This is a genomic window from Ancylobacter sp. (assembly GCF_965279025.1).
GTDB lineage: Bacteria > Pseudomonadota > Alphaproteobacteria > Rhizobiales > Xanthobacteraceae > Ancylobacter.
In genome coordinates, this window is the sequence record NZ_OZ257132.1 from 1,443,706 (window position 1) to 1,500,858 (window position 57,153).

At 68.4% G+C, this 57,153-nt stretch carries 47 protein-coding genes and 2 tRNA genes (1 of these 49 only partly in view); 36 read left to right on the plus strand and 13 right to left on the minus strand.

Annotated features, from left to right (window positions below):
• Positions 1-1,071, minus strand: partial view of a lipase family protein gene (locus tag ACQY76_RS06695; protein WP_428032110.1) — the 5' portion only. It extends 204 nt beyond the left edge of the window; the window shows 1,071 of its 1,275 coding nt (coding positions 1-1,071); it begins with the start codon at positions 1,069-1,071; its stop codon lies off the left edge, out of view.
• A 350-nt stretch (positions 1,072-1,421) separates the two neighbouring features.
• On the opposite strand from ACQY76_RS06695, the gene ACQY76_RS06700 reads away from it, so the two are divergent.
• Together ACQY76_RS06700 and ACQY76_RS06705 are read left to right on the plus strand one after the other, a co-directional pair.
• Positions 1,422-1,625 (plus strand): hypothetical protein, encoded by a 204-nt coding sequence (locus tag ACQY76_RS06700; RefSeq protein WP_428032111.1) that lies wholly within the window; start codon positions 1,422-1,424, stop codon positions 1,623-1,625.
• 146 nt (positions 1,626-1,771) lie between these two features.
• Positions 1,772-2,680, plus strand: a complete 909-nt coding sequence (locus ACQY76_RS06705; RefSeq protein ID WP_428032112.1) for an alpha/beta hydrolase family protein — start codon at positions 1,772-1,774, stop codon at positions 2,678-2,680.
• A gap of 3 nt (positions 2,681-2,683) precedes the next feature.
• Here ACQY76_RS06705 and ACQY76_RS06710 read toward each other — a convergent pair whose 3' ends face one another.
• On the minus strand, positions 2,684-4,048 hold the full coding sequence (locus ACQY76_RS06710) for a phosphomannomutase (protein ID WP_428032113.1): 1,365 nt from the start codon (positions 4,046-4,048) through the stop codon (positions 2,684-2,686).
• A gap of 144 nt (positions 4,049-4,192) precedes the next feature.
• Between ACQY76_RS06710 and ACQY76_RS06715 the strand changes: the two genes are divergently transcribed.
• Positions 4,193-5,635, plus strand: coding sequence for a mannose-1-phosphate guanylyltransferase/mannose-6-phosphate isomerase (locus tag ACQY76_RS06715; RefSeq protein ID WP_428032114.1), 1,443 nt, complete (start codon positions 4,193-4,195; stop codon positions 5,633-5,635).
• Positions 5,636-5,678: 43 nt separating this feature from the next.
• On the opposite strand, the gene atzF is transcribed toward ACQY76_RS06715, so the two are convergent.
• Positions 5,679-7,436 carry an allophanate hydrolase gene (gene atzF, locus ACQY76_RS06720; protein ID WP_428032115.1) on the minus strand — a complete coding sequence of 586 codons (1,758 nt, stop codon included), beginning with the start codon at positions 7,434-7,436 and terminating at the stop codon, positions 5,679-5,681.
• A gap of 149 nt (positions 7,437-7,585) precedes the next feature.
• Between atzF and ACQY76_RS06725 the strand changes: the two genes are divergently transcribed.
• Positions 7,586-8,494, plus strand: coding sequence for a LysR family transcriptional regulator (locus tag ACQY76_RS06725; protein ID WP_428032116.1), 909 nt, complete (start codon positions 7,586-7,588; stop codon positions 8,492-8,494).
• A gap of 27 nt (positions 8,495-8,521) precedes the next feature.
• Here the strand turns inward: ACQY76_RS06725 and ACQY76_RS06730 are convergent, their stop codons facing one another.
• On the minus strand, positions 8,522-9,022 hold the full coding sequence (locus ACQY76_RS06730; RefSeq protein ID WP_428032117.1) for a flavin reductase family protein: 501 nt from the start codon (positions 9,020-9,022) through the stop codon (positions 8,522-8,524).
• 335 nt (positions 9,023-9,357) lie between these two features.
• Between ACQY76_RS06730 and ACQY76_RS06735 the strand changes: the two genes are divergently transcribed.
• Complete coding sequence (locus tag ACQY76_RS06735; RefSeq protein ID WP_428032118.1) at positions 9,358-10,845, plus strand: aldehyde dehydrogenase family protein; 1,488 nt, start codon at positions 9,358-9,360, stop codon at positions 10,843-10,845.
• Positions 10,846-10,901: 56 nt separating this feature from the next.
• Here the strand turns inward: ACQY76_RS06735 and ACQY76_RS06740 are convergent, their stop codons facing one another.
• On the minus strand, positions 10,902-12,080 hold the full coding sequence (locus tag ACQY76_RS06740) for an MFS transporter (RefSeq protein ID WP_428032119.1): 1,179 nt from the start codon (positions 12,078-12,080) through the stop codon (positions 10,902-10,904).
• A gap of 329 nt (positions 12,081-12,409) precedes the next feature.
• Here ACQY76_RS06740 and ACQY76_RS06745 point away from each other — a divergent pair, with 329 nt between their 5' ends.
• The 10 genes from ACQY76_RS06745 (at position 12,410) to ACQY76_RS06790 (ending at position 24,389) form a co-directional block, all read left to right on the plus strand.
• Positions 12,410-14,059 carry a GMC family oxidoreductase gene (locus ACQY76_RS06745; RefSeq protein WP_428032120.1) on the plus strand — a complete coding sequence of 550 codons (1,650 nt, stop codon included), beginning with the start codon at positions 12,410-12,412 and terminating at the stop codon, positions 14,057-14,059.
• Between the two features lie 156 nt (positions 14,060-14,215).
• The gene (locus ACQY76_RS06750; protein ID WP_428032121.1) at positions 14,216-15,391 is read left to right on the plus strand and encodes an ABC transporter substrate-binding protein; all 1,176 of its coding nucleotides are present in this window, start codon (positions 14,216-14,218) and stop codon (positions 15,389-15,391) included.
• 33 nt (positions 15,392-15,424) lie between these two features.
• Complete coding sequence (locus ACQY76_RS06755; protein WP_428032122.1) at positions 15,425-16,297, plus strand: ABC transporter permease; 873 nt, start codon at positions 15,425-15,427, stop codon at positions 16,295-16,297.
• Positions 16,298-16,329: 32 nt separating this feature from the next.
• Positions 16,330-17,124, plus strand: coding sequence for an ABC transporter permease (locus tag ACQY76_RS06760; protein ID WP_428032123.1), 795 nt, complete (start codon positions 16,330-16,332; stop codon positions 17,122-17,124).
• A 22-nt stretch (positions 17,125-17,146) separates the two neighbouring features.
• Positions 17,147-18,238, plus strand: a complete 1,092-nt coding sequence (locus ACQY76_RS06765; RefSeq protein ID WP_428032124.1) for an ABC transporter ATP-binding protein — start codon at positions 17,147-17,149, stop codon at positions 18,236-18,238.
• Between the two features lie 240 nt (positions 18,239-18,478).
• Positions 18,479-19,585: an LLM class flavin-dependent oxidoreductase gene (locus ACQY76_RS06770; RefSeq protein ID WP_428032125.1), complete on the plus strand. Its 1,107-nt coding sequence runs from the start codon at positions 18,479-18,481 to the stop codon at positions 19,583-19,585.
• A gap of 67 nt (positions 19,586-19,652) precedes the next feature.
• Positions 19,653-20,015, plus strand: a complete 363-nt coding sequence (locus ACQY76_RS06775) for a RidA family protein (RefSeq protein ID WP_428032126.1) — start codon at positions 19,653-19,655, stop codon at positions 20,013-20,015.
• Between the two features lie 45 nt (positions 20,016-20,060).
• Entirely contained in the window at positions 20,061-21,500 is a 1,440-nt protein-coding gene (locus ACQY76_RS06780) for an NAD(P)/FAD-dependent oxidoreductase (RefSeq protein WP_428032127.1), read from the plus strand.
• A gap of 10 nt (positions 21,501-21,510) precedes the next feature.
• Positions 21,511-23,103: a GMC family oxidoreductase gene (locus ACQY76_RS06785; RefSeq protein WP_428032128.1), complete on the plus strand. Its 1,593-nt coding sequence runs from the start codon at positions 21,511-21,513 to the stop codon at positions 23,101-23,103.
• A gap of 11 nt (positions 23,104-23,114) precedes the next feature.
• Positions 23,115-24,389 (plus strand): NAD(P)/FAD-dependent oxidoreductase, encoded by a 1,275-nt coding sequence (locus ACQY76_RS06790; RefSeq protein WP_428032129.1) that lies wholly within the window; start codon positions 23,115-23,117, stop codon positions 24,387-24,389.
• Here ACQY76_RS06790 and ACQY76_RS06795 read toward each other — a convergent pair.
• On the minus strand, positions 24,373-26,331 hold the full coding sequence (locus ACQY76_RS06795) for a sigma-54-dependent Fis family transcriptional regulator (RefSeq protein ID WP_428032130.1): 1,959 nt from the start codon (positions 26,329-26,331) through the stop codon (positions 24,373-24,375). The two genes, ACQY76_RS06790 and ACQY76_RS06795, sit on opposite strands and share 17 nt — an antisense overlap.
• A gap of 419 nt (positions 26,332-26,750) precedes the next feature.
• Between ACQY76_RS06795 and ACQY76_RS06800 the strand changes: the two genes are divergently transcribed.
• The 8 genes from ACQY76_RS06800 to ACQY76_RS06835 all read left to right on the plus strand — a co-directional run bounded on the left by ACQY76_RS06800 (position 26,751) and on the right by ACQY76_RS06835 (position 38,639).
• Entirely contained in the window at positions 26,751-28,334 is a 1,584-nt protein-coding gene (locus ACQY76_RS06800) for a GMC family oxidoreductase (RefSeq protein WP_428032131.1), read from the plus strand.
• Between the two features lie 3 nt (positions 28,335-28,337).
• On the plus strand, positions 28,338-29,612 hold the full coding sequence (locus ACQY76_RS06805) for an NAD(P)/FAD-dependent oxidoreductase (RefSeq protein WP_428032132.1): 1,275 nt from the start codon (positions 28,338-28,340) through the stop codon (positions 29,610-29,612).
• Positions 29,613-29,787: 175 nt separating this feature from the next.
• Positions 29,788-30,912 carry an LLM class flavin-dependent oxidoreductase gene (locus ACQY76_RS06810; RefSeq protein WP_428032133.1) on the plus strand — a complete coding sequence of 375 codons (1,125 nt, stop codon included), beginning with the start codon at positions 29,788-29,790 and terminating at the stop codon, positions 30,910-30,912.
• A gap of 17 nt (positions 30,913-30,929) precedes the next feature.
• Complete coding sequence (locus tag ACQY76_RS06815) at positions 30,930-32,198, plus strand: D-arabinono-1,4-lactone oxidase (protein ID WP_428032134.1); 1,269 nt, start codon at positions 30,930-30,932, stop codon at positions 32,196-32,198.
• 120 nt (positions 32,199-32,318) lie between these two features.
• Positions 32,319-34,343 (plus strand): sigma-54-dependent Fis family transcriptional regulator, encoded by a 2,025-nt coding sequence (locus tag ACQY76_RS06820; protein WP_428032135.1) that lies wholly within the window; start codon positions 32,319-32,321, stop codon positions 34,341-34,343.
• 316 nt (positions 34,344-34,659) lie between these two features.
• A complete protein-coding gene (locus ACQY76_RS06825; protein ID WP_428032136.1) occupies positions 34,660-35,763 on the plus strand; it encodes an extracellular solute-binding protein in 1,104 nt (367 codons plus the stop codon).
• 40 nt (positions 35,764-35,803) lie between these two features.
• Complete coding sequence (locus ACQY76_RS06830; RefSeq protein ID WP_428032137.1) at positions 35,804-36,880, plus strand: ABC transporter ATP-binding protein; 1,077 nt, start codon at positions 35,804-35,806, stop codon at positions 36,878-36,880.
• Positions 36,881-36,914: 34 nt separating this feature from the next.
• Positions 36,915-38,639 (plus strand): ABC transporter permease subunit, encoded by a 1,725-nt coding sequence (locus ACQY76_RS06835; RefSeq protein ID WP_428032138.1) that lies wholly within the window; start codon positions 36,915-36,917, stop codon positions 38,637-38,639.
• Between the two features lie 17 nt (positions 38,640-38,656).
• Here ACQY76_RS06835 and ACQY76_RS06840 read toward each other — a convergent pair whose 3' ends face one another.
• The gene (locus ACQY76_RS06840) at positions 38,657-39,043 is read right to left on the minus strand and encodes a transposase (protein ID WP_428032139.1); all 387 of its coding nucleotides are present in this window, start codon (positions 39,041-39,043) and stop codon (positions 38,657-38,659) included.
• 411 nt (positions 39,044-39,454) lie between these two features.
• Between ACQY76_RS06840 and ACQY76_RS06845 the strand changes: the two genes are divergently transcribed.
• The 8 genes from ACQY76_RS06845 (at position 39,455) to cysN (ending at position 49,236) form a co-directional block, all read left to right on the plus strand.
• Positions 39,455-40,708 (plus strand): transporter substrate-binding protein, encoded by a 1,254-nt coding sequence (locus tag ACQY76_RS06845; RefSeq protein WP_428032140.1) that lies wholly within the window; start codon positions 39,455-39,457, stop codon positions 40,706-40,708.
• Positions 40,709-40,996: 288 nt separating this feature from the next.
• Positions 40,997-42,613 (plus strand): urea ABC transporter permease subunit UrtB, encoded by a 1,617-nt coding sequence (urtB, locus tag ACQY76_RS06850; protein ID WP_428032141.1) that lies wholly within the window; start codon positions 40,997-40,999, stop codon positions 42,611-42,613.
• On the plus strand, positions 42,610-43,716 hold the full coding sequence (gene urtC, locus ACQY76_RS06855; protein ID WP_428032142.1) for an urea ABC transporter permease subunit UrtC: 1,107 nt from the start codon (positions 42,610-42,612) through the stop codon (positions 43,714-43,716). The genes urtB and urtC overlap by 4 nt, the downstream gene beginning before the upstream one ends.
• Complete coding sequence (gene urtD / locus ACQY76_RS06860) at positions 43,713-44,441, plus strand: urea ABC transporter ATP-binding protein UrtD (RefSeq protein WP_428032143.1); 729 nt, start codon at positions 43,713-43,715, stop codon at positions 44,439-44,441. Before urtC ends, urtD begins: the two co-directional genes overlap by 4 nt.
• Before the next feature lie 2 nt (positions 44,442-44,443).
• Positions 44,444-45,136: an urea ABC transporter ATP-binding subunit UrtE gene (urtE, locus tag ACQY76_RS06865; protein ID WP_428032144.1), complete on the plus strand. Its 693-nt coding sequence runs from the start codon at positions 44,444-44,446 to the stop codon at positions 45,134-45,136.
• A 36-nt stretch (positions 45,137-45,172) separates the two neighbouring features.
• Positions 45,173-46,108, plus strand: a complete 936-nt coding sequence (locus ACQY76_RS06870; protein ID WP_428032145.1) for an acetamidase/formamidase family protein — start codon at positions 45,173-45,175, stop codon at positions 46,106-46,108.
• Positions 46,109-46,432: 324 nt separating this feature from the next.
• The gene (gene cysD / locus ACQY76_RS06875) at positions 46,433-47,341 is read left to right on the plus strand and encodes a sulfate adenylyltransferase subunit CysD (RefSeq protein ID WP_428032146.1); all 909 of its coding nucleotides are present in this window, start codon (positions 46,433-46,435) and stop codon (positions 47,339-47,341) included.
• Entirely contained in the window at positions 47,341-49,236 is a 1,896-nt protein-coding gene (cysN, locus tag ACQY76_RS06880; RefSeq protein ID WP_428032147.1) for a sulfate adenylyltransferase subunit CysN, read from the plus strand. Before cysD ends, cysN begins: the two co-directional genes overlap by 1 nt.
• A gap of 135 nt (positions 49,237-49,371) precedes the next feature.
• Here cysN and ACQY76_RS06885 read toward each other — a convergent pair.
• From ACQY76_RS06885 to ACQY76_RS06900, 4 genes are all read right to left on the minus strand, one after another.
• Positions 49,372-49,458, minus strand: a tRNA-Leu gene (locus ACQY76_RS06885).
• A 126-nt stretch (positions 49,459-49,584) separates the two neighbouring features.
• Positions 49,585-50,037, minus strand: coding sequence for a hypothetical protein (locus tag ACQY76_RS06890; protein ID WP_428032148.1), 453 nt, complete (start codon positions 50,035-50,037; stop codon positions 49,585-49,587).
• A gap of 39 nt (positions 50,038-50,076) precedes the next feature.
• Entirely contained in the window at positions 50,077-50,376 is a 300-nt protein-coding gene (locus ACQY76_RS06895) for a hypothetical protein (RefSeq protein WP_428032149.1), read from the minus strand.
• Between the two features lie 593 nt (positions 50,377-50,969).
• Positions 50,970-51,545, minus strand: a complete 576-nt coding sequence (locus ACQY76_RS06900; protein WP_428032150.1) for a L,D-transpeptidase family protein — start codon at positions 51,543-51,545, stop codon at positions 50,970-50,972.
• A 203-nt stretch (positions 51,546-51,748) separates the two neighbouring features.
• On the opposite strand from ACQY76_RS06900, the gene ACQY76_RS06905 reads away from it, so the two are divergent.
• From ACQY76_RS06905 to arfB, 3 genes are read left to right on the plus strand one after another with little or no spacing between them, the layout of a single operon-like run.
• Positions 51,749-52,435: a response regulator transcription factor gene (locus tag ACQY76_RS06905; RefSeq protein ID WP_428032151.1), complete on the plus strand. Its 687-nt coding sequence runs from the start codon at positions 51,749-51,751 to the stop codon at positions 52,433-52,435.
• Between the two features lie 42 nt (positions 52,436-52,477).
• Positions 52,478-52,963: a cyclic nucleotide-binding domain-containing protein gene (locus tag ACQY76_RS06910; RefSeq protein ID WP_428032152.1), complete on the plus strand. Its 486-nt coding sequence runs from the start codon at positions 52,478-52,480 to the stop codon at positions 52,961-52,963.
• On the plus strand, positions 52,960-53,391 hold the full coding sequence (gene arfB / locus ACQY76_RS06915) for an alternative ribosome rescue aminoacyl-tRNA hydrolase ArfB (protein WP_428032153.1): 432 nt from the start codon (positions 52,960-52,962) through the stop codon (positions 53,389-53,391). The genes ACQY76_RS06910 and arfB overlap by 4 nt, the downstream gene beginning before the upstream one ends.
• A 30-nt stretch (positions 53,392-53,421) precedes the next feature.
• On the opposite strand, the gene ACQY76_RS06920 is transcribed toward arfB, so the two are convergent.
• Positions 53,422-53,631, minus strand: a complete 210-nt coding sequence (locus ACQY76_RS06920) for a YegP family protein (RefSeq protein WP_428032154.1) — start codon at positions 53,629-53,631, stop codon at positions 53,422-53,424.
• 356 nt (positions 53,632-53,987) lie between these two features.
• Positions 53,988-54,197: a DUF1674 domain-containing protein gene (locus ACQY76_RS06925; protein WP_428032952.1), complete on the minus strand. Its 210-nt coding sequence runs from the start codon at positions 54,195-54,197 to the stop codon at positions 53,988-53,990.
• A 246-nt stretch (positions 54,198-54,443) separates the two neighbouring features.
• Between ACQY76_RS06925 and htpX the strand changes: the two genes are divergently transcribed.
• Positions 54,444-55,433 (plus strand): zinc metalloprotease HtpX, encoded by a 990-nt coding sequence (gene htpX, locus ACQY76_RS06930; protein WP_428032155.1) that lies wholly within the window; start codon positions 54,444-54,446, stop codon positions 55,431-55,433.
• 112 nt (positions 55,434-55,545) lie between these two features.
• A tRNA-Thr gene (locus tag ACQY76_RS06935) sits at positions 55,546-55,621 on the plus strand.
• The last annotated feature ends 1,532 nt before the right edge of the window (positions 55,622-57,153 follow it).

A 57,153-nucleotide genomic window follows, 5' to 3' on the forward strand; every position in this document is an offset into this window, starting at 1 on the left:
GGTGGCGGGCTCCACCAGCGTGTCGCCGTCGCCCTGGGCGAGGAACACCGGCACGCCGCGCGGCGTCGGCCGCGAATTGCGGGCGATCAGCCGGCCCCAGGGGCCATGGTCGAGCGCCTGGCCGGCCTCGGTGCCGTGGCGCAGCAGCCCGGCCTCGCCATAGGCGAAGGTGGACAGGCCAAGCGTCAGGCGCTGCGGCGTGTCGAGGCTGCACAGAGTGGAGATGTGCTCCAGCGCTGGCACATCCGCCGCGCGAACCACCTGGCCGAGCGGCAGATGATAGGTCTCGCTCCACGACCAGGCAGCGTAGGAGGCGATCACCTCGCCCGCCGGCGTGCCGATGTCGTTGGCCAGCAGCCGGCGCAGTTCGGTGGGGGCGGAAACCGCCGCCGCGCCCTCGAAACGCAGTTCGGGCGCATAGGAGCGGGCCAGGGCGCCGGTGAACAGCGAGGCCTGCCCGCCTTCCGAAAAGCCCCAGCTGGCAAAGCGGTTGCCCGCCTTCAGCCCGGGCAGCGCCCGCGCCGCGCGCACCGCGTCGATCATCGCATGCGCCTCGCTGGCCCCGTCGAGATAGGGATGGACCGTCCCCGCGCCGAGGCCCTGATAATCCGTCGCCACCACGACGACACCGTCGGCGAGCAGGCTGCGCAGCCCGCTGATGCTGCCGAAATCATGCTGCGGAAAGCGCGAGGGCGCGCAGCCCGGCGCGATGCCGGTGGTGCCATGGCCCCAGGTCACCACCGGCGCGCCCCGCGCTTCCGCGGCCGGGGCGGCGACGACGCCGGACACCGCGACGAGTTCCCCGCCGGCACCGCGCGAGCGGTAGAGAATCCGGTAGGCCGCCTGCGCACCGGCCGGCGGGGTCAGCGGCTCGGCTCGGATCAGCGTGCCGGGACGCCCGCGCAGCTGCGCGCCCGACACCGTGTAGAAATCCGTCGCCGCAGCGGCGCGCGCCGGTTGCGGCTGCAGCGCCATCAGCGTCGCGCCGGCGCACAGCACCGCGAGCGCCTTGCGGGAGATAAACGTCGGAACGCCGTGCATGATGAAGCCCTCGCTGCCATCCGGCCCCATGCCGGCGCACCTGCCGCCCGGTCGGCGGCGGCCTTACTAAAGGGCAGCGCCGTGCGGCGCTCTTTCGAATCCGCGCGGGACTGTCCTACCTGCCCGTTGGTCAGCAACCTGCCGCGGACGTTGCGCGGCCGGCTGCCATGTCCGTGCGCAAGCGCCCCCTGGCGGTGGCATCGCGGCATCCACCGCCCCGGCCGGCACCTGCCCCAACGCCATTCATCCCTAGGGATAGGGGGGTGAATCCAAGGCATGAGCCGGCTAAGCACAGGCGTGATATCGGCCGGCCGGGGCCTCCCCTACCTTCTCCCCATGACTTGGCCCACCCCCGGGCCCGGCACATTCGGAGAACTTCCATGAACAAGATCATCGCTCTCGCCCTTCTCTCCACCACCGTTCTGTTCGGCGCCGCCACGGCCGAAGCGGCCACCCGCCACCACGCCACCGCGGCGACCCAGACCGTCGTCGAGGGTCGCAACGCGGCGGAGAGCTTCGCCGCCCGAAACAGCGCCGCCGCGATCCGCGAGCAGGCCGAAGGCAATGCCCGCTCGGCCAACTGAGCCCGGCGCCTTACCTGACGACCCTATGTCGGCCCGGTCATCGACCGGGCCGATGTCGTTTCAGCCGGCTCCCCCTATGCCCTGCCCTTGATATCGCTGGGGCAATCTGGCCTTTAGCGCGCGAGCGCAGGCCGGGGAGCGAGAGGATGAGCGGGAGCGAGCCACGCGCGGTGGCCATCACCTGCCGGGACGGCGTCACGCTGCGTGGCCATGTCTGGGCCGCGCCCTCGCCGACCGTCCATGGCGCGGTCGTCGTCATGCCCGCCACCGGCGTCGCGGCGCGCTATTATCACCGCTATGCCCGCTTCCTCGCCGGCCACGGCTTCACGGTCCTGACCTTCGATTATCGCGGCATCGGCTTGTCGCGGCCGGTGAGCCTGCGCGGCTGCCGCTATCGCTGGCGCGACTGGGGCGAGCGCGATGCCGACGCCGCGCTGCGCTTCATGACGGGCGAAGCGGGAGGGCCGCTCATGGTGGTCGGCCATTCCATCGGCGGGTTTTTGCCCGGCCTCGCCGAGAGCAGCGCCGCCATCACCCGCATGCTGACCATGGGCGCGCAATATGCGTGGTGGCGGGATTACGCCCCCAGCCAGCGCGCCGGCCTGTTCGCGAAATGGCATCTCGCCATGCCGGTGCTCACCGCGCTGTTCGGCTATTTCCCCGGCAAGCGGCTCGGCTGGCTGGAGGACCTGCCCGCCGGCGTCGCCCATGAATGGAGCTTTCGCGGGCCCCGGTTCGAAACCAGCCACCCCCGTGCCGAGCGCGAGGCGGTGCGCACCCGCATGGCCGGGGTGCGCGCCGACATCCTGGCCGTGGCGATGGCGGACGACCCGCTCGGCACCGTGCCGGCGCTTGCCCGCACGCTGGCCTATTACACCGGCGCCCGCCGCACGCTGGTGAAGCTCGCGCCCGCCGATTACGGGCGCGAGGCGATCGGCCATTTCAGCCTGTTCCACGACAGCCACCGGGAAGGCTTCTGGGCCGACACGCTGGTGTGGCTGCGCGACGGGCGTAACCCGTGGCCGGGCCACGTCGTGGACCTCGCCGGAAGGTGAGGCTCAGCCGTCGGCGCGGACCAGCGCGTGGATCTCCTCCACCCGCTGCGCCACCATCGCCGGGTCGCCCTTCGCCTCGACATTCAGCCGCAGCAGCGGCTCGGTATTGGAGCGGCGCAGATTGAGCCGCCAATTGCCGAAATCGAGCGAAAGCCCGTCCGTCTCGTCGCGCACCGGGTCCAGTCCGGCAAACGCCGCCTCCACCCGCGCCACCGCGCCGGCGGGGTCTTCGAGGCGGAAATTGATCTCGCCGGAAGAGGGGAAGGCCGCCATGCGTTCGGAAACCAGCGCGCTGAGCGGCGCCCCGCTCCGCCCCATAAGCTCCGCCACCAGCAGCCACGGGATCATGCCGGAATCGCAGCACATGAAGTCGCGGAAATAGTGGTGCGCCGACATTTCGCCGCCATAGACCGCGCCGGTGTCGCGCAGCGCCTGCTTGAGGAAGGCGTGGCCGGTACGCGCCTGCACCGCCTGCCCGCCCGCCTTGGCGACGCCGTCCTGCGTGTTCCACACCACGCGCGGGTCGTGGATGATGGTCGCGCCCGGCTCCTTGGCGAGGAACACCTGCGCCAGCAGGCCGACGATGTACTCGCCGGGAATGAAACGCCCGGTCTCGTCGAACAGGAAGCAGCGGTCGAAATCGCCGTCCCAGGCGACGCCCATATCCGCCCTGGCGGCGCGTACCGCCTCGGCCGTCACCGGCTGGTTCTCCGGCAGCAGCGGGTTGGGGATGCCATGGGGAAAGCTGCCATCCGGCTCATGGTGCAGCCGCACGAAGGTCAGCGGTGCGCCCCGCTCCTCCAGCGCCTGCGCCAGCGCGTCGAAGGTCGGCCCCGCCGCGCCGTTTCCGGCATTCACCAGCACGGTGAGCGGGCGCAGCGCGCTCACATCGACGAAGGAGAGCACGCGCGCGACATAGGCGGCGCGGGCGCCTGTTGCCGGCACCACCCGCCCGCCCGGCACGTCCGGCAGCGCCGGCCCTTCCGCCAGCGCGCGGATCGCCGCCAGCCCGGTCGCGGTGTCGAGCGGGGCGGAGCCGGCGCGCACCAGCTTCATGCCGTTATAGTCCATCGGGTTGTGCGAGGCCGTCACCTCGATGCCGCCATCGGCCGCGAGGTCGGTCACGGCGGCGTACATTTCCTCGGTGCCGCACAGGCCGAGGTCCAGCACCTCGACGCCGCCGGCCACCAGCCCTTCGATGCAGGCTGCCGCCAGCGCCTCCGAGGAGGCACGGCAATCGCGACCGATCACCACGCGCCTGGCCGCGAGGCCGTCGACGAAGGCCCGGCCGATCCGGCGGGCAATGTCCTCGTTGAGTTCCTCGCCGAGGCGTCCGCGAATGTCATAGGCCTTGAAGCAGGTGAGCATGGGGGGATCTCTCCTTCTGAGGTGACCCTTCGGGGGTAAGGTCTCTGCGGCGGGAGATCAAGACGATTGATCCGCCTTGCCTTTCGCCGCACCGCCCCCCACACTTCGCGCGTTCAGGATACCTCCCGCGAACCATCAGGCTTCATGGCACATCTTTACCCCGTTCTTCTCTGCGGCGGCTCGGGCACGCGCCTGTGGCCGCTCTCCCGCAAGAGCTTCCCCAAGCAGTTCGTCAAGCTGGGCGATGGCGAGACCTTGTTCCAGGCGGCCGCGAGGCGCCTTTCCGGGGCGGAGGTGCGCCCGCCGGTCATCGTCACCAATGCCGATTTCCGCTTCATCGTCACCGAGCAGCTCGGCGAGGCCGGCATTCCCGCCGGCGCGGTGCTGATCGAGCCGAGCGCGCGCAACACCGCGCCCGCCATCCTCGCCGCCGTGCACTATCTGGCGGCGCGCGATCCGCAGGCGCTGCTGCTGGTCATGCCGTCCGACCAGGTGGTGCCCGACAGCGACGCGTTTTCCGCCGCCGTGCGCGCCGGCCTGCCCGCCGCGACGAGCGGGCGCATCGTCACCTTCGGCATCCGCCCCACACGGCCGGAAACCGGCTATGGCTGGCTGGAGCTCGCCCACCCGCCGGAAGGCGATGCCCCCGCTCCAGTGCCGCTCAGCCGTTTCGTCGAGAAGCCCGATGCCGGCCGCGCCGCCGCCATGCTGGCGGACGGGCACTATCTGTGGAATGCCGGCATCTTCCTGTTCTCGGTGGAAACCGCGCTCAAGGCGTTCGAGGCCCACGCGCCGCAGATGCTCGCCCCCGTGCGCGAGGCGGTGGAGCAGGCTGCCAGCGACCTCGATTTCCTGCGCCTTGCCCATGAGCCGTGGCAGCGCGCGCAGGACATCTCCATCGACTATGCCATCATGGAGCGCTCGACCAATCTCGACGTGGTGCCCTTCGCCGGCGACTGGTCGGATCTCGGCGACTGGGCCTCGGTGATGCGCGAGGGCGCGGCCGACGCGTCCAATGTCGTCGCCCATGGTCCGGTCACCGCCATCGACTGCGCCGATTCGCTGCTGCGCTCGGAGGCCGAGGGGCTGGAGCTCGTGGGCATTGGCCTCAGCAACATGCTGGTCGTCGCCATGCCGGACGCGGTGCTGGTGGCCGATCGCTCGCGCTCGCAGGAGGTCAAGCAGGCGGTCACCGCGCTCAAGGCACGCGGCGCCCGGCAGGCGGAGCATTTCCCCAGGGACCACCGGCCGTGGGGGTGGTTCGAGACGCTGGCGCTGGGCGACCGCTTCCAGGTCAAGCGCATCGTCGTCCATCCCGGCGCCGCCTTGTCGCTGCAGAGCCACTACCACCGCTCCGAGCACTGGATCGTGGTGTCCGGCACCGCGCGCATCACCATTGACGGCAAGGCGCAGTTGCTCACCGAGAACCAGTCGGTCTATATCCCGCTCGGCGCCGTCCACCGCATGGAGAACCCGGGCAAGGTGCCCATGGTGCTCATCGAGGTGCAGACCGGCACCTATCTCGGCGAGGACGACATCATCCGCTACGAGGATGTCTACGCGCGCGGGCAAGGGGCCAAGGGCTAACCGGCAGAAGCCGGACGCCGAGGGCGGGGCGCCGGGGCGGGCCTTACCCTGCGGCCAGCGCCGCCCGCCAGCCGCCGCTGGCGGTGATGTCGCGGGCGCCGGCAAGACCGTGCGGCTCGCACAGGAAGCCCTTCACCGCGCCGCCATCCTCCAGCTCCACCGTGCCGATGACCAGCGGCGCGGGAATGCCGGCGAGGAAATCGCCGAAGGCGGCGCGCGGCAGCGCCCACACCTCCACGGCGATGGCACCGCCGCGCCCGTCCACCGCACGCAGCAGCCCCGGCCGCGCCGGAGGCCCGCCGGGCAGGGCGAAGAGCTGGTAGTCCGGGGAGGTTCGGGCGCTGCGCAGGAAGCGGCCGCCACGCCGGGTGAGCTCGCCATTGAGCTGCAGCCCGGCCATGTGCGCGCCGCAGACCGCGAGCGCGATCTCGTCATCGGCCGACTCCCCGGCCGGCAAGGACGCGTCGACGCCCCCGCGCTCCAGCCGCAGCGCCAGCGCCGCCGCGCGGGCGTCCCACCCCTTGCGCGCCAGCACGGTGAGGCTGCCGGGGCGCCCGTCGGCGCGCGGCCCGGTCGGCACGGCGATGCCACACAGGTCGAGCAGGTTGACGAAATTGGTGTAGGTGCCGAGCCGGCTGTTCGGCCCGAACGGGTCGGCCGCCACCTCCGCCAGCGTGACGAAACAGGGAATGGTCGGCACGCAGAGGAAATCGATGCCTTCCAGCGCCTGTGCGCATACCCGCCGCAGTTCCTCCAGCCGGTACAGCCCGGTGAAGGCGTCGACGGCGGAGAGCTTCAGCCCCGGCGCGAGGATGGCCCGCGTCACCGGGTGCAGCGTCTGCGGTGCCTGCGTCAGCCGCGCCCCCACCGCCGCCACCCGCTCGGCCACCCATGGCCCACTATAGAGCAGGTCGGCCACCGCATAGAACGGCGCGAGGTCGATCTCGGTGACGACCGCCCCGCCGGCGCGCAGCCGCTCCACCGTGGCGCGGAAATGGCTCGCCTGCACCGCGTCGCCGAAGGTGCGCAGGCTGGAAGCGTCCGGCACCGCCACCGTGACGTCAGGCGGCAGCGAGGAAAGCTGCTGGCGCGGCAGCGGGCGCGAAAAGGCATCGGCGGGATCGAAGCCGGCGCACAGGTCGAACAGCTCCCACGCCTCGCGCACGCTCTGGGCGAACAGGGATATGGTGTCGAGCGTGCGGCAGGCCGGCACCATGCCGGCGGCGGACAGCGCCCCGAGGCTCGGCTTCAGCCCGACAATGTCGTTGAGCGCCGCCGGCACCCGCCCGGAGCCGGCCGTATCGGTGCCGAGGCTGAAGGCCACCAGCCCGCGCGCCACCGCCACCGCCGAGCCGGAGGAGGAGCCGCCGGGCACCAGTTCCGGGTCGAGCGCGTTGCGCGGCACAGGGTAGGGTGTGCGCACCCCCACCAGCCCGGTGGCGAACTGGTCGAGATTGGTCTTGCCGAGGCAGATCGCCCCTGCCGCCCGCAGCCGCGCCACCACATGCGCATCGGTTTGCGCGACCGTGAGAAAATCCGGGCAGGCCGCCGTGGTCGGCATGCCGGCGACATCGATATTGTCCTTCACCGCAAAGGGGATGCCCCAGAGCGGGCGCCCGTCCGGGCTGCCGAGCGCCCGCGCCTCTTCCAGCGCCGCCTCGCGCGCCTCGAACAGGAAGATGCCGGGATCGTCGAGCGCATCGAGCCGCGCGAACGCCTCGGCGATCACCGCTTCCGGCCGCAGCCCCCCGGCATAGGCGGCCCGCAGCGAGGCGAGGGTGAAGGCAAGATCGCGCGGCATCGGCAAACCTCTGGAACGAGCACGGCGGAGCGGGCGAAGCGCCGGCGCATGGCGCCCCGACCCGCATTCTGCGCAGCGCGGCCCGTTCGATAAAATGCTATGTTTTCACCGCCGCGTTGCATTTTATGCACCGCTTCCGGAGGCCCCGCATGCGCCATCTCTACACGTTGCAGCTTGTGGAAGCCGCCGCGCGCGCAGGCTCGATGCGGCGGGCGGCGGAGGACATGAACCTCACCGCCTCGGCGCTCAACCGCCGCATCCGCCGCTTCGAGGCCGAGTTCGGCGCCGAGCTGTTCGAGCGCCTGCCGGGCGGGGTGAGGCTCAACGCGGCGGGCGAACTGCTTCTGCTGCACTACCGCGCCACCCTGTCCGATCTCGCGCGGGTGCGCGAGCAGGTCGCGGACCTTGCGGGCGAGCGGCGCGGCCATGTCTCGCTGGCCTGCTCGCAGGCGCTGATGCCGTATTTCCTGCCCGAGCAGATCGCCGCCTACCGGGCCGACCATCCCGGCGTCACCTTCGCGGTGAAGGTGCGCGACCGCGCCGAGGCGGAGGCCGAGCTCGCCTCCTATGCGAGCGACCTCGCCCTCGTCTTCGAGCCCGTCTATCTCGTGGATTTCGACGTGATCGCCAGCGTGCCTCAGCCGGTCCACGCGGTCATGGCCGCCGACCACCCGCTCGCCGGCAGCGCGCAGCTGCGCCTGCGCGATTGCCTCGACGGGCCCCATGTCGCCCCGGCGGCAAAATATGGCGTGCGCCATTTGCTCGACCACGCCGCCCGGCGGGGCACGCGCCGCCTGGCCCCCATCGTCGAAACCGAGAGCTTCGAGCTCATCCGGCACTATGTCCTGCACGAACGCGCGGTCGGCTTCCAGATCCCCATCGGCCTGCGCCCGCCGGCGGACGGATCGCTGGTGTTCCGGCCGCTGGCGGCGCAGGACGTGCCAGCCGGCAACCTCATTCTCGGCCAGCGGCGCAACCGCACGCTTCCTGTCGCCTCAGCGCGCTTCGCCCAGCGCCTCGTCGCGGCGCTGCAGGCCCTGCCGACCGAAACCGCGTGAGCCTTACCCCGTGAGCCGTCCGCGCGCCTACAGCGCCCGGCAGCGCGAGCCCAGCGTGTCGAACTGCCCGCCGGCATAGATCAGCGGGTGCAGCGGCACCTCCGGCAGGTGGATGGCGACCACCCGGCCGAGGAAGATGGTGTGGCTGTGCACGCTCACCTTCTCCGACAGCTCGCAGTCGAAGCTCGCCAGCGCGCCCACCAGCGCCGGCGCCCCGGTCACCAGCGGCCGCCACTCATGGGTGCTGAAACGGGTGTGCCGGTGCGCGGAGGAGGAGAAGGCCTTGGCGAGCTCCAGTTCCGGCTCGGCCAGCAAATTGACGCAGAACGAGCCGGAGGCGTCGATGACATCGTGGCAGGAAACGTTGCGGTTCACGCAGACGAGAAGCGTCGGCGTCGGGTCGGCGGCCACCGAGGTGACCGAGGTGGCGACGAAGCCGTGCGGCTGCCCGTCCTCCAGCGTGGTGATAACGGACACGCCGGCGGCGAGGCGCCGCATGCCGTGCTTGAAATCGGTCGGGTCGATCATGGCGAACTCCACGTCGCGACGCTTGCCGCCGCGTGGCGAAAGAGGACCGCAAGGCCCGTGCCAGCCGCCGCAAGCCGGCTTTTGCCGGCGAAACAGCGTCACCGCCCCGCCCGTCTCGCCCCGCGCTGCGACAAATGTCGCTGATGTGAGACGACCGGCACCCTGGTGACCGGCCCGCCTGCGCCTGCGTCGCGCAACCCGTGGCGACGGAATCGAGCGCTGGCGCGGCCTCGTCGCCGGCCCCGCGCGACAGGCGCCGGGAAACGCCGCCGGCACCCCTCGTGGCATGGCTTTTGCGGCGACGCCCCATCCCTTTCGTTGCCGAAAGTACCGCCATGACCATTACCGTAAACCCGATTGCCGACATCATCGGGCCGCTGCCCAAGCAGCTGCTGATCGACGGCAAGTTCGTCCCTTCACTCTCCGGCAAGACGTTCAAGACCTTCAACCCCGCCACCGGCGAAATGCTGGCGGAGGTCTCGGAAGGCGACGCCGCCGACATCGACCTCGCCGTGGCGGCCGCGCGCCGCGCCTTCACCGGGCCGTGGAGCCGGTTCACCCCGTTCCAGCGCCAGCAATGCCTGCTGCGCTTCACCGATCTGGTCGAGAAGCACTTCGACACGCTGGCGCTGATCGACGTGCTGGACATGGGCGCGCCGATCACCGCGATGCAGGCCCGCCGACAGCGCGCGCTCGCCTTGCCGCGCTTCTATGCCGGCATGTGCACCGTCATCGCCGGCGGCACGCTGCCCAACTCGATGCCCGGCGAGGTGTTCACCTACACGTTGAAGGAGCCGGTCGGCGTGGTGGGCGCCATCACCCCGTGGAACGCGCCGCTGACCTCGACCATCTGGAAGATCGGCCCGGTGCTCGCCACCGGCTGCACCATGGTGCTGAAGCCGGCGGAGGATGCCCCGCTCACCGCGCTCAGGCTCGGCGAATTGCTGCTGGAAGCCGGCGTGCCGGAAGGCGTCGTCAACATCGTGCCCGGCTTCGGCCACACCGCCGGTGACGCGCTGGCCCGGCACATGGATGTCGACAAGGTCGCCTTCACCGGCTCGGACTTCACCGGCCGCAAGATCATCGAGGCCTCGCGCGGCAACATCAAGCGGGTGACGCTGGAGCTGGGCGGCAAGTCGCCCGACGTCATCTTCGCCGATTGCGACATGGACGCCGCCGTCGCCGGCGCCGGCATGGGCGTGTTCGCCAATTCCGGGCAGATCTGCTGCGCCGGCACCCGCCTGCTGATCCAGCGGCCGATCTACGAGGAATTCGTCTCGCGCGTTTCCGACTACGCGAAGTCGCTCAAGGTCGGCAACGGCCTCGACCCGGCGACGCAGATCGGCCCGGTCGTCAATGCCAAGCAGCTGGAGCGCGTCAGCGGCTATATGGAGGTCGGCCTCGGCGAGGGCGTCACCGCCACCACCGGCGGCAAGCGCCTGACCGAGGGCGCGCTGAAGGACGGCTATTTCTTCGAGCCGACAGTGCTCTCGGGCGTCACCAACACCATGCGCATCGCCCAGGAGGAGATCTTCGGGCCGGTCGCGGCGGCCATTCCCTTCGACACGCTGGAGGAAGCCGCCGCCATCGCCAATGACACGGTGTTCGGCCTCGGCGGCGGGGTGTGGACCACCAACCTGTCCACCGCCCACCGCATGGCGAAGGCGATCCGCGCCGGCACGATCTGGGTCAACACCTATGGCGGGCTCGATCCGGTGGTGCCTTTCGGCGGCTACAAGATCAGCGGCGTCGGCCGCGAATCCGGCGTCGAGCACCTCGACGCCTATCTGGAGACCAAGTCCGTGGTGATGAAGCTGGGCTGAGGGCGCGCGGCGCGGCGGGCCAGTCCTGCCGCGCCCTTACCCCCGCCGCGCTGGCCTCAGTGCCGCAAGGTGCGGGGAATCACCCGCCGCACCGCCACGGCGATCAGCAGCGCGCCGACGGTCAGCATCACGAAGGCGGCGCGCATGTCCAGCGCATGGGCGACGAAGCCGATGAGCGGCGGGCCGAACAGGCCGCCGCCATAGGCGATGGTCACCGTCATGGCGATGCCGGCATTGGGCGGAATGCCGGGCATCCGCCCGCTCAGCGAGAACAGCACCGGCACCAGATTGGCGATGCCGAGCCCGGCAATGGCGAAGCCCGGCAGCGCCGCCAGCGTCGTCGGCGCGAAGACGATAAGCGCCACGCCGAGAAAGGCGATGACGGCAGAAATCTGGATCGTCGTCACCGCGCCCAGCCGCCGGGTGATGCGGTCGCCCAGCAGCCGCCCGGTCGTCATCGCCACCGAGAAGGAGGCGACGCCCGCCGCGGCCTGCGCCGGTGCCGAGCCCGTCGCCTGCACCAGATAGAGCGCGCCCCAGTCGATCAGCGCCAGCTCGATGACGAAGGCCAGCACCGTCAGGATGCCGATGCCCAGCATGGTGAGGTTCGGCAGCCGGAATACCGAGGTGTCCGCCGCCTCGCGCACATGGATGTCCGGCAGCCAGAGCCACGGCATGGCGGCGAGGGCGATGGCCATCAGCAGCAGGCTGGCGAGCCCCATGCCCAGCGGAATGCCGAAGCCGAAGCCGATCAGCATGCCGCCGGCAACCGCCCCCGCCACATTGCCGAGACTGAAGAAGGCATGGGCCGAGGACATGATCGGCCGCCCCAGCTCGCGCTCCAGCGCCGAGGCGTGCGAGTTCATGCACACATCGAGAAAGCCGAAGCACACGCCGATCGCATAGGCCGAGAGGGCCAGCAGCGGCATGCTCACGCCCAGCGCCGGGCCGAAGCTGGCGGCGGCGAAGGCGATGCCGGCCAGCGCGCCGGAGCGCAGCGGCCCCAGCCGGGGACGCAGGAACCCGGCCGCCGGCATGCCGCACAGGCAGCCGAGCGACACGCACAGCAGCACCAGCCCGACCTGGGCATCGTCGAGGCCGGCCCGCAGCTTCAGGATCGGAATATAGGTGGCCCACAATGTCAGGCCGGCGCCGCCGACGAAGAATATGGCGCTTACAGCCACGCGCGAGGCGAAAAGCGCCCGCTGTTCGCGCGCGACGGACAACTCACTCATGCGTCTTCCCATTATGCTCGGCGCCCGGCGAGGCGGCGCCTTTCGGCGGCAGTCGTGGCGCCCTTCCGGCACAATGTGTGCCAGAGCCGTTGCGCGCACTCATCGCCCGGCGGCTGCGGCACGGCAAGCGGCAATGCGGCGGCGGGCCCACCCCGGCGTCCACCGCCGCACCATTCCGGTGTCTCGCGCGTCTCGCCCCGAGTCTCACGCGCGACGTGAGATGGAGACGCGCGACACCGCCCGCCGCCGCGCATTCCGCCGCCGGACCGGAACTTGCTGTGGCCGGCGCCGGGCGCGCGATGTGGCGCGCGGCAACCGGGAGGCGGCCCATGCGGGGCGAGGCCAGCTTTGACTATGTCATCGTCGGCGGAGGATCGGCCGGCTGCGTGCTGGCCGCCCGCCTGTCGGAGGATCCCGACGTCTCGGTGCTGCTGCTGGAGGAAGGCCCGCCCGACCGCTCTCCCGCCATCCACCTGCCGGCCATGGTCTACAAGACCGCCACCGGCCCGCTGCTCCAGCGCATTCCGTGGGAGCCGGCGAATGGCGCCGCGGACGGCGTCGACGCCCCCCATATGGTGCAGGCGCGGGTGCTGGGCGGCGGCTCCTCGGTCAACGCCATGGTCTATGTGCGCGGCATCCCGAGCGATTTCGATGGCTGGGCGGCGCAGGGCGCCGAGGGCTGGGACTATGCCGGCGTGCTGCCCTATTTCAAGCGGGCGGAAAGCAATGACAGCTTCTCCGGTGACAGCCATGGCAGCGACGGCCCGCTCTGGGTGTCCAGCCAGCCGGCGCCGCACCCGCTCACCAAGGCCTGGCTGCGCGCCTGTCAGGAATTCGGCATTCCCCCGGTCGCGGATTTCAATGACGGGGTGCAGACCGGCTGCGGCCTCTACCAGATCACCGCGCGCAATGGCCGGCGCGCTTCCACCGCCGTCACCTATCTCAACCCCGCCCGCCGGCGTCGCAACCTCACCGTGCGCACGCGCTGCCGGGCGACCCGCATTGTGCTGGAGAAAGGCCGCGCGGTCGGCGTCGCGTTCCTCGCCGGCGGCCGGCCGGAGACTGTTCGGGCCGCGCGGGAGGTGGTGCTCGCCGCCGGCGCGCTGCAATCGCCCCGCCTGCTGCTGCAATCGGGCATCGGCCCGGCCGCTCATCTGCGCGCGGTCGGCGTTGATGTCCGGCACGATCTTCCCGGCGTCGGGCAGGGGCTGCAGGACCATATGGACGTCTATCTCGTCCATGAACTCGACGGCGTGGAGAGCTATGACGCCTATCGCCGCTGGCACCGCAAGCTGGCGGCGGGGCTGCAATGGCTGCTGTTCCGGCGCGGCCCGCTCTGCTCCAACCTCATCGAGGGCGGCGCCTTCTGGTGGGGCGATCCCTCCGTCGTCGAGCCGAACCTGCAGTTCCACTTCCTGCCGGGCACCGGCATCGAGGAGGGGGTGCAGCCGGCGGCGGGGGCCAACGGCACCACGCTGAACATCTGCCTCACTCGTCCGCGCTCGCGCGGCATGGTCGAACTCACCAGCGCCGATCCCGGGGCCCCGCTGCGCGTCGCGCCGAACTATTTCGCCGATCCGTTCGATCTCGACTGCATGGCCGAGGGCATCCGGCTGGGGCAGGAGATCATGGCCCAGCCCTCCATGGCGCGCGTCGTGGCGCGCGAGCAGCTTCCCGGGCGCCGGCTCGCCACCCTCGACGAGCGGCGGGCCTATGTGAAGCAGCGCGCGCAGGGCGCCCTCCACCCGGTCGGCACCTGCCGGATCGGGCTGGACGCGCGCGCCGTGGTCGATCCGTTCCTGCGCGTGCATGGCATTGAGGCGCTGCGGGTGGCCGACGCCTCGGTCATGCCCTCCGTGCCGTCCGGCAACACCAATGCCGCCGCCATCATGGTGGCGGAAAAGGCCGCCGACCTTCTGAGGCTGGGCATTGCGCCGGCCGTATCACGTGCCGTCTCTTCTCCGGCCGTCGCGACATGAGACGGGCTGCGACGGCCGGGGCCCGTGCCATGCCTTTTCGTACATCCCCTTGAATTTCAACGGCAATGCCATCCGTAAAAGTACTGGCATGCCTCTTGCTGCCGCTGCTCCACGTCGTCGGTTCACACACGGCACGTCCAGAACAAGGGGAACAGCATGGTCGACTCGCCTAACGGGCGCACCTTCGGGCCCGCACATCTTTTCCGCAACGATGTCCTGTCCCGCCGCTTCTTCCTCGGCTCGTCTCTGGCGCTCGGTGCGGGCGCCATGGCCGGTGCCACGCTGGGCGCCTGGCCCGGCCCGGCGAGCGCCGCCGTCGGCGGCGATCTCAAGATCATGGCGTGGGAAGGCTTCACCATGGACGCCGAGCTGAAGGCGTGGCGCGAGGCCAACAAGGTCCAGGTCGACGCCGCCATCATCAGCACGCAGGACGACGTCCATGCCAAGCTGATCGGCTCCAGCCCGGTGCGCCTCGACCTCGCCGAATATTCGCAGGGCTTCGAGCACTTTTATGTCGACGAGCTGAAGATCGTGAAGCCGCTCGACATCGCCAAGGTGCCGAACTTCACGCCCGAGAACATCTATCCTGAGTTCTACCAGGCGCCGACCTGGTACTGGGACAAGACCTATTTCGCCATTCCGTGGATCTGGGGCCTCAACGCGCTCGTCTACAACCCGGCGATGACCAAGCCCATCACCTCCTACAAGGACCTGCTGGCGCCGGAGCTGAAGGGCAAGCTGACCTTCTGCGACGACACCATCGCCACCTGGCCGATGATCGCCCGCCTTGCCGGGCTGGGGCCGAAATTCCCCAACATCACCAAGGAAGAGCTGAAGACCGCCTTCGAGGGGCTCAACCCCTATCGCGACCAGTGCCGCGTCTTCGGCTCGTCCAATGGCGACGTCATCTCGCTCTTCGCCTCGGGCGAAATCGCCGCCTGCTTCTCGGTGTGGAGCGGCACGCCGGTGGAAACCGCCAAGCGCGGCGTGAAGACCATCTACACCGTGCCGGCGGAAGGCGCCGTCATGTGGTGCGACGCCTGGTTCCTGCCGATCAGCGCCGAGAATCTCGACACCGCCTACAGCTTCATGAACGAGGCCATCGCCGCCAAGGCGCAGGCCGAGGTGGCGAAGGCGGTCAATGGCGGCGCGGTCAACAAGCATGCGGCGGCGCTGATGGACGCCGATACCAAGGCGCTGTTCGATTATGGCGACCTGCCGCAGGTGTTCGCCAAGTCGCCGCTGCAGGGCCAGCCGCCCCGCGTGTCCGACACCTATGCCACCTATGACGAGTGGACCCAGGCCTGGACCGACTTCAAGTCCTCGTTCTGATCGCGCGCAGCGTCAACGGAGAGCGGATTGGGAATGATGAAGAGCAGCCGTCGCGAGGCGATGGGGCTGGCGCTGGTCGCCCCCTCATTCCTCTTCCTCCTCGTCTTCTTCATCGTCCCCGCCTTGCTCCTGTTCGTCTGCAGCTTCTGGATGGCGCAGGCCTTCAAGCTGATTCCGGCCTTCACCTTCGACAATTACAGCCGGGCGCTCTCCGCGTCCGGCTTCTACGTGCTGACCTGGAACGCGCTGAAGAACGGGCTGTTCACCGCCGTGCTGACGGTGGGGCTCAGCTTTCCCGCCGCCTATTTCATCGTCTATCGCACGCGCGGAAACCTGCTGTTCTACCTCATCCTGGTGTCGTGGTTCTCCAGCTACCTCGTGCGCATCTACGCCTGGCGGGTGATCCTGGGCTCCAACGGGCTGATCAACACCACGCTGATGCAGCTCGGCCTCATCAGCCAGCCGGTGGAGGTGCTGCTGTTCAGCCCCTTCGCCACCATACTGACGCTGACCCACATCATGCTGCCCTTCGGGCTGCTGCTGCTGGTCTCGGCGCTGCGCGACGTGAAGAAGGACTATGTCGAGGCGGCGCGCGACCTCGGCGCCAGCAATACCGAGGTGCTGACCAAGGTCATCCTGCCCATGTGCTACAAGGGCGTGGTCGGCGCCTTCATGTTCACCTTCGTCATCTCCGCCGGCGATTTCGTCACCCCGCAGCTGCTCGGCGGGCGCGACGGCATGACCACGGGCATCCTCATCGCCAACCAGTTCCGCACCGCCGGAAACTGGCCGTTCGGCGCCGCCATGGCGTTCCTGCTGCTGGCCGCCTTCCTCATCGTCTATGTCGGCTTCGTGCGGCTGCTCGATCTGCTGCGGCTCGCCCCCGGCCGCCGGTTCCACGAGTGAGACGCGCCGTCTCGGCCGCGCACGGAGGTCTCATGCTGCGCTTCTATGTCTGGCTTTACGTGGCGTTCCTCTACGCGCCCATCGCCGTCATCACGCTGTTCAGCTTCCATTCCTCGCCGAGCCTCACCTTTCCCTTCGAGGGGGTGAGCCTGCGCTGGTATGCGAAGATCTTCTCGGACACGACCTTCCTCTCCTCGCTCAAGAACAGCCTCATCGTCGGCGCCTCCACCGCCCTCATCACCACGGTGCTCGGCTCGCTCACCGCGCTCGGCCTGGCGCGGATGAAGGGGCGCATCCAGACGCTGTTCGGGCTGCTGGCCTTCGGCCCGGTGGCGCTGCCGGGGCTGTTCCTCGGCATCGCGCTGGTGATGCTGTTCGCGCAGATCGGCCTGCAGCGCTCGCTGATCACGGTGACCATCGCGCATGTGCTGTTCACCCTGCCCTTCTTCATCGAGGCGGTGCGCTCGCGCATCGCCTATTTCGACCTGTCGCTAGAGGAAGCGGCGCGCGATCTCGGCGCCACGCCGCTGCAGGCCTTCCGGCTGGTGACGCTGCCGATCATCGGGCCGACCATCGGCGGCGCGGCGATCCTGTCCTTCGCGCTGTCCTTCGACGAATTCATCATCACCGTCTTCGTCAGCGGCAACGACACCACCCTGCCGCTGACCATCTGGTCGATGATGCGCCGCGCCGTCAGCCCGGACATCAACGCCGCCTCGGTGGTTTCGCTCGGCCTGTCGATCGGGCTCATCCTGATCGGCGGCCTCCTCGTCTGGTACCAGCGCCGCGTGGCCCTGGGCGCCCGCGCCCGGGAAACGCAAGCATGAGCACGCAAATGAGCACGCACGCATGAGCACACCGAACATCGTCGAACTCTATGGGGTGACCAAGGCCTTCGGCGCGCTCACCGTGCTGCACGACATCGACCTCACCATCAAGGAGGGCGAGATCCTCACCCTGCTCGGCCCTTCCGGCTGCGGCAAGACCACGCTGATGCGCATCATCGCCGGCTTCGAGCCGACGACCCATGGCCGCGTGATGATCGAGGGCGCCGACGTGTCCTATCTGCCGCCAGACCGGCGGCCGGTGAACATGGTGTTCCAGCGCTATGCGCTGTTCCCCCATCTCGACGTGTTCGACAATGTGGCCTTCGGCCTGCGCCTGAAGAAATGGCCGAAGGCGCGCATCCGCGAGGCGGTGCAGCACATGCTGCATCTCGTGCAGCTTGACGAATACGGCAATCGCTGGATCCACGAGCTATCCGGCGGCCAGGCCCAGCGCGTGGCGCTGGCGCGCGCGCTCGTCAACGCGCCGAAGGTGCTGCTGCTCGACGAGCCGCTCGCCGCGCTCGACCTGAAGATCCGCCACCACATGCTGGCGGAGCTGAAGCGCATCCACCAGGAAACCGGCACCACCTTCATCTATGTGACGCACGACCAGGACGAGGCCACCATCCTCTCCGACCGCATCGTGCTGATGAACAAGGGCTGCATCGAGCAGCTCGGCACGCCGGAAGAAATGTACGCCCATCCCGGCTCGCTGTTCTGCGCCCGCTTCCTCGGCGAGACCAACATCCTCACCGGCCCGGTCAGCGCCTGCGCCAGCGGCCTCGCCCATGTCGCCATCGGCGCCGGCACGGTGACGGTGCCCCATAATGGCAGCGCCGTGGCGGTGGGCCAGAACGTGTCGCTGGCGATCCGGCCAGAAGCGCTGCAGGTGCGCCGCCGCGCCGGGGCAGCGGACGCCGTGCCCGACAACGCGCTCGACGGCGTGGTGGAAGACGTCGTCTTCATGGGCAGCCGAGTCGTCTATTCCATCCGCACCCCGGTGGAGACGCTGAAATTCCAGGAAACCCGCTCGGTCGACGGCACCATGCTGGCACGCGGCGAGGAAGTGCGCGCCTCGTGGCGCCCGGAGGCGGCGGTGCTGCTCACGCGCTGAGGCCGTCTCCGCGCGGTCTCACGGCCAAGACGAGTCTCACGCCGCCGGCGTCTCAACATCCCCGCAACGCGCGCCGTCTCCTTTCACTAGTTCGTTGATATTGCTCGTCATTTTTTTCTGGCACAGCGCTTGCGCAGCAGAGGGGACGCGGCCGCCAGGGTCGCGAGAGACCGCGACGCGGTCGATGATGAAACCGTAGCGACGTCGCCGATGGCGGCGCGTCGTGCCAGGGAGAGGCAGATGGATCTCGGGCTTTTCATGCAGCCGCTTCACAACCCGGAGCGCAGCATCACCGACATGCTGGATGAGGACCGCCAGGCCGCTCTCCTCGCCGACAAGCTCGGCTATAGCGAGGTGTGGGTCGGCGAGCACTACTCGTCCAGCATCGAACCCATCGTGAATCCGCTCCAGTTCTTCGCGACGCTGATCCACCAGACGGAGAACATCAAATTCGCCACCGGCGTGCTGGCGCTGCCCCAGCACCACCCCGCCAATGTCGCCGGCGATGCGGCGCAGTTCGATCATCTCAGCAAGGGCCGCCTCATCATGGGCATCGGCCCCGGCGGGCTGGCCAGCGATTTCGAGCTGTTCGACATCGGCGACAAGAACCGCGCCGAGATGCTGGCCGAGTCCATCGACATCATTCACAAGATCTGGGCATCGGACGCGCCCTACAACATCAAGGGCAAGTACTGGCACATCAAGATCGAGGATTCGGTGGTGCCGAAGCTCGGTTTCGGGCCGATGGCCAAGCCCTACCAGAAGCCCTACCCGGAAGTCGCCATCTCGGCGATGACGCCCAATTCCGGCAGCGCCCGTCAGGCGGGCCTGCATGGCTGGGGCTTCGCCTCGGCCAATTTCATCCAGGAATGCTGGGTGAAGTCGCACTGGGAGCAGTATCTCATCGGCTGCGAAAAGGCCGGCCGCGCGCCCGACCGCAACCGCTGGCGGGTCGCCCGCTCCATCCTCGTCACCGACACCGATGCCGAAGCCGAGGCCTATCTCGCCACCGAGGGTAATTCCCACGCCTGGTACTACGACTTCGTGCTCGACGACATGCGCATGTACAACATCCTGTCGGTGTTGAAGCACGATCTTTCCATGCCCGACGAGGCGGTGACGCTCAAATACTGCATGGACACGATGATCATCTCGGGCTCGCCGGGCACCGTGCTCGACCAGCTGGTGGCGCTGGTCGACTATCTCGGCGGCCCGTTCGGCACGCTGCTGCAGACCTTCAAGGAATGGGACGACCCGGCGCTCCAGCAGAAATCCATGCGCCTGCTGGCGCAGGAAGTGATGCCCAGGCTCAACGATTATTGCCGCTCGAAGATCGCCGCCGAGTGAGGCGGTGCGCGCCTGCTTGCGGGCGCGCACCCCCCCGATTTCCCTGCCCAGCAAACGCGTGAGTGCCATGCAGCCCGACACCTCCATCCAGCGTCTCAACTCCACCGGCCGGCTGTCGCGGGTCGTCATCCATCATGGCATCGCCTATCTCGCCGGCGTCGTCGCCAAGGAGAAGACGCCCGATATCGCCGCCCAGACTGCCGATGTCCTCGCCCAGATCGACGCCCTTCTCGCGCAGGCCGGCTCCGACAAGAGCCGCCTGCTGCGGGTCACCATCTGGCTGCACGACATGGGGCATTTCGAGGCCATGAACAAAGTCTGGGACGCATGGGTCGACACCGACAACGCCCCCGCCCGCGCCACGGTGGAATCGCGGCTCGCCGGGCAGGGCGCAAACCTTGTGGAGATGATGGCCACCGCTGTCGTGTGAACCGGGCCATGCGCCTTCCCGTAACCCGTTCATGAGCGGCCGGCCATGACCGCCAGTCCCGCCGTCGGTGCCTCCTCCTGGTGGCTGGCCGACGCACTCGCCAGCGAGGGGAATACCCGCCCAGCCCATCCCCTCGCTGGCGACGTGCGCTCGGACATTGCCATTGTCGGCGGCGGCTTCACCGGGCTGTGGACGGCGCTCGCCTTGCGCACCCGCCGGCCGGACCTGTCGGTCACCCTCATCGAGCGCGACATTTGCGGGGCCGGCGCCAGCGGCAAGAATGCCGGCAAGGTGCATGGCTACTGGACCACCCTGCCGCGTCTCGCCCGGCTGCTGGGCGCGGAGCGCGCCTGGGAGATGGCGCGCCTCGGCGCGCGGGCGCAGGCGGCGATCGGCGCCTTCGCCGCCCAGTGCGGCGCCGATGTCTGGTGGCGCGAGGGCGGCGGCCTCAAGGTTTCCGCCGCTCCCGCACAGGATGCCGCTCTCGACGCGACGGCGCAGGCCATGGCCGCCCTTGGTGCTGCACGCTATGCCCGCCCGGTGGCGGGGGCCGAGCTGCGCGACTTCTGCACCTCGCCGGTCTTCCGCAAGGGGCTGTATTTTCCCGAGGAAGCCACCGTCCACGCCGCCCGGCTGGTCCGCGCCCTGCGCGCCGCCGCGTGCGAGGCCGGCGTCGCCCTGCATGAGCACACGCCGCTGCGCGGGCTCGACGCCGGCGCGGATGGCTGCCGCCTCGCCGTGCCGGGCGGCAGCCTCACCGCCGGCCGGGTGGTGCTGGCCACCAATGCCGCGCAGATCGCGCAAATGGCCGGCCTCGACGCTGGCATCGCCCGCCATTTCATGGCGTTTTCCAGCTATGCGCAGATGAGCGAACCGATGCCGGAGGCGCTGGCGGCGCTCGGCTGGACCTCGCCGGTCAGCATCGTCGACGCCCGCTCCTTCCTGCACTATGCCCGCACCACGCCGGACGGGCGCCTGCTGATGGGCACCGGCTCCGGCCCCATCGCCTATGGCGCCAATGTCGAGGCGCGCGCGATGACGCAGGACCCGGCGTCCTTCGCCCGCTGCGCGCGGGGGGTCGGCCAGCTGTTTCCCGGCCTCAAGGGCCTGCCCGTCGCCGCGCGCTGGGGCGGGGCGCTCGATGTTTCGTCGGATCGCTTTCCCTTCGCCGGCACCGCGCGCGGCGGGCGGGTCGCCTATGGGCTCGGCTTCTCCGGCCATGGCGTCAATCCCAGCTGGATCCTCGGCCAATGCCTCGCGGCGCTGGCGCTGGACGAGAGCGACGACTTCACCCGCTCGCCCTTCTGCACGCGTGCCCTGCCCGCCTTGCCACCCGAGCCGGCGCGCTATTTCGGCGGCTGCGCGATACGTCGCGCGATTCTTGCCTGCGAGGAGGCGGAGGAGCACGGCGGACGCGGGCCGCTGCTCGCCCGCGCCCTCGCCGCCCTGCCGCAGAAGCTCAATCTCACCATCGGAACGCGTTGACGGAGCCAGGATGACCATCAGCTCATGCGACTACATCGTCATCGGCGGCGGCTCGGCGGGATGCACCATCGCCTCGCGCCTGTCGGAGGACCCGGCTTCGTCGGTGCTGCTGTTCGAATCCGGCCCGTCGGACCGCAACCCCTTCATCCACATGCCGGTGACCTATTACAAGACCCAGCGCATGCTGCGCCGGATCCAGCTCGAACCGCTGCGGCACCAGTTCGACGTGGCGCCGGACACCGGCCAGGCCAAGGTGCTGGGCGGCGGCTCCTCGGTCAACGCCATGGTCTACATACGCGGCAACCCGCAGGATTATGACCGCTGGGCCTCTTCCGGCGCCGAAGGCTGGTCCTATCGCGACGTGCTGCCCTATTTCCGGCGGGCGGAGGCCAATGAGAGCCTGTCCGGCGAGGCGCACGGCACCGAGGGGCCGCTCTCCGTCTCCGACCAGCGCTACACCAGCCCGCTGACCAAGGAATGGCTGAAGGCCTGCCAGGAGGCGGGGCTGCCCTATAATCCCGACTTCAATTCCGGCACCCAGGCCGGCTGCGGCCTCTACCAGGTGACGATGCGCGACGGCCGCCGCTGCAGCGCCGCCGTCGCCTATCTCAAGCCCGCGCGGGGGCGCACGAACCTCACCGTGCTCACCGGCAAGCCGGTGCTGCGCATCCTCATCGAGAACGGCCGCGCCGTCGGCGTCGAATATCGCGAGGGCCGTGAGCGTCGCATCGTGCGCGCCGAGCGCGAGGTGGTGGTCAGCGCCGGCGCCATCGGCTCGCCGCGCCTGCTGCTGCTCTCCGGCATCGGCCCGGCCGACGACCTCGCCAGCGTCGGCGTGGAGGTGAAGCACGATCTGCCCGGCGTCGGCCAGAACCTTCAGGACCACACGGACTGCTTCCTGATCTACGATCTCAACGGCCAGTACGGCTATGACAAGTACAAGAAGCTGCGCTGGCAGGCGGTGGCCGGGCTGGAATACGCGCTGTTCCGCTCCGGTCCGGTGGCCTCCAATGTCTGCGAGGGCGGCGCCTTCTGGTGGGGCGACGCCACGGACCCGCTGCCCGATCTGCAGTACCACTTCCTTGCCGGCGCCGGCGTCGAGGTCGGCGTCGACGGCACGCCGAGCGGCAATGGCTGCACGCTCAACGTCTATGGCTGCCGCCCGCGCTCGCGCGGCTATCTCAGCCTGCGCTCGGCCGATCCTTCCGTGCCACTGAAGATCGACGCCAACTACCTCGCCGACCCGCACGATGTCGAGGTGCTGATCGAGGGGGTGAAGAAGGGCGAGGAGATCATGGCGCAGCCCTCCATCGCCAAATACATCGCCGCCTCGCACAAGCCGGCCGGGCCGCTGCGCACCCATGCGGAATACGACGCCTATGTCCGGCGCGAGACGCAGGGCGCGCTGCACCTCTCCGGCGCCTGCAAGATGGGAACGGACGCGATGGCGGTGGTCGACCCGCAGCTGCGGGTGCGCGGCATTGACGGGCTGCGCGTCGCCGATTCCTCGATCATGCCCTATGTGGTGTCCGGCAATCTCAACGGCCCCACCATCATGATCGGCGAGCGCGCGGCGGAATTCATTCGCGGCAACCGGTTCTGAGGGCACGCATCATGGCACCCTCCCCCGAATCCGACATCGTCATCGTCGGCGCCGGCATTATCGGCGTGTCGATCGCGCTGCTGCTCCAGCGCGCCGGGCGCACGGTCACCGTGGTCGACCCGCTGCCGCCGGGCAGCGCGACCTCCTTCGGCAATGCCGGCCTGCTCAGTGCCGGCACCAATGCGCCGGTCGCGCTGCCCGGCATCTGGCGCAAGGTGCCGGGCTGGCTCACCGACCCGGAAGGGCCGCTGGCGGTGCGCTGGAGCTATCTGCCGACTGCCGCGCCCTGGTTGATGAAGTGGATCCTCGCCAGCCGCAAGGCGACGGTCTACGCCGCCTCCGACGCGCTGCGGGCGCTGCACCGCGACACGCTGGACGGCTACCGCGATCTGCTCGGCCCGGCGCTGTTCGCCGACCTCATCCGCACGCAGGGCGGCGTCAATGTGTTCTACAATGCGGTGCCCGGCCGCAACGAGCTGTTCATCCGCCACCTCATCGCGCGCCACGGCATTACCGTGGAGGAGCTCGACCACGCGGCGCTGCAGGAGATGTTCCCCGGCATCGGGCCCATCGCCCAGCGCGGCATGCTCCTGCCGGATAATGGCTGGACGGTGAATCCCGGCCGGCTGACGCAGGCGATCGGCCGGCTCTTCGTCGAGGCCGGCGGCACGCTGCGCCAGGAGAGCGTGATGTCGGTGCGCCCGGTCGAGGGCGGTTTCGAGCTGTTCGGCACGCTCGGCGACTGGCGCGCCCGCACCGTCATCCTTGCCACCGCCGCCTGGACCGGGCGCCTGCTTGGCCCGCTCGGGGTGAAGCTGCCGATGGAGACCGAGCGCGGCTATCATCTGATGCTGGAGGGCGCCAACATCACCCCCAAAATACCGCTGCTGCTGCGCGATGGCGGCATGGCGATCACGCCGATGGAAGACGGGCTGCGCCTCGCCGGCACGGTGGAAATCGCCGGCCTCGACGCGCCGCCGGACGAGAAGCGCGCCCGCCAGCTGCTGGACCGCGCGCGGCTGGTTTTCCCGGCCCTGGAAGCCGCCTCCACCCGCAAATGGCTCGGCTTCCGCCCTTCGCTGCCAGACAGCGTCGCCGCCATCGGCCCGGTGCCGGGCCTGCCGAACCTGTATGTCGCCGCCGGCCATGGCCATACGGGAATGGTGGGCGCCAGCACCACGGCCCGGCTGGTGCGCGACATGGTCACCGGCGCGCCGCCCTGCATCGACCCGGCGCCCTACAGCCTCACGCGCTTCACCGGCGCCAGGGTCAGCCGCCCCGGGTAATGCCGTGCGCCTTCAACCGGCGGTAGAGCGTCGCCCGGCTCAGCCCCAGCGCCTGCGCGGCGGCGGCGACATCGCCGCCGCAGGTCTCGATCATGTCGAGGATCGCCGCCCGCTCGGCGGCGTCGACCCGGGCGCGCACGCCCGAGACCCGGCGCTCGCCGGCCCCCGGCAAGGACGGCGCGGCCGCTCCCGCCCGCTGCGGCGCCTCGGGCACCGGCACGTCGGGAAGCAGCAGATCGTGCGGTTCGATGCGCTTGCCCTCGGCGAGCGAGGCGGCACGGCTGACGACGAGATAAAGCTCGCGCAGATTGCCCGGCCAGGAATGCAGCAGCAGGATCCGCCGCGCTTCCGGCGCCACGCGAATGCCCAGCCGCCCCGCCGTGCGGGCGATGCAGGCGTCGATCACCGCTTCCTTGTCGGCGCGCTCGCGCAGCGCCGGCACGTTGATGACGACGCCGGCGAGCCGGTAATAGAGATCGGCGCGGAAAAGCCCCTGCGCGATGCGCGGCTCCAGCTTCTGGTTGGTGGCGGCGATCACCTGCACATCGACCCGCTGCACCTTGCCGGAGCCCAGCGGGGCGACCTCGCCCGATTCCAGCACCCGCAGCAGCCGCGTCTGCAGATGCGCCGGCATGTCGCCGATTTCGTCGAGGAACAGCGTGCCGCCATGCGCCTGTACGAAGCGCCCGGCTGAGCCTTCCTTGCGGGCGCCGGTGAAGGCGCCGCCGGCATAGCCGAACAATTCGCTCTCGATCAGCGTCTCCGGCATCGCCGCGCAGTTCAGCGCCACGAAGGGCTGCGCCGCGCGCGGCGATTCGGCGTGGTAGGCGCGCGCCAGCGCATCCTTGCCGACGCCGGTCTCGCCGAGCACCAGAATCGGCAGGCCGGAGCGGTTGAGACGGCGCAGAATATCGACATGGCGGGTCATGCGCGGCTCGGCACCGGCCCATTGGTCGAGCGTCACCGGCGTCGCCTCGCGCGCGACCGGCTCGCTCGGCGCCGGTGCGGCGGGCGGACTGGCCGCCCGTGCCCGCTGGGCGGCGGCCGGGCTTTCCTGCAGCGGGCCGAAGGCGTAGCCGCGCAGCGGGGAGCCGTCGAGGCGCACCAGCTCCAGCGGCAGCGACAGCCCGCTGCGGGCGCGCAGCGCGGCGGGGTCGCGCGTGAACAGGCGCCAGAGCGAAAACGGCGTGAAGCCGTTTCGCGGCAGGCTCAACAGCTGCCGCGCGCCGATGTCGGCGCCGACCACCGCATGGTCGGCATCGATGGCCAGCAGGCAGGGCTGCCCGTCCGGCCGCCACAGCTTCAGGATGGTGCGGCTGGAATGGGCACGGCGGAAGATCGCCTCGGACAACCGCTCGGCGGATTTGCGCACCACTTCGAGCGCGATCTCATGCGTCTCGCGCTGAAGCCGGGGATTGCGCACGGTGATGTTCATCGCCGCCCACAGCGTGCCATCCGGCGCGAAGAGCGGCACCGCCGCGCAGGACATCTCGATGAAATCCTCGAAGAAATGCTCGTCGAGATAGACCGAGGTCACCCCGGCGTCGCGCAGGCAGGTGCCGACCCCGTTGGTGCCGGTGTGGCGCTCGGTCCAGATCGAGCCGGGGCGCTCGGTATCGGAATAGAAGCGCGAGCCATGGTCGGCACGCTCCGCCACCGTCACGCCCTCGGCATTGGTGAGGGTCACGCAATAGCCGATGCGCCCGACGATGGAGTAGAGGAAGTCCACTTCCTCATAGGCGAAGGCCAGCTTGTCCTCGAGCGCCTCGCGCGCATCGTTGATCTCGCGATGCGACAGGCGGGCGACCGGGCCGCACGTGCCGGGCTCCAGGCCGTATTCCTCGATGCAGCGCGACCAGGAGCGCAGGGGAAATTCGCGCGCCACCGGCAGCGTCGCCGGGGCCTGAACGGCCGCGAGCACCTTTCGACTATGGTCCAGCATGGCGCTCGGTCCTGTCGTGCGTGTGAGACGTCACCAAGGGCACCCCCGCGCCCGAGGCTGCCGCTTCTCCTGCCCGCCCGCGTGTCGAGCCTCGGCATGCCGCCACGCGCGTTCGCGACACCGCATCGGCCCCATGTTGATCGGCCACATGTGACCCATAATGCGGCACGCCTATTTTGTTGGCAAGACGAATTGCGCCCTCCCGCCCCGCCCGTCGTCGCCCGGCCAAGGCTTGCCCCCGCCGGCGAGGTTTCGCAGGCGCTTCGCGCGGGCGGTAAATCTCACTCCTGAGATTTGATTGTCTCATTCGTGAGAATTCAGCTCAGTTAAAATTGCAACTATACTTCGACATGGCAACGTCTTATTACAAAAACTGCGCATGTGGGTCGCGCTTCGCGCCGAACGAAGTGTAGAGCTTGATGGAATTCGATTACATCGTCGTCGGTTCGGGCTCGGGCGGCAGCGCCGTCGCCGGGCGCCTTGCGGAAGATGGCCGTGCCCGCGTGCTGGTGCTGGAAGCCGGCGGCTCCGACCGCCGCCTGCCGGTGCTGATGCCCGCCGCCACCTATCTCTACGCCATCGGCAACCCGGCCTTCGACTGGCGGCTGACCTCGGTGCCCGACCCCTCGCGCGGCGGCCGCACCGATTACATGCCGCGCGGCAAGGTGCTCGGCGGCTCGTCCTCGATCAACGGCATGCTCTATGTGCGCGGCCAGCGCGAGGATTTCGACGACTGGGCGGCCATGGGCTGCACGGGCTGGGAGTTCGACGCCGTCCGCCCGTTCTTCCGCCGCGCCGAGGACAATGAGAACGGTGCCGACGCCGACCATGGCGCCGGCGGCCCGCTCTCGGTGCAGAACCTGCGCACCTCCCACCCGCTGTCGGAAGCCTTCCTGCGCGCCGGCGTCGCGGCCGGCCTTCCCGAAGTGGCCGACCTCAACCGCACGCCGCAGGGCGGCATCGGCTATGTGCAGGCGACCCAGAAGCGGGGCTGGCGCCACAGCGCGGCGCGCGCCTATCTCTGGCGCCGGCGGCCCAACCTCACCGTGCTGTCGCACGCGCAGGCGCACCGGGTGATCTTCGAGGGCACGCGGGCCAGCGGCGTCGAATTCACCCGCAAGGGCAAGACCGTGACCGCCCGGGCGGCGAAGGCGGTGGTGCTCGCCGCCGGCGCCTTCGGCTCGCCGCAACTGCTGATGCTGTCCGGCGTCGGCCCGCAGGCGCATCTGCGCGAGATGGGCGTCCCGGTGGTCCACGACCTGCCCGGCGTCGGTGCGAATTTCCACGACCATCCCGGCACCAGCCACATCGCCTTCGTCGACCAGCCGACCTACAACGTCCAGCACACGCTGCCCCACGCGCTGGCCTATGGCGCACTCTGGCTGCTGGCGGGGCGCGGGCCGGGCACGACGCCCGACGCGCATGTGCTGGCGTTTCACCGCTCGCAGCCCGACCTGCCGCGCTGCGACCTGCAGATCCACTTCACGCCGGTGGGCTATGATCTCACCGATACCGGGCCGATCCTGTTCGACCGCCCGGCGGTCACCGCGCTCAGCAACATCCACCGCCCCTATTCGCGCGGCCATGTGCGGCTCGCCTCCAGCGATCCCTTCGCCGCCCCGGCGATCCAGCCCAACCTGCTCGGCGACGCGCGCGATATCGCGACGCTGGTCGCGGGCGCCAAGCGGCTACGCGCCATCTTCGAGGCGCCCGCCATGGCCCGCCACGTGCTGGGCGAGTTCAAGCCCGGGCCGGAGGTGCAGAGCGAGGACGAATGGGCGGCCTATGTCCGGGAAACCGCCATCGGCATCTACCACCCCGCCGGCACCTGCAAGATGGGCGTCGATCCGCTGGCGGTGGTCGATCCGCATCTGCGGGTGCGCGGCCTCTCCAACCTCTACGTCGCCGACGCCTCCATCATGCCGGTGATCGTCAGCGGCAATCTCAACGCGAACTGCATCATGATCGGCGAACGCTGCGCCGATTTCATCAAGGCGGCCTGATCCATGACATCTTCCAGCAAGCCCGGAACCCCGCGCACCTTCGCGGTCATCGGCGGCGGCGCGGTGGGCGTCGCGACGGCGAGCCTTCTCCTGCGCGAGGGGCTGGACGTCGTGCTGATCGAGCGCGGCGGCCTCGGCGAAGGCGCCTCCTTCGGCAATGCCGGCGTGCTGGCGCCCTCCTCGGTGGTGCCCATGTCGATGCCGGGCACGCTGCTGAAGGTGCCGGGCTATCTGCTCGACCCGCTCGGCCCGCTGTCGATCCGCTGGAGCTACCTGCCGACGCTGGCGCCGTGGCTCGCCCGGTTCGTCAAATCCGGCACACGGGAGCGCGTGCAGGCGCAGGCGCGAGCGCTCAAGCCGCTGCTGGACGATTCCTTCAGCGCCTGGCTGCCGCTGGTGCGCCATGCCGGCAATGAGGCGCTGATCCAGCGCGACGGCTTCCTCGCCGTTTACCGCAGCGAGGCGGATTTCGCCGGCGACGCGCTGGGCTTCAAGCTGCGCCGCGACAACGACATCCCCTATGAGATGCTGCGCGGGGCGGATCTGTGGGCCTTCGAGCCCAGCATCTCGCGCGACTACACGATCGGCGTGCTGTTCCGCCAATGCGGCCACACGCTCAACCCGAACCGGCTGGTGCGTACCGTCGGCGAGGCGTTCCGGCGCGATGGCGGGCGCCTGGTGGAGGCGCGCGCCCTCGGCTTTTCCCTTGAAGGCGGGGAGCTGAAGGGCATCGAGACCGATGCCGGCCTCGTCCCCGCACAGGCGGCCGTGGTGGCCGCCGGCGCCCATTCGCGCCCCCTCGCCGCCAGCCTCGGCGACGACGTGCCGCTCGACACCGAGCGCGGCTACCATGTGCTGATCGCCGATCCCGAGACGCTGCCGCAGCGGCCGATCCTCGATGCCAGCGCTAAATTCGTCTCGACGCCGATGGAAACCGGGCTGCGCATGGCCGGCACGGTGGAATTCGCCGGGCTGGAGGCGCCGCCGAACTGGACCCGCGCCGACCATCTGCTCACCCTCGGCCGGCGGCTGTTCCCCGGCCTCGCGCCCCAGTACCCCGAGGCGCGCGTCTCGCGCTGGATGGGGTTTCGGCCGAGCATGCCGGATTCGCTTCCCGTCATCGGCCGCGCCAGCGCCTGCCGCGATGTGGTCTATGCCTTCGGACACGGCCATGTCGGCGTCGCCTCCGCCGCCCGCACCGGCATGGCGGTGAGCGATCTGCTCACCGGGCGCATGCCGGCCTTCGACCTCGCGCCCTTCGCGCCGACGCGGTTCTGAGGGCCGCGCCGACCGGTCACTTTCGCAGCCGCGCGGCGGCTTTCTCCGCCGTGAGACACGCGGCGGCGCCGGGGCGCAATTGGCGTGGCCTGGGCGGGTGTTAGGCCTCTGGCACGGGCCTTGCCGAAAGAGCGCACGCCGGCACGTGGCCGGTCGCAGTCAAGGGAGTCCGGTCGTGCTGCTTTCCTTCTTCATGATGCCGCTGCATTCGGTCAACAGGCACTACCCCACCGCTTTGGCCGAGGACATCGAGGCGTTCAAGCTGGCGGACGATCTGGGCTTCGAGGAGGCGTGGATCGGCGAGCATTATTCGGCCGAGATCGAGCAGATCTCCTCGCCGCTGATGTTCCTCGCGCACATGGCGCCGCAGACCAAGCGCATCAAGCTGGGCACCGGCGTGCTGCCGCTGCCGCTCTACCATCCGGTGATGGCGGCCTCCCACATCGCGCTGCTGGACCACCTCGCCCCCGGCCGCCTGCTGCTGGGCATCGGCACCGGCGGCCTCGGCTCGGATTTCGAGGTGTTCGGCATGGAGGAGGCGGACCGCACGGCGATGATGCTCGATTCCATCGAGATCATGAAGAAGATCTGGACCTCCGATCCGCCCTACGACATCGAGGGCAAGTTCTGGAACGTCAAGCTCAGCAAGAGCTACTGGCCGGACCTTGGCGTCGGCATTCTGCCCAAGACGCTGACGCGCCCGCACCCGCCGCTCGCGGTCTCGGTGTCGAGCCCCTATTCCGGCTCCATGCGCGTCGCCGCCCGCAACGACTTCATGCCGATCTCGGCCAATTTCGTCGCCTCCTGGGTGGTGAAGACCCATTGGGAAACCTATTGCGACGAACTCGCCAAGCTCGGCCGCACGCCCGACGGCTCCAAATGGCGGGTCGCCCGCTCGATCCACGTCGCCGACACCGACGAGGAGGCCGAGCGCGTGGTGAAGAAGCCGGGCGGCGCCTATGACTGGTACTATGACTACATGTTCCAGGTGTATCAGCGCATGGGCGCCGCGGCGCTGCTCGCCCCCTTCCGCGACACCGACCCCGCCACCATCACGCCGCAGATGGTGCGCGACAATTTCGTCATCCATGGCAGCCCCGAGACGGTGGCGCGCAAGATTCTCGCTTTGCGCGAGGAGGTCGGCCCGTTCGGCACGTTGATGATGACGTCGCATGAATGGGAAGACAAACCCGCCATGCGCCGTTCGATGGAACTGCTTGCCACGCGGGTGATGCCCATCGTCAATGCCGAGCTCGGCGAGGCGGGGCTCGGTGAAGACTTGCCCGCCATCGCCGTCTGAACTGCGGGAGAGAACATATGTCGAGCGTCGATACGGCCGGGGTGCTGCAGCCCGGAAAACTCTGGTGGAACTGGTTCGGCGAGCAGTATTTCGTGCCGCGCTACACCGCCCGCCCCACCTCCGAGGAGGAGGTGTGCGCCATTGTGCGGGAAGCGCGAAAGCTCGGCCTGCCGATCCGCGCCAGCGGCGCCGGCCATTCCAACCCGGCCGTCGTGCCGACGCCGGGCGTGCATGTCGATTTCGACGCCTTCAACCAGGTCGTTTCCGTCGACAAGGAGAAGCTGCAGGTCACGGTGCGGCCGGGCATGCGCGTCAGCGCGCTGACCAAATATCTGCGCGAACAGGGCATGTCGCTCAACAACCAGGGCGATATCGACCGGCAGGCGATCATCGGCGCGCTGATGACCGGCACGCACGGCGCCGGCAAGACGCTGGCCTGCATGTCCACCCAGCTCATCGGCGCCCGCATCGTCACCGCCGAGGGCGAACTGCGCGACCTCTCCGCCGCCGATGGCGAAGTGTTCAAGGCGTTCCGCACCTCGATCGGCATGTTCGGGCTGGTGGTGTCGGTCACCCTGCAAGCGGTGCCGTCCTACAATATCTACAAGCGCTCCTGGAACACCGACACCGAGGACTGCATCGGCAATCTCCACCAGCTGCTCGACGACAACCGGACCTTCTGGTTCTTCTGGCTGCCGCGCAAGGAATCGGCCGATCTCTACGAGCTGCCCGGCGGCGCGGTGCCTTCCAAGACGACGCGCGACTTCGACTTCTGCCACATGCGCACCTACAACCCGGTGCCGGTGGCCGAGCCGGCCCCGACGCTGGGCGCCGGCGAGGAGTTCGACCACTCCTCCATCATCTACCCCAATGACTACGTGCCGAATTTCCGCGAGATCGAATATGCCGTGCCCTTCGGCCGCTTCGAGGAAGCCTTCGCCGAGGTGCGGCACATGTTCCAGACGAAGTACCCCGAGGCCATCTACCCGGTCGAATGCCGGGCGGTGAAGGGCGACGACACCTATCTCTCGGCCTATGCCGACCGCGACGGCTACGCGCTCTCCATCTCCGGTCCGCTGGAAGAGGCGAGCTGGGCCATGCTGCGCGACGCCGACGCAATTCTCGACCGCTATGATGCGCGCCCGCACTGGGGCAAGCACCATTTCATGACACCCGAGCGGCTGGAGCGCATCTACCCCAAATACGACGCCTTCAAGCGTCTGCGCCGCGAGATGGATCCCGACGGGGTCTTCCTCAACGACCATCTGCGGATGCTCTTCGCCTGAGCGAGGGCCGGCACTGCCGGCCCTTTTTCATTTCCGGCGCATGTCGGAGGAGGAAGCGGGTTGACGACTAAACTTTGTGCTGCGCACAATTTAAGCGGGGGGCCGGAACCGGAGACCGCAATGCTGGACTTGCGCAGCCATGTCTCCCGAATCGTGGCGAGCGCGAACCAGCTGTCGCCCGCCTCCGGGGATTTTCATGCGCCCCGCGCCGCCGATTCCATGGCCGCCTCCTGGCGCCGCTGCATGGAAGGCTACCGCTTCGACCCCGGCGCCAGGTTCCGCATCGAGGCGGTCAGCGATGCCGAGCTGAAGCGGCAATGCCAGGCCAATGACGAGCTGATCCATTATGCCCGCCCCGAGATCGACGCCATGTTCGGCGCCGTCTCGCTGTCCGGCTTCTCCATCAGCCTCGGCAATGCCGAGGGCTACATCATCACCGAGCGCGCCAATTACAATCCGGAATTCTACAGCGAGGTCGAGCGCGCCGGCACCGCCTGGGCCGAGCCCTCGGCCGGCACCAACGCCATCGGCACCTGCCTGGTCGAGCGCCAGCCGGTGGGCGTCCACACCAACGACCATTTCTTCTATGATTTCTCCGCGCTGTCCTGCGCCAGTGCGCCGCTGTTCAGCCCGGATGCCGAGCTGATCGGCGCCATCAACATCTCCATCCGCAACCCCGAGCTGCAGCGCGAGACGCTGAAAGTGGTGCTCGGCCTGTCGACCAGCCTTGCCGACCGCATCGGCGAGCGCATGTTCCGCCAGGCCTTCCGCCGCTGCTTCATCCTGAAATTCGCCATCGGCGCCGTCGATCACGGGCTGATCGCGGTGGATGGCGACTTCCAGCTGGTCGGCCTCAACCACGCCGCCCGCGAAATGCTGCGCGACCGCATCCAGCTCGCCCGGGTGCGCAGCCTGTGGGCGGTGTTCGAGCGCGACCACCGGCTGGCCGACCTCGCCCGGCTGGGCAGCGCCGAACTGACCTTGCACCTGCAGAAGGGCGGCGACGCCATCTCGGTCTCGCTCAGCGGGCCGCTGGAAGCCGGCGCGCAGAATGCCGGCGCCGGTCACCGCTTCACCGCCGCCGCGCCGGCGGCCGAGGCCCCCACGCGGGCCCGCCCCGCGCCCCCCGCTTTGCCGCCCCGCGCGGCGCCGCGCGTGCTCACCCTCGACGACTGCGCCGGCAGCGATCCGCGCATGGCCACCAATGTGCGCTTCATCCGCCGGGTGCTCGGCGGCTCCCTGCCCATCCTGCTGCTGGGCGAGACCGGCGTCGGCAAGGACGCCTTCGCCCGCGCCATCCACGAGGAGAGCCCGCGCCGCACCGCGCCCTTCGTCGCCTTCAACTGCGCCAGCGTGCCCGACACGCTGATCGACAGCGAGCTGTTCGGCTATGGCAGCGGCGCCTTCACCGGCGCCCGGCGCGAGGGCAGCCCCGGCCGGCTGGTCGAGGCGGATGGCGGCACGCTGTTTCTCGACGAGATCGGCGACATGCCGATCAGCCAGCAGACCCGGCTGCTGCATGTGCTGGAATCGGGCGAGGTGATGCCGCTTGGCGCCACCAAACCACGCCGCATCGACGTGCAGGTGGTCGCCGCCACCAACCAGGATCTGGAAGCGCAGATCGGCCGGGGCCAGTTCCGGCAGGATCTCTATTACCGCCTCGCCGGTGCCGTCATCGACATCCCGGCGCTGCGCGAGCGCACCGACCGCCGCCATCTGATCGAAACCCTCGTTGCCGATCTCGTCCCCGGCCGCCGCCTGACGCTGACGCCCGAAGCTCTGGCGCTGCTGATGGCGCATGACTGGCCGGGCAATGTGCGCGAGCTGCGCCATGTGCTGAACCGCGCCGTCCACATTTGCGAGGGCGACCTGCTCGGCGTCGGCGACATCGCCATCCGTCCAGTCGGGCGCGTGCCGGCGGCGCCGGCGCCTCTCGCCGCACGGCCGGAAGAGCTGCCTGCGGCCCTGCCCGAGGCGGAAGGCGAAGCGGGCAGCGCCCGGCTTGCCATCGCTTCAGCGGAACGCGAGGCCATTGTCGCCACGCTGGCGCGGTGCGGCGGCAATGTGAAGGCGGCGGCCGGCGCGCTGCAGCTCAGCCGCGCCACGCTCTACCGCAAGCTCCAGCGCTACCGCATCGCCCACTGAAGGCCGGACGCCGGCGCGCCCGGTTCCTCGCCTGTCGCGCGCGTGCGACACGGGGCGGCTCATCCATGAAACAGTGCCGCTCCTGCGCGATCCGTCTCATTGGTGCGCATCCATGCGACCCTGTCGCGATAATGCGTGGTAATTCGTCCCCGCGCGACAGAACAACACCGCGAATAACGCGATCAATAGTGGGAAGAGCCCTCCCCACCGGCTTGGCTCTGTCGGGATAATCTTGGAAAATCCGCGAAAATCCGGCTGGCACGAGAGTTGCCGAACCGGGGTAGCGGCCGCAAAGGCCCGAACACAGGGGAAAAAAATGACCTTCCACACTGGAATTTCGGCGCCGTCGCGGCGTGGCGTCATGAAGGGCATGGGGGCGGCCGCCGCTGTGCTGGCCACCCCCGGCGTGCTGCGCCGGGCCTATGCGCAAGACCCCATCGTGCTGCTCACCTGGGAGACCTATCACGACCCGGCCTGGTGCAAGGAATGGAGCGAGGCCAACGGCGTCGAGGTGAAGCCGGTGGTCATCGGCTCGGTCGACGAACTGTTTTCGCAGCCCTTCTCCGGCGCCGTGCAGCCGGACATCATGTATATCGAAACCGGCTCGCTGCCGCGCTTCAAGGAAGCCGGGCTGATCGTGCCGTTCGACACCTCCAAGGTGCCGAACATCAAGAACATCACGCCCAATCTGGCCTGGAAGAAATACACCGATGTCGGCGGCGAGGTCGTCGGCGTGCCCTATAATTGGGGCACCCAGCCGCTGATGTACAATGCCGACCTCATCAAGTCGCCGGACAGCTGGGCGGCGCTGTGGGACGAGCAGTATCGCGGCAAGGTCAACATCTTCGACGACTGCACCATCGTCTTCCCGATGATCGCGCTCTATGCCGGCGCCAAGGACCCCTTCAACCTGACCGACGCCGATTTCGCCAAGTGCGAGGACGCACTGCGCGCCCTGCGCCCGCAGATCCGCACCATCGCCCGCGGCTTCGACGATGCCGTCACCATCTATGCCGCCGGCGATGCCGTCATCGGCTATTGCCAGAACATCGCGGTGGTGACCTCGCTGCAGGACAAGGGCAAGAACTTCGCCTATTCGCTGCCGAAGGAAGGCACCCCGACCTGGATCGACTGCACCGGCGTCTCCAAGAAGGGCAATCGCGACATCGTCTACAAGTTCATCAACGACAACCTGTCGACCAAGTGGCAGGCCCGCTTCATCGAGAGCTCGACCAATAATGGCGTGCTCGACCTCAGCGAGGCCAAGGCCGGCGGCGTGACCGAGAAGACGCTCGCGCGCACCAATATTCCGGATTCGCAGGCGGGCGATTTCTGGGACAAGCTCGTGATCCTGCAGAAGCCGGAAGACTTTGAGCGGCGCCTGCAGATCTGGAACGACTTCAAGGCCGGCACGCTCTGATCGCGCGCCTTCCCTGACCTCGCAACTCGGAGCACGAGCGATGGTAAAGACTTCGCAGCCGATCCTGGCCCTGGCCGGGATCGACAAGACGTATGACGGTGCGGTCCGGCCGGCACTCGACCGGATTTCGTTTTCCGTCGCGCCCGGTGAATTCTTCTCCATCCTCGGGCCCAGCGGCTCGGGCAAGACCACGCTGCTGCGCATGATCGCCGGTTTCGAGCGGCCCGATGTCGGGCGCGTGGTGATGGACGGCGAGGACATCACCGATGTCCCGCCGTTTCGCCGCGATGTGCGCACGGTGTTCCAGAGCTACGCGCTTTTCCCGCATATGAGCGTGCTGGAAAACGTCGCCTATCCCCTGCGCATGGCCGGCACCCGCAAGGCCGAGCGCCTCGCCAAGGCGCGCGCCTGCCTCGACCTCGTCAGCATGGGCGATTTCGCCGCCCGGCTGCCGCACCAGCTGTCGGGCGGCCAGCGCCAGCGCGTGGCGCTGGCCCGCGCCATCGTCTGCCGCCCGCGCGTGCTGCTGCTGGACGAGCCGCTGGGGGCGCTCGATCTACGCCTGCGCCAGCAGATGCAGCACATGCTGGTCTCGCTGCAGCGCGAGCTCGGCATCGCCTTCGTCTATGTCACCCATGACCAGGGCGAGGCCTTGTCCATGTCCGACCGGGTGGCGGTGATGAGCGAGGGCCGCATCGCCCAGCTCGGCACGCCGCGCGAGATCTATTTCGACCCGTCCTCCGAATTCGTCGCCCAGTTCGTCGGCCGCTCCAATCTGCTGCCGATCGAGGGCACGGCGCGCGAAGGCACGCTCACCGCGATGCTCGGCGGGCGCGCCCTGCCCGGCGTCGCCGTGCCGCGCTCGGGCCCGGCGCGCATGGCGATCCGCTTTGAATGCGTGCGCCTGGCGGGTGCCGACCAGCCGGCCGGCGAGGGCTGCGCCATCGACGGCACGGTCGAGGACGTGCTGTTCCTCGGCAACGCGCTGGAGGTGAATGTGCGCTGCGGCGAGCACAACATCATCGCCGCCGTGCCCACCGCCGGCAACAGCTTCGCCCCCGGCCGCCCTGTGCGCGTGATGTTCGACCCTGCCAATGCGACGGTGTTCCATGGCTGACATCGCTTCCGGCGTGCCCCGATCTGAACCCGCGATGTCCGAACGACCCATGTCGGTTACCCGCCCCGCCTCGCTCCTGCGTATCAGCGTTCTCGGCTGGCCGGTCTATGCCTGGTTCATCGCCCTGGTGCTGGTGCCCAATCTGCTGCTGATCGGCACCAGCTTCCTGCGCACCTCGAACGGGCTGATCGTCTTCGACCCGTCCTTCGTCAGCTATACAAGGCTGTGGAAGTCGTCGAGCTTCCAGTTCCTGCTGGTGAAGACGCTCGCCACCAGCTTCGGCGCGGCGGCCATTGGCTGCCTCATCGCCTATCCCATGGCCTATTACGCCGCGCGCGTGGTGCAGAAGAACCGCTCCATCCTCGTGCTGCTGGTGATCATCCCGCTGTGGATCAGCCTGCTCATGCGGGTCTTCGCCTGGCGCATGATCCTGGGCCAGAACGGCATCTTGAACTCGGCGCTGGTCGGCAGCGGCCTGCTCGACCAGCCGAGCGAGGCGTTCCTCTACACCGGCTTCTCGGTGCTGCTGACCTACACCTATATTTCGATTCCCTTCTGCTTCGTCGCCATCTTCACGGCGCTGGAAAAGATCCCGCATTCGCTGATCGAAGCCTCGCAGGACAGCGGCGCCTCCGCCTGGCAAACCTTCCGCCATGTGGTGTGGCCGCTGTCGCGGCCGAGCGTCGCCATCGGCTTCTCGCTCGCCTTCCTGATGACGGTCGGCGACTACATCACCCCCTCCATGGTCGGCGGCATCGACGGCACCATGATCGGCATGGTGATCGCCTCGCAGTTCGGCATCGCCAATAACTGGCCTTATGGCTCGGCCATCGCCGTGTGCCTGATGCTCAGCGTGGCCATCGTCCTGGCGCTGGTCATGTGGGCGGGGCAGACGCGGGGCGTGCTGATGGGCGACGAGGGCGCCCGTCCGCCGGTGGCCCGGCATCACCTCACCTCGGGCCAGCGCCTGCTGCGCGCGGGGGCCATGGTGCTGTTCGCGCTGCCCTATCTCTTCCTCTATGCGCCGCTCGCCATCATGGTGCTGATGTCGTTCAACGATTCCTCGGTGCAGGCCTTCCCGCTCAGCGGCGCGACGCTGCGCTGGTACGCCGAGCTCGCGCAGAACCAGCCGATGCTCGACGCGGTGCAGCGCAGTCTCGCCGTGGGTTTCTGCGTCGTGCTGGTGTCGTCGGTGACGGCAACGGGCTTTGCCTTCGCGCTGCATTACGGCCGGGTGAAACGGGCGCGGTTCTTCGAGTTCGCGCTGGCGATCCCGGTGGCGATCCCCGGCGTGGTGCTGGGCATCGTCATGGTGCTGGCGACGCAGCTGCTGCAGATCCCCTCGGGGGTCGGGCGCATCGTCATCGGCCAGGCGAGCTTCGTCATGCCGGTGATCCTGATGATCATCCTCGCCCGGCTGCGCCGGCTGGACGGGGCGCTGCTGGAAGCCTCGATGGATTCAGGCGCCAATCACTGGCAGAGTTTCGTCCATGTGCTGTTCCCCTCGATCCGGGGCGCCATCATCGGCGGGGCGCTGCTCGGCTTCACCCTGTCGGCGGACGACGTGATGGTGACGCTGTTCCTGTCGGGCACCTCGCCCACGCTGCCGATCTGGGTGTGGAACCAGATGCGCTTCGGCTTCACCCCTTCGGTGAACGCCATCTTCACGCTGGTCGGCGTCGGCTCGCTGCTGGTGATCCTCATCTGCAACCGGCTGATCTTCCACGCCCAGGCGCGCAGCCGGCCGGGCGTGGGATAGCCGGCTAACGGGTGGCGCTAGCGCGTCACCCGCACCGAGGCGAAGCGGCCGACCACGGCGCCGCCGCAGCGCTCCGCCGCCAGCGCCGAGGCCCGGGCGGGTTGAAGCCCGGCGCCACCCCGGCGCGGCTCGCCCTCGCCGGGATAGGAGGCCTCGCCCCCCGCCGCCGGGCGCTGCTGGCGCGAGAGCGAGGACAGCAGCGATTTCAGCCGCCGGTTCTCCGCCTGCAGTTCCTTCATCTGCACCACCGCCGCCTGGTCCAGCCCGCCGAAGCGGCGGCGCCAGCGGTAGAAGGTGCGCAGCGACACCTGCGCGGTGCGGCAGATTTCCGGGATCGACACCCCGGCATCGGCTTCGCGAATGAGGTGCAGGATCTCGGCATCGGTGAACTGCGAACGTCGCATCGGCTCGTCCTCACGGTTCGGACACGGGTGGATCGTCGCAAACCCGGCTCGCAACGGCACGCGCGCACCGGACATGGCGCCCGGTGGCGCACATAATTTCAGCGTGCGCTTCTCATGGGCAGGACTATAGACCCTTGGCCCGGCGAGGTGAATGCACTTTCTCGATACGTGCGCCCCGCCGTCATTTCCAGCGGCGCCAGCCTCCTGCGGGCCCGTTCCGCAGCCGGGGGGCGCCCGCTTCTGTCGCCCCACCGGCGCCGGCGGAGCGCCCGTTCTGGCAATCCTGCCAGAAAGCCTTGTGGCGTCGGCCTTCTGGCGCGGCTTTGGGCAGGGCTGAACATTATATGAAGTTGCGCGCGCGGCGCGGCACAACACAATTCCCGCACCTTCCGAACCGTTGAGGTGTGGTCCATGGTCAATATCACGCGGCGTTCCCTCCTCCAGGCCAGCGGACTTGCCGCCGTCGGGCTGGCCTCTCCGCTCAGTGCCCCCGCCTTCCTGCGCAACGCGCAGGCGCAATCCGGCCCGGTGAAGCTCGGCTGCCTGTTCTCCTCCTCCGGCACCATGGCCAATCTCGAAGGCCGGCTGAACCATGTGGTCAAGATGGCCGCCGACGAGATCAACGCCAAGGGCGGCGTCAACGGGCGCACCATCGACGTCCTCGTCTCCGATCCCGCCTCCGACTGGCCGCTCTATGCCCAGTCCGCCAAGCAGATGCTGCAGCAGGAAAAGGCCTCGGCGCTGTTCGGCTGCTGGACCTCGGTGTCGCGCAAGACCGTGCTGCCGGTGGTCGAGCAGGAGAACGGCCTGCTGTTCTACCCCCTGCATTTCGAGGGCGATGAGAACTCCAAGAACGTCGTCTATGTGAACTCGCCCCCGGCCAGCTCGGTGCTGCCGGCGGTTGATTACCTCATGGGTGAGGAGGGCGTCTCGGCCAAGCGCTTCTTCATGCTGGGGTCGGACTATGTCTGGCCGCGCACCATCAACAAGCAGCTCAAGGGCTACTGGAAGTCCAAGGGCATCCCGGAGAGCGCCTGGAAGGAGGAATATGTCCCCTTCGGCTTCTCCAACTTCCAGACGCTGGTCAACCAGATCCGCGCCTTCGCCGATGAGGGCGGCGGCCAGCCGGTGGTCGTCCTCACCGTGGTCGGCAATTCGATCCCCGATTTCATGCGCGAATTCGCCAATCAGGGCATTCTCGCCACCGATATCCCGGTGCTCGGCCTCGACATGGTGGAGGCCGATCTCGAAGGCCTCGACACCGCCAAGCTGGTCGGCCACCTCAATTGCTGGGCCTATCTGCAGAACGCCAAGGGCCCGGCCAACGAGGCGTTCCTGAAGAACTGGGCCGCCTATGTGAAGGCCAAGAACGTGCCCTTCTCCGGCACGGTCTCCATCGACCCGATGGTCTCGGCCTATGATTCGGTGCATCTGTGGGCGATGGCGGCGGCGAAGGCCGGCTCCTTCGAGGTGCCGGAAGTCTCGAAGGCCTTTGCCGGCCTCACTTTCGATTGCCCGTCGGGCTACAAGATCTCGATGACCGGCGAAAACAACTACGTCGCGCGCGGCGTGTTCATCGGCTCGGTGAACGATGCGCAGGGCTTCGACATTCTCTGGCAGTCGAAGGACACGCCCAAGCCCGTGCCCTTCAGCCCGTATGGCTGAGCGCGCGCCCCGCTGACCATGCAGGGGTGCTGCCCGCACCACGTCATCCCCGGGCCCGGCCCGGGGATCCACGCCTGACCGCCGGTCTGCGAACAGTGGCAACCGTCATCCCGGCCGCCGCCGGAGGCGGTGAGCCGGGATCGCGTGCCGCTCCCGTGAGCCGATCCCGGCGGGAGAGTTCTCTCTCGGATGCGGTCTCGCCGTTCCTGACACATCAGCCTTTCGTTCCCGCCTTTCACCTGCCGCTCGTCGCCTTCCACCGCCGCGAATGGCCGCCTTGAGTTCCCGATGAAGCTGGCGCGTTTCGCTCCCTTCCTGGCCGGCCTGCTGGCCGCCCTTCTGCTCGCCCCCACCGCGCGAGCGCAGACGCTCGACCGCGCCGGCCTTGTCGGCAAGCTGTGCGGCGATGCCGGCGCCATGAGCGAGGCCGGCGTCGCGCTGACCGGCCTCGCCTTGTCCGGCAGTGACGACGACCGGCTGTGGGCGGCGCCGCTCGCCCGCGCCGCGATCGAGCGCAAGCTCGCCTGCGATGATTCCGGTGCGATGTTGACCGACGGCGCCCTCGATGCCGTCACCCGCACCGTGCGCGCGGCGCAGGGCACCGCGCGTGCGCCGCTGCTCAGCCTGAAGAACCGCCCGGTGTTCGAGCTTGCCGACGCCGCCTTCGCCCTGCGCGCCGCGCCCACCGCCGCCCAACGCGCGGCGGCGCTGAAGACGCTGGAGCGGCGGCCCGCGCTTATCCCGGACGGCCTGCTCGACCGGGCCGCAGCGGCGGAAGGCGATGCGGGCCTGAAGGTGCAGATCGAGGCGCTCGCCCAGACTGCCGCCCTCAACGCCGCCGACCCCGCCGCGCGCATCCGGGCGCTCGACCGCATGGCCGACACGCCGACCCGGCGAGCGCTCACCCAGGTCTCCGCGCTCACCAAGGATCCCGCCTATGCCGCCGACCCCGCCTTTCGCGTGGCGGTGGAGGACGCCACGCGGCGCATCGAGCGCGGCATCGCCACCGGCGACGTGCTGGCGACGCTCTATAACGGCCTGAGCTTCGCCTCCATCCTGTTCATGGCGGCGATCGGGCTGGCCATCATCTTCGGGCTGATGGGGGTCATCAATCTCGCCCAGGGCGAGCTGATCATGATCGGCGCCTATGTCACCTGGCTGGTGCAGCAGGGGCTGCGCGCCGTCGCCCCCTCGCTGCTCGACTGGTATCTGGTGCTCGCCATCCCGGTCGCCTTCCTCGTCACCGCCGCCATCGGCATCGCGCTGGAGGCGAGCCTGCTGCGCCACCTCTACAAGCGCCCGCTGATGAGCCTGCTCGCCACCTGGGCGGTGAGCCTGTTCCTGATGAACCTGGTGCGGGTGATGTTCGGCACCCAGAACCTGCAGTTCGAGACGCCGTTCTATGTCACCGGCGGCGTGCCGGTCATCGGCGACTTCATCTTCACCTGGAACCGCATGTTCGCCATCGCCTTCGCCGCCGTGACGCTGGCGCTGACATGGACGCTGGTGCGGCGCACGGCGTTCGGGCTGAACATTCGCGCGGTGACGCAGAACCGCGACATGGCCGCCTGCATCGGCATTCCGACCAGGCGGGTGGACATGATGGCCTTCGGCCTCGGCTCCGGCCTGGCCGGGCTGGCGGGCCTCGCCCTCTCGCCGATCTATTCGGTGAACCCGCAAATGGGCCAGAACTTCATCATCGACGCCTTCATGGTGGTGGTGCTGGGCGGCGTCGGCACCATTGCCGGCACGGTGGTCGCCGCGCTCGGCATTGGCCAGATCAATGTGCTGATCGAGCCGCTCTGGGGCGCGGTGGCGGCGAAGGTGATCGTGCTTTTGATGATCATCGCCTTCCTGCAATGGCGGCCCGAGGGCCTGTTCGCCGTGAAGGGGCGCCGCAAATGAGCCGCATCGGTCTGTTCACCCTCACTGCACCCATCGTCCACCTCACTGCACTCATCGTCCTGGTCGCCCTCGCCATGGCCGGACTGGCGGGAACCGAGATGGCGCTATCACGCTACCTCGCCAACGCCATCGGCCAGCTCGCCGCCTTCGCCGTGCTGGCGATCTCGCTGGACCTCATCTGGGGCTATCTCGGCATCTTGTCGCTCGGCCACGGGCTGTTCTTCGCGCTGGGCGGCTATTTCATCGCCATGTACTTGCTCAAGCACTCGTTTCAGGCGACGGGCACGGTGCCGGACTTCCTGCAGTTCATGGGCTGGAAGGAATTTCCCTTCTATTGGAACGGCTTCGAGTTCTTCCCCTATGCGCTCGGCGCCGCCGTGGTCGCCACCACGCTGATCTCGGGCATCTTCGGCTACGTGTCCTTCCGCTCGCGGGTCGGCGGGGTGTACTTCGCCATCATCACCCAGGCGCTCGTCTACGTCGCCATGCTGCTGATGTTCCGCAACGACACCGGCTTCGGCGGCAATAATGGCATGACCGGATTCACCGTGCTGTTCGGCTGGCCGATGGGAACATCCGGAATGATCACCGGCCTCGCCGTGGCGTCGCTACTGGTACTGGCACTGGTGCTTCTGGGCTGCCGCTGGCTGGTGGGCAGCCGCTTCGGCGCGCTGATGCTGGCGACGCGGGATGATGAAACACGTTTAAGGACATTGGGTTACGAGACCTTACGGCTCAAGCTCATCGTCTGGGTGCTCTCCGCCCTCATCGCCATGCTGGCGGGCATGCTCTATGTGCCGCAGGTCGGCATCATCAACCCGCGCGTGCTCTCGCCGGAACTGTCGCTGGAAATCGCGGTGTGGGTTGCCATTGGCGGGCGCGGCCATCTCGTCGGTGCGGTGATCGGCGCGCTGCTGGTCAATGCGGTGAAGTTCTGGCTGTCCTCGGCCGCGCCGGACATCTGGCCGTTCATCCTCTCCGGCCTCATCGTTCTGGTCGTGCTGGTCTTCCCCAACGGCTTGATGGACCTTGCGAAATTCAAGCTGGTGCGGCCGATGGGGCCCAAGCGCATGGCGGCTGATCTCGGGGAGGCAAAGCCATGAGCCTCACCGCGCTCGTCGTCGACGGTCTCACCGTCCGCTTCGGCAGCTTCCGCGCCCTCGACGACCTCTCGCTCGCCATCGACTATGGCGAGGTGCGCGCCATTATCGGGCCCAACGGCGCCGGCAAGACCACGCTGCTCGATGTCATCTCCGGCATCACTCGGCCCAAACAGGGGCGCGTGCTCTTCGACGGCACCACCGACATCATCGGTATGAGCGAGGCCGCCATCGCGCGGGCGGGACTGCGCCGAAAGTTCCAGAAGCCAAGCGTTTTCGAGGGTTTGAGCGTGCGCCAGCATATCGCCATCGGCGCCGATGTCGGCTTCCGCGCCCGTCTCGATGCGCCCGCGCTGGAAGACCGCATTGGCGAGGTGCTGGAGACGGTCGGCCTCGCCGACCAGGCGGGCCGCCTCGCCGGCGAACTCTCGCACGGGCAGAAGCAATGGCTGGAGATCGGCATGGTGCTCGCCTCCGATCCCAAGGTGCTGATGCTCGACGAACCGGTCGCCGGGCTCACCGACGAGGAAACCGAGCGTACCGCAGCGCTGGTGCGCGCACTCAACCGGCCGGATCGCGCGATCGTGGTCGTGGAGCACGACATGGATTTCGTGGAGCGTATCGCCGATCGCGTGACGGTGCTGCATGAGGGCCGCACGCTGTTCGAAGGGTCGATGGCCAATGTCCGCGCCGATACCGCGGTCGTCGACGTCTATCTGGGGCGCTAGGCATGGAATTCCGCGTCGAGGGTCTGGATCAGCATTACGGCTCAGCGCAGGTGCTGCGGCAGATCGGCTTCGAAATCGCGCCGGGCGAATGCCTCGCCGTGCTCGGGCGCAACGGTGCCGGCAAGTCGACCCTGCTCAAATGCCTCATGGGTCTCATCGCCCCGTCTGCCGGTTCCGTGCGCATCGACGGCGCGGAGGCGACGGGCTGGTCGCCCAATCGGCGTTCCCGCGCCGGACTCGCCTATGTGCCGCAGGGTCGCGAGATCTTCTCCGAGCTGACGGTCGCCGAGAATATCGAGGCCGCCGCCCGCGCGCATGGCACCTATGGCACGCCGGCCTTGGACGAGGCGGTCGACCTGTTCCCCATCCTGCGCGAGATGTGGAGGCGCCCCGGCGGCGCGCTCTCGGGGGGGCAGCAGCAGCAGCTCGCCCTCGCCCGCGCCCTCGTCACCCAACCGAAGCTGTTGATCCTCGACGAGCCCACCGAGGGCATCCAGCCGAACATCGTAGCCTTGATCGGCGAGGTACTGCGCGGGCTTAAGGGGCGCTTGTCGATCCTGCTGGTCGAGCAATATCTCGATTTCGCCATCGACACCGCCGACGCCTTTGTCATCCTCTCGCGCGGCGCTGTCGTCGAAGCCGGCCGCTCCGAAAGGATGACCCGCGAACATCTCTCCCGCTTCATCGCCGTATGAAGCTATTTTCCACCGTCGATCCCGAGGAGTTCCCCCATGTCGCGCCGCTTCGAAATCCCCGCCACGCCGGAGAACATGGTGCTGGGCTATCTCGACAGCACCACGCCGCCGGTTCTGGAGGTGGCGTCCGGAGACGTGGTGACGCTGCATTCCTTTCCCGCCGGCGGCAAGGAGACGCTGCCGGACAACCTCCCCGTTCCGGCCGACTACATGGCGGCGCTCGACACGCTGCCGCAGGGACCTGGGCCACATTTCATCACCGGCCCGGTCTATGTGCAGGGTGCCAAGCCCGGCGATACGCTGCAGGTCGACATTCTGGATGTGAAGGTGCGCCAGGACTGGGGCTTCGTCTCCATCCTGCCGCTGCTCGGCACGCTGCCCGATGAGTTCACCGATTACGAGACCATCCACCCGGTGGTCGATCACGTCAAAAATGTCTGCGTCATGCCCTGGGGCACGGAAATCCCGCTCGACCCGTTCTTCGGCATCATCGCCACCGCCCCGCCCCCGGCCTGGGGCCGCTGCGGATCACCGGTCCCCCGCGCCTTCGGCGGCAACATGGACAATAAGGAGCTGCGCGCCGGCACGACGCTGTATCTGCCGGTGTTCAACGAGGGCGCGCTGTTCTTCGCCGGCGACGGCCACGGCGTGCAGGGTGATGGAGAGGTGTGCATCACCGCACTGGAGACCGGTGTGACCGGTACGTTCCGCCTCACCCTGCGCAAGGACATGCAGCTCGACTGGCCCTTCGCCGAAAGCGCCACCCATCTCATGTCGATCGGGCTCGACGAGGATCTCGACGACGCCGCCAAGCAGGCGACGCGGGAGATGGTGAAGCATGTGTGCGAGCGCACAAATCTCTCGCGCAACCAAGCCTATATGCTGTGCTCGCTGGCGGGAAACCTGCGCGTGACCCAGATGGTGGACGGTAATAAGGGCGTGCACATGTTGCTCGCCAAGTCTCTGCTCTAAGCTGATTTTCCATATGGCATCGGAGGTGACGCAGCCGCTGCCATAGCCTGCTTATGCATGGATAATCATCCTTAATCACCAGATGAGATTGGTGATTTAAATGAACCCGATCTAACTCTGTGAGATATTGACCCTTCCCGTGGGGGCCTCTACATACGGAGCACAGGGGCGAAGCCCGGCGCGCGGTCATGCTTTGGGCCTCGCGGCGGGTTTGGCTCCTGCCGTCCTCTCGCCGAATGATCGCCACCGCCTGCTGCCGCGGAGACGCTTGATATTCGCCCGCCGGACGATTCGGATGAAATCACGGTAGATGGGCGGGACTTGATGTCTTCAGAACGCATGACGCACCTGCGGCGCCTCGAAGCTGAATCCATCTTCATCATGCGCGAAGTGGCGGCCGAATTCGCCAATCCGGTGATGCTCTATTCGATCGGCAAGGATTCGGCCGTCATGCTGCATCTGGCGGCGAAGGCCTTCTTTCCCTCGCCGCCGCCCTTCCCACTGATGCACATCGACACGACGTGGAAGTTCCGCGAGATGATCGCGTTCCGCGATGCCACGGCGGCGCGGCTTGGCTTCAAGCTCCTCGTACACACCAATCAGGACGGTGTCGCCCGGGGCATCAATCCCTTCGATCACGGGTCCTCGCTCTACACCCATGTCATGAAGACGGAGGCGCTCAAGGAAGCGCTGACGCGGCACGGCTTCGACGCTGCCTTCGGTGGCGCGCGGCGCGACGAGGAGAAGAGCCGGGCGAAGGAGCGGGTGTTCTCCTTCCGCACCGCCAATCACGGCTGGGACCCGAAGAGCCAGCGGCCGGAGCTGTGGAACCTCTACAATTCCCGCGTCCGGCCGGGCGAATCGATCCGGGTGTTCCCGCTCTCCAACTGGACCGAGCTCGACATCTGGCAGTACATCCTGGCCGAGAACATACCCATCGTGCCGCTCTATTTCGCCGCCGAACGGCCGGTGGTGGAGCGCGACGGCCAACTCATCATGGTGGACGACGAGCGCCTGCCGCTGGCGCCGGGCGAGATGCCGCAAATGCGGCGCGTGCGCTTCCGTACCCTGGGCTGCTACCCGCTCACCGCCGCCATCGAGAGCGAGGCCGACACATTGGAGGCCATCGTCGGGGAAATGCTGCTGGCGCGCACCTCCGAACGCGCCGGCCGGCTCATCGACCATGATGAAGCCGCCTCGATGGAAAAGAAGAAACGCGAGGGATATTTCTGATGAACGAGGCTGTCCCGCGCTCGGCCACCGCCGACTATCTCGCCGCCCAGGAAGCCAAGGGACTGCTGCGCTTTCTCACCTGCGGCAGCGTCGACGACGGCAAATCCACCCTCATCGGCCGGCTGCTCTACGACACCAAGCTGCTCTTCGAGGACCAGCTGGCGACGCTCGCTTCCGATTCGCGCAAGCACGGCACCGCCGGCGACGAGCTCGACTTCGCCCTGCTCGTGGACGGGCTTGCCGCCGAGCGCGAACAAGGCATCACCATCGATGTCGCCTATCGCTTCTTCGCCACGGAGCGGCGCAAATTCATCGTCGCCGACACGCCCGGGCATGAGCAGTACACCCGCAACATGGCGACCGGCGCCTCGAATTCCGACGTCGCCGTCATCCTGGTCGACGCCCGCAAGGGCATCCTGACGCAAACCCGCCGGCACTCCTTCATCGTCTCGCTGCTCGGCCTGAAGGCCGTGGTGCTGGCGGTCAACAAGATCGACCTGATGGACTATTCGCAGGCGGTCTTCGACCAGATCGTCTCGGACTACCGCGCCTTCGCGGCGGAGTTCGGCTTTCGCACGCTGGTGCCCATCCCCATCTCGGCCCGTCACGGCGACAATGTCATCGCCCGCAGCGCCAATACGCCCTGGTATGAAGGCCCCTCGCTGCTCGACCATCTGGACACGCTGGACGTCGAGAGCGGTGCCCATTCGCGCCCGTTCCGCCTGCCGGTTCAATGGGTGAACCGCCCGAACCTGAATTTCCGCGGCTTCTCCGGCACGGTAGCCTCGGGCACGGTGCGGGTGGGCGAGCCGGTGGTCGTGGCCGGCTCCGGCGCAACCTCGCGTGTCGCCACCATTGTCACCGCCGACGGCGAATTGTCGGAGGCCGGTGCGGGCGAGGCGGTCACCCTAACCCTTGAGGACGAGATCGATGCGTCGCGCGGCGATGTGATCGCCGCCGCCGGCGCGCGGCCGGAAGTCACCGACCAGTTCGCCGCCCACCTCATCTGGATGCACGAAGAACCGCTGCTGCCGGGCCGACCCTATCTGATGAAGATCGGCACGCGGACCGTCGGCATGTCGGTGACGGAGATCAAGCACCGGATCGACGTCAATACCTTCCAGAAGCTCGCCGCCAAGACCCTGGCGCTGAATGACGTGGCGGTGGTCAATGTGGCCACCCACGACCCGATCGCCCTCGATCCCTTTTCTGAGGTGCCGCAGACCGGCGCCTTCATCATCATCGACCGGATGACCAACCAGACGGTCGGTGCCGGCATGGTGGATTTCGGCCTGCGGCGGGCGACCAATGTGCACTGGCAGGCCCTCGACGTCTCCAAGGCGAGCCGGGCGGGGCTGAAGCTGCAGAAGCCGGTGGTGCTGTGGTTCACCGGCCTGTCGGGCGCGGGCAAGTCCACCATCGCCAACCTGGTGGAAAAGCGCCTCACGGCACTCGGCAAGCACACCTATCTGCTGGACGGCGACAATGTCCGCCACGGGCTCAACAAGGATCTCGGCTTCACCGATGCCGACCGGGTGGAAAACATCCGGCGCGTCGCCGAAGTGTCGCGGCTGATGGTGGATGCGGGCCTCATCGTCCTCGTCTCCTTCATCTCGCCGTTCCGCGCCGAGCGTGAGATGGCGCGTGAGCTGGTCGAGGACGGGGAATTCATCGAGATCTTCGTCGACACGCCGCTGGACGTCGCCGAGGAGCGCGACGTCAAGGGCCTGTATCGGCGCGCCCGGGCGGGGTTGATCCAGAACTTCACCGGCATCGACAGCCCCTATGAGGCCCCGCTCGATGCCGAGATCACGATCGCCGGCGGCGCTCTCGCGGCCGAAGCGGCAGCGGAGCGGATTTTCGAGCACCTGCTGCAACAGGGCTATCTCGGCTGAACGAACGGGGCGTTCAGGCGGCGTCAAGGCGAAGAAGCTGTGGGCGCGCTACACGCGCCGGCGGCGCTTGGCGTCGGGTGATGCTCGAACACTCGCCGTGTGGATGATCGCGGGAGGCCGCCGCGATACGGGGGCTGGTGCGGGCGGTCGGACTCGAACCGACACTCTGTCACCAGAAACGGATTTTGAGTCCGTCGCGTCTACCGGTTCCGCCACGCCCGCGCGGTGCGGTTGTCTATAACGAAATGAATCGCCGCGCCAAGTGAAAAGCCGGCCATCCCGCACGGCCAGTGGCCCACCCACCCGGGACTAGCGATGCGGCGGCTTTACCTTGGCCGCCGCCGGCGCTCAGGACGCCGGCTTGCAGGTTCCGAAGGCGCTCAGCACCTTGCCCCCGGCAAGGGTAGAGAGCGACGCCGTTGATTTCGTGGGGGATACCTCGATGGCCCAGGCGGCCATGTTGTCGTTGCCGTCCAGGATCAGCGTGTCGCCGTTGCCGATCACGCTCTGGATCGAGCTGATATGCGGCAGATTATCGTCGGAGACGCTGGCGATGATCTGTTCGCCGAAATGGATCAGGAATTGCGCCGGCAGGTCGATCGTGCCGAGCTCCTGCGAGGGCGCACAGCCCGACCCCTCGCACACGAACACCTTGTCGAAGGAACACGCGATGGGAGCCGGCAGCGTATCCCCTTCCGGCGCCGGTGCGGGCACGGCGGCGGAAGGCCCGGACGAATCCTGGGCCTGCGCGGCGGCGAGGCCCAGCAACAGGCAGAGCGCGGTAGCGGTCGTCTTCAGCATGGGAAACCCTGGTGCACCGGAGGATAAGGCGGCGGCGTCTCAGTAGACCGGCGTGCGGCATGGCGGGTACGGCGGCGCGCCGCAATAGCCGGGGCCGTAGGTCGGGCGCGGCGGCGGCGGATAATAGCCGGGCGGCGGCGGGGGCGGCGGCGCGTAATAATAGGTTCTGGGCTGGGTCGCGGCGGCCGTCACCACCGAACCGACGAGCGCACCGGCCACAAGACCGCCGATAAGCGCGCCGGTGGAATTGCTCGCCTTAGCGGGAGGGCTCACCGCCAGAAGCGGTAGGGCGATGGCGACCGCAAGTCCGGCCCGTGTCGTGGTTCCAAAGGCTGTCATGATCCACCCCTGCGATTCGCCCCGCGACTATCGCTCGCGCCCGTGCGGCGAGCAAGGGAAAGCACAGCGTTTGGGCGGCCTGAGGAGCTGTTTCGCGCGCCGGGTGGCCGGCATCGTGCCGGACCTGAAATCGTCGCCGAACCAATCCGTCGTTACCGCGTTGAGTCGAGCCCGGAGCCGGTCTCGGCGTCAGGGCGGAGATAGTGGAGGACGACATGCAAAGACGAGGCTTCCTGCTCGGTCTCGCCGGCGTTTTGGCTGGCGCCGGTACCGTTGGCGCGCTGCTTTCGCCGGCCCAGGCCACGGTGCTGGGCCAGCTCAAGGACGTTGCCCCCGAAGGGCTTCCCGATATCGCCGCTGTTGGCGCCGAACCCACGGGCAGCACCCCGGACGGCACGCCCGTCGAATCGGTACAGTGGGGACCTCCCGGTCCGCGCCCCATCCGTCGCAACCGTCGGCGCCGGCGTCAGCGCGTGTGCGGCTGGCGTCGTGACCGCTGGGGACGCAGGGTCCGTCAGTGCTGGTATGTCTGGCGCTGACGCAGCAGCATTTCGCGACAGGTGGTCTTCACCTGTCGCGACCTCGCTCGTTCGCTAGATGATTTCGATGGCCGTCCGCGGCGTCAGGCGGTCAAGAAGCCTGCGCAGGTCCGCAGGCCGGAACGCCACACAGCCCGCCGTCGGCTCGAAATTTCCACGTGCGATGTGCAGGAACACGGCGGACCCCCGCTGGGCGCGGCGGGGCCGGCTGTTGTGATCGAGCACGATGACCAGATCGTAGAGCCCATCGGGCCGCCACATCTCCTCATGCGAGGCACGCAGCGGCAGGCGGACAGGCGTATTGTAGCGGCCGTCGTGCGGGTCGTCGCACCAGCCGTCCTGCCGGCGGATGCGGTGGACAGGCAGCCGCGTCGTCGGGCGCAGGCCGCGATCGGCCCGGTAGCGCACCTCCCGCGCATGCCAGACGCCCTTGGGGGTCGCCCCGTCGCCCTCGCGCTTGTCGGCCCGGATGCCTGAGCGGCCGAGAGCGACTGAAATCGGACGTCCATCGGCAATGACCCAGCCGCGCTGGCGCCCGAAAAGATGCGGCGCGGGGCGGACAAGGACGCGCAGCCGGGGGAGAGAGCGGGATTTCCCGTGTGTTCCTGCGCGAAAGGGCTTCTTCTTCACGCGATTTCCGTTCACGATCACGTCACGAACCCGCCGCTACTTCGTTGCGCGTGACCATCAACCCTTGCCGAATGTGTTTCGGCTGCCTACTCGGGACATACGGCATTTCACTCCAGCACCGCGCGAGAGTGGACGCGCGAGGCGCCACGAACAAGTGCTTCGGCCTGCGGCCTTTCAAGAACGCGGCTATTCGGGACAGCGACATGGCGAATGCTCAGCGAGTTTTGGTGGTCGACGACGACAAGGATCTGCGCGAGGCGCTGGTCGAACAGCTCTCGCTCTATGACGAATTCGAGGTCGTCTCCGTCGACAGTGCCCTGGCTGCCATTGGGGAGGTCGAGGCAAGCCGCGTCGACATCGTACTGATGGATGTCGGGCTGCCGGACAAGGACGGGCGCGAAGCCGTTCGGGTGATGCGGCAGAACGGCTTCAAGGCTCCGGTGATCATGCTCACCGGCCACGACACCGACAGCGACACCATCATGGGGCTGGAGGCCGGCGCCAATGACTACGTCGCCAAGCCCTTCCGCTTCGCCGTGCTGCTCGCCCGCATACGGGCGCAGATGCGCTCGCACGAGGCGAGCGAGGACGCGGTGTTCACGATCGGGCCCTACACGTTCCGGCCGGGCGCCAAGATGCTGGTGACGGAGCGCAACTCGAAGATCCGCCTCACCGAAAAAGAGACAGCTATACTTCGTTACCTTTACCGTGCGGGAAAGAAGCCGGTAGCGCGGGAAATCCTGCTGCAGGAGGTCTGGGGCTATAATTCAGGCGTGACGACCCATACGCTGGAGACGCATATTTATCGCCTGCGCCAGAAGATCGAGAAGGACCCTTCCCACCCCAGCCTGCTTGCCACGGAGGCTGGGGGGTACAAATTGCTGCCCTGACAGGCCGATTGATTCGTCCTGCCTTGGAGTTTCGCCCGCCGAATGTCCATCGAGGACGATATCGCCTTTCTTGAACGTGTGCCGACGCTCGCATTGATGGGGCGTGAGGCTTTGCGCGTCATCGCCATCAGCGTCGAGCATTTCGTGCTGGCGCGCGGCGAGGCGCTGTTCCACGAGGGGGAGCCGGCGGATTGCGCCTATGTGGTGCGCAGCGGCACCTTCCTCATCGCGCCGGACGATCCGGACCTTGCGGCGCGACCCGGCAACGCGGCGCGGGTGGGCGAAGGCGCCCTCATCGGCGAGATGGCGCTGCTAACCGAGACGCGGCGCCCCGCGACGGCGGCGGCCCTTGAGCCCGCCGAGGTCCTGCGCATTCCCCGCAACATGTTCCTGCGCACGCTGGAAAGCTATCCCGACGCGGCGCGTGAGCTGACGCGACGGCTGAGCGAACGGGTTTCCGCCACCCTCGCCGATCTCGACCGCGTTCGCCAGCGCCTGGAGGCGATCGACGGCGGGCGCCGGCCATGATCCCGGTCACCCCGCGCGTCTGGCTCGACGAGGAGGAAATCGACGAGACCTTCGTGCGGGCCTCCGGACCGGGCGGCCAGAACGTCAACAAAGTGTCGAGCGCGGTGCAGCTTCGCTTTGACGTGCGTGGCTCCAAGACCTTGTCGGACCACGTAAAAGAGCGGCTGGAGCGGCTCGCCGGCCGCCGGCTGACCAAGGACGGCGTGCTTGTCCTGATCGCCCAGCGCTACCGGACGCAGGAGCAGAACCGGGCGGATGCGCTGGCGCGGCTGGTGGAGCTGGTGCGCGAGGCGGCGATCGTGCCGATCACCCGCCGCCCGACCCGTCCCACGCTCGGCTCGAAGATCCGGCGCCTGGAGGGCAAGACACGGCGCGCCGGCGTCAAGGCCCTGCGCCGCGACCGGCCTTCTGGTGGGGGAGAGGAGTAAGGGCTCGGTATGAAACCGAGCCCAAGTTGCTCAAGACATTGCAGCGAGCTCGTTCGGCAGCCAAATTTCCGAATTGGCTGAGTTCTTCATGATTTTGATACCGTTCTCGCAGTCCGCCCGACGATTGTAGCTTTCGCTGCTGGCAGCAATCGCTTCGCCGTTGACTGCGTGATACGTCCATCGCCACTTATTCTGACTGTCTTTATACATCCAGTATGAAGGAAAGGTTCGGTTGGCCATATTCTTCACCACAGAGTTGTGTCTGGGTCTTGACCTTTGGCTTGCGCGGAATCATGATTCCGTTGTGTGCAGACCCTGCCCGCGACCCAGCTTGGTTAATGCGGGACGGTAACTCCGAAGCTGTCGGGTCTGACCACCCGACAGCTTCTCTGCAACCGTTCGGCGTAATGAAAACTCCAAGTTGCCTGAACGTCAATAGTTAGTAGCAAATTTAAATTATCCACTATATGTGGTAGGTAAGTTGACTTGGACGATGAACGGAGTCCTTGCGCGCTCCATGCCCGAGTCGCAGCACCAGTAATTTGGGGCTTTTGGCATCTAAATGGCGATCGGCCGGTCGTGCGTTGAGCCCGGCGTTAGAAATCCGTAGCGATTCCCTTCACTTCCCAGTCGCCATAGCGCACCGGCTCGGGGCCGTTGCGGCCGTCGATCTCCGTCGGCGCGGTGACCGGCGCAGCGGCGGCGCGGCGGGCGGCGGCCTCGGCCAGGGCTCGCTCGGCGGCGGGCGTCAGCGGCCGGCGGGGGGGCGGCGGGTCGGTCTGATCGGACTGACCAGTGAGGCCGATGAGGTGACCAGTGAGTGCAGTGGGTGCAGTGGGTGCAGTGGGTGCAGTGGGTGCAGTGGGATCACTTTGGGGCATGCCCCATTGGAACCACCGGCGCCGCCTCCACGTCAACCACCTCGACGTCAACCCACGCCCACGTCAACCCACCGTCGGCGTCAAGCCGTGCGAACAATCTTGCGCGGCCGGCGCCGCCTTCCCATTTTAGGCCCGGACATGCCGTAACGTACGGCACGAGACGAGGGACAGATGAACTACTTCCGTACGGCGATTCTGCTCGCGGGCATGACGGCGCTGTTCATGGGCGTCGGCTACATGATCGGCGGGCAGGGCGGCATGATGATCGCCCTGCTGGTCGCTGCCGGCATGAACGTGTTCAGCTACTGGAACTCCGACCGCATGGTGCTGTCCATGTACGGCGCCCGCGAGGTCGACCGTGCCAGCGCGCCTGAGTACTATTCCATGGTGGAGGAACTCGCCGCGCGGGCGCAGCTGCCGATGCCGCGCGTCTACATCATGGACAACCCGCAGCCGAACGCCTTCGCCACCGGCCGCAACCCGCAGAACGCGGCGGTCGCCGCCACAACGGGCCTGCTCAACTCCCTGTCACGCGAGGAAGTGGCGGGCGTCATGGCGCATGAGCTGGCGCATGTGAAGAACTACGACACCCTGACCATGACCATCACCGCCACGCTGGCGGGCGCCATTTCCATGCTGGCGAACTTCGCCATGATCTTTGGCGGCAACCGCAACAACAACAACCCGTTCGGCATGATCGGCACCATCGCCATGATGATCCTTGCCCCGCTCGCCGCCATGGTGGTGCAGATGGCGGTGTCGCGCTCGCGCGAATATGAGGCCGATAAGCTGGGCGCTCAGATTTGCGGCCAGCCGATGTGGCTCGCCTCGGCACTGGCGAAGATTTCCAACGCGGCGCACGCCGTGCCGAACATGCCGGCCGAGCATAACCCCGCCACCGCCCACATGTTTATCATCAACCCGCTCTCGGGCGAGCGGATGGACAGCCTGTTCTCGACCCACCCGGCCACCGAGAACCGGATTGCCGCGCTGCAGGCGCTGGCGCAGCAGATGGGCGCCGGCGGCTTCGCTTCTACCGCGCCGCAGGGCGGCCCGTGGGCGGGCGGCGGGACGTCGCGGCCGGCGAGCACGGCGTGGGGGCGTCGGGGCGGCGGAGAGCCGCGCCGGGGCGACGAGCGCCGCAGGGGCCCCTGGGGCTGAGCTTGCCAACGTGCCCCGCACCGCCTGAATCCACTTTCGCATCGCTCCCACGCGCATCCGTCCGCCGTGGCGCTTGAAAAATAGGTGCGTCGCGGCTATCAGGACCGCGCGTGCCGCTTTAGCTCAGTTGGTAGAGCATCGCATTCGTAATGCGGAGGTCGTCAGTTCGAGTCTGACAAGCGGCACCATTCCTTCGATCGCGCTGGCAACCCGCCCGGCCACGTCCCCTTCCCCATTTGCGTCGTTCGATCCGCAATCCCGCGTGCCCGCCTCCCCGGGCTTGCCGTGGGAAACGGCCTTTGCGCACATACGCGGGAGAAGACCGGGTGGCCGGGTCAAGCCCGGCCATGAGCGCTCTGCCCTTCGCGCGACACCGAGGCGCCCCCGTAAACCCGGTTCCCCGGACCAGCCGCGCCCGGCGCGGCGCCGCTCCGGGGCCCCAGGGACCGGGAGGGCGGCCACCCGCTCGGTTAAGGTGACCAAGAGCTTTGCGCTGGGTCCCGGATCGCCTTTCGCTGACGCTGCCGGCGTCCGGGACACGGGGTGCGCTGCTGCATCCGCGCGCCCTGATTTCAGCGCTCGACCCGCGGACCCGGCCATGAGGGCTCTGCCCTTCGCGCGATACGGAGGCGCCCCCGTAAAACCCGGTTCCCCGGACCAGCCGCGCCCGGCGCGGCGCCACTCCGGGGTCCAGGGGACCGGGAGGGCGCCCACCCGCTCGGTTAAGGTGACCAAGAGCTTTGCGCTGGGTCCCGGATCGCCTTTCGCTGACGCTGCCGGCGTCCGGGACACGGGGTGCGCTTCGGCATCCGCGCTCCCTGTTTTCGCGCTCTACCCGCGGACCCCGGACATGAGGGCTCTGCCTTTCGCGCGATACGGAGGCGCCCCCGTAAAACCCGGTTCCCCGGACCAGCCGCGCCCGGCGCGGCGCCACTCCGGGGTCCAGGGGACCGGGAGGGCGCCCACCCGCTCGGTTAAGGTGACCAAGAGCTTTGCGCTGGGTCCCGGATCGCCTTTCGCTGACGCTGCCGGCGTCCGGGACACCGGGTGCGCTTCGGCATCCGCGCGCCCTGTTTTCGCGCTCGACCCGCGGACCCGGCCATGAGGGCTCCGCCCTTCGCGCGATACGGAGGCGCCCCCGTAAAACCCGGTTCCCCGGACCAGCCGCGCCCGGCGCGGCGCCACTCCGGGGTCCAGGGGACCGGGAGGGCGCCCACCCGCTCGGTAAGGCGACCAAGAGCTGTGCGCTGGGTTCCGGGTCGCCTTTCGCTGACGCTGCCGGCGTCCGGGACACGGGGTGCGCTTCGGCATCCGCGCGCCCAGTTCGCGCTCGACCGCGGCGGACCCGGCCATGAGGGCTCCGCCCTTCGCGCGATACGGAGGCGTCCCCGTAAAACCCGGTTCCCCGGACCAGCCGCGCCTGGCGCGGCGCAGTTCCGGGGCCCAGGGGACCGGGAGGGCGCCCACCCGCTCGGTAAGGCGACCAAGAGCTGTGCGCTGGGTCCCGGATCGCCTTTCGCTGACGCTGCCGGCGTCCGGGACACCGGGTGCGCTTCGGCATCCGTGCCCTGTTTTCGCGCTCGACCGCGGCGGACCCGGCCATGAGGGATCAAGGGAGGCGGGCAGCGCAAGCGCCGCACCGGCGCCACGCGCGGGGTCGGCGGAGGGGCCTCCCTGCAACCATCCAATTATATCGAACGATTTATGCGATATAATGCGC

What these genes read in the sequence shown, in the direction of transcription:
- ACQY76_RS06700 (WP_428032111.1), top strand. Translation starts at nt 1,422, where the DNA reads ATGAACAAGATCATCGCTCTCGCCCTTCTCTCCACCACCGTTCTGTTC.
- ACQY76_RS06705 (WP_428032112.1), top strand. Translation starts at nt 1,772, where the DNA reads ATGAGCGGGAGCGAGCCACGCGCGGTGGCCATCACCTGCCGGGACGGC.
- ACQY76_RS06710 (WP_428032113.1), bottom strand. Translation starts at nt 4,048, where the DNA reads ATGCTCACCTGCTTCAAGGCCTATGACATTCGCGGACGCCTCGGCGAG.
- ACQY76_RS06715 (WP_428032114.1), top strand. Translation starts at nt 4,193, where the DNA reads ATGGCACATCTTTACCCCGTTCTTCTCTGCGGCGGCTCGGGCACGCGC.
- atzF (WP_428032115.1), bottom strand. Translation starts at nt 7,436, where the DNA reads ATGCCGCGCGATCTTGCCTTCACCCTCGCCTCGCTGCGGGCCGCCTAT.
- ACQY76_RS06725 (WP_428032116.1), top strand. Translation starts at nt 7,586, where the DNA reads ATGCGCCATCTCTACACGTTGCAGCTTGTGGAAGCCGCCGCGCGCGCA.
- ACQY76_RS06730 (WP_428032117.1), bottom strand. Translation starts at nt 9,022, where the DNA reads ATGATCGACCCGACCGATTTCAAGCACGGCATGCGGCGCCTCGCCGCC.
- ACQY76_RS06735 (WP_428032118.1), top strand. Translation starts at nt 9,358, where the DNA reads ATGACCATTACCGTAAACCCGATTGCCGACATCATCGGGCCGCTGCCC.
- ACQY76_RS06740 (WP_428032119.1), bottom strand. Translation starts at nt 12,080, where the DNA reads ATGAGTGAGTTGTCCGTCGCGCGCGAACAGCGGGCGCTTTTCGCCTCG.
- ACQY76_RS06745 (WP_428032120.1), top strand. Translation starts at nt 12,410, where the DNA reads ATGCGGGGCGAGGCCAGCTTTGACTATGTCATCGTCGGCGGAGGATCG.
- ACQY76_RS06750 (WP_428032121.1), top strand. Translation starts at nt 14,216, where the DNA reads ATGGTCGACTCGCCTAACGGGCGCACCTTCGGGCCCGCACATCTTTTC.
- ACQY76_RS06755 (WP_428032122.1), top strand. Translation starts at nt 15,425, where the DNA reads ATGATGAAGAGCAGCCGTCGCGAGGCGATGGGGCTGGCGCTGGTCGCC.
- ACQY76_RS06760 (WP_428032123.1), top strand. Translation starts at nt 16,330, where the DNA reads ATGCTGCGCTTCTATGTCTGGCTTTACGTGGCGTTCCTCTACGCGCCC.
- ACQY76_RS06765 (WP_428032124.1), top strand. Translation starts at nt 17,147, where the DNA reads ATGAGCACACCGAACATCGTCGAACTCTATGGGGTGACCAAGGCCTTC.
- ACQY76_RS06770 (WP_428032125.1), top strand. Translation starts at nt 18,479, where the DNA reads ATGGATCTCGGGCTTTTCATGCAGCCGCTTCACAACCCGGAGCGCAGC.
- ACQY76_RS06775 (WP_428032126.1), top strand. Translation starts at nt 19,653, where the DNA reads ATGCAGCCCGACACCTCCATCCAGCGTCTCAACTCCACCGGCCGGCTG.
- ACQY76_RS06780 (WP_428032127.1), top strand. Translation starts at nt 20,061, where the DNA reads ATGACCGCCAGTCCCGCCGTCGGTGCCTCCTCCTGGTGGCTGGCCGAC.
- ACQY76_RS06785 (WP_428032128.1), top strand. Translation starts at nt 21,511, where the DNA reads ATGACCATCAGCTCATGCGACTACATCGTCATCGGCGGCGGCTCGGCG.
- ACQY76_RS06790 (WP_428032129.1), top strand. Translation starts at nt 23,115, where the DNA reads ATGGCACCCTCCCCCGAATCCGACATCGTCATCGTCGGCGCCGGCATT.
- ACQY76_RS06795 (WP_428032130.1), bottom strand. Translation starts at nt 26,331, where the DNA reads ATGCTGGACCATAGTCGAAAGGTGCTCGCGGCCGTTCAGGCCCCGGCG.
- ACQY76_RS06800 (WP_428032131.1), top strand. Translation starts at nt 26,751, where the DNA reads ATGGAATTCGATTACATCGTCGTCGGTTCGGGCTCGGGCGGCAGCGCC.
- ACQY76_RS06805 (WP_428032132.1), top strand. Translation starts at nt 28,338, where the DNA reads ATGACATCTTCCAGCAAGCCCGGAACCCCGCGCACCTTCGCGGTCATC.
- ACQY76_RS06815 (WP_428032134.1), top strand. Translation starts at nt 30,930, where the DNA reads ATGTCGAGCGTCGATACGGCCGGGGTGCTGCAGCCCGGAAAACTCTGG.
- ACQY76_RS06820 (WP_428032135.1), top strand. Translation starts at nt 32,319, where the DNA reads ATGCTGGACTTGCGCAGCCATGTCTCCCGAATCGTGGCGAGCGCGAAC.
- ACQY76_RS06825 (WP_428032136.1), top strand. Translation starts at nt 34,660, where the DNA reads ATGACCTTCCACACTGGAATTTCGGCGCCGTCGCGGCGTGGCGTCATG.
- ACQY76_RS06830 (WP_428032137.1), top strand. Translation starts at nt 35,804, where the DNA reads ATGGTAAAGACTTCGCAGCCGATCCTGGCCCTGGCCGGGATCGACAAG.
- ACQY76_RS06835 (WP_428032138.1), top strand. Translation starts at nt 36,915, where the DNA reads ATGTCCGAACGACCCATGTCGGTTACCCGCCCCGCCTCGCTCCTGCGT.
- ACQY76_RS06840 (WP_428032139.1), bottom strand. Translation starts at nt 39,043, where the DNA reads ATGCGACGTTCGCAGTTCACCGATGCCGAGATCCTGCACCTCATTCGC.
- ACQY76_RS06845 (WP_428032140.1), top strand. Translation starts at nt 39,455, where the DNA reads ATGGTCAATATCACGCGGCGTTCCCTCCTCCAGGCCAGCGGACTTGCC.
- urtB (WP_428032141.1), top strand. Translation starts at nt 40,997, where the DNA reads ATGAAGCTGGCGCGTTTCGCTCCCTTCCTGGCCGGCCTGCTGGCCGCC.
- urtC (WP_428032142.1), top strand. Translation starts at nt 42,610, where the DNA reads ATGAGCCGCATCGGTCTGTTCACCCTCACTGCACCCATCGTCCACCTC.
- urtD (WP_428032143.1), top strand. Translation starts at nt 43,713, where the DNA reads ATGAGCCTCACCGCGCTCGTCGTCGACGGTCTCACCGTCCGCTTCGGC.
- urtE (WP_428032144.1), top strand. Translation starts at nt 44,444, where the DNA reads ATGGAATTCCGCGTCGAGGGTCTGGATCAGCATTACGGCTCAGCGCAG.
- ACQY76_RS06870 (WP_428032145.1), top strand. Translation starts at nt 45,173, where the DNA reads ATGTCGCGCCGCTTCGAAATCCCCGCCACGCCGGAGAACATGGTGCTG.
- cysD (WP_428032146.1), top strand. Translation starts at nt 46,433, where the DNA reads ATGTCTTCAGAACGCATGACGCACCTGCGGCGCCTCGAAGCTGAATCC.
- cysN (WP_428032147.1), top strand. Translation starts at nt 47,341, where the DNA reads ATGAACGAGGCTGTCCCGCGCTCGGCCACCGCCGACTATCTCGCCGCC.
- ACQY76_RS06890 (WP_428032148.1), bottom strand. Translation starts at nt 50,037, where the DNA reads ATGCTGAAGACGACCGCTACCGCGCTCTGCCTGTTGCTGGGCCTCGCC.
- ACQY76_RS06895 (WP_428032149.1), bottom strand. Translation starts at nt 50,376, where the DNA reads ATGACAGCCTTTGGAACCACGACACGGGCCGGACTTGCGGTCGCCATC.
- ACQY76_RS06905 (WP_428032151.1), top strand. Translation starts at nt 51,749, where the DNA reads ATGGCGAATGCTCAGCGAGTTTTGGTGGTCGACGACGACAAGGATCTG.
- ACQY76_RS06910 (WP_428032152.1), top strand. Translation starts at nt 52,478, where the DNA reads ATGTCCATCGAGGACGATATCGCCTTTCTTGAACGTGTGCCGACGCTC.
- arfB (WP_428032153.1), top strand. Translation starts at nt 52,960, where the DNA reads ATGATCCCGGTCACCCCGCGCGTCTGGCTCGACGAGGAGGAAATCGAC.
- ACQY76_RS06920 (WP_428032154.1), bottom strand. Translation starts at nt 53,631, where the DNA reads ATGGCCAACCGAACCTTTCCTTCATACTGGATGTATAAAGACAGTCAG.
- htpX (WP_428032155.1), top strand. Translation starts at nt 54,444, where the DNA reads ATGAACTACTTCCGTACGGCGATTCTGCTCGCGGGCATGACGGCGCTG.